Annotated in this window: 52 protein-coding genes and 2 tRNA genes (2 of these 54 cut by a window edge); 26 read left to right on the top strand and 28 right to left on the bottom strand. The window is 69.8% G+C overall.

The genetic code is table 11. The features are described from left to right. From FHT38_RS16390 to FHT38_RS16380, 3 genes are all read left to right on the top strand, one after another. On the top strand, nucleotides 1-463 hold the 3' portion of the coding sequence (locus FHT38_RS16390) for a CS1 type fimbrial major subunit (RefSeq protein WP_091725668.1). It extends 29 nt beyond the left edge of the window; only the last 463 of its 492 coding nucleotides appear in the window; its start codon lies off the left edge, out of view; its stop codon occupies nucleotides 461-463. A 50-nt stretch (nucleotides 464-513) separates the two neighbouring features. Further along, the gene (locus FHT38_RS16385; RefSeq protein WP_183492577.1) at nucleotides 514-3018 is read left to right on the top strand and encodes a CS1-pili formation C-terminal domain-containing protein; all 2505 of its coding nucleotides are present in this window, start codon (nucleotides 514-516) and stop codon (nucleotides 3016-3018) included. A 101-nt stretch (nucleotides 3019-3119) separates the two neighbouring features. Then, nucleotides 3120-4313 (top strand): hypothetical protein, encoded by a 1194-nt coding sequence (locus tag FHT38_RS16380; RefSeq protein ID WP_183492576.1) that lies wholly within the window; start codon nucleotides 3120-3122, stop codon nucleotides 4311-4313. Nucleotides 4314-4403: 90 nt separating this feature from the next. On the opposite strand, the gene urtE is transcribed toward FHT38_RS16380, so the two are convergent. The 5 genes from urtE to urtA form a co-directional block, all read right to left on the bottom strand. Continuing rightward, entirely contained in the window at nucleotides 4404-5108 is a 705-nt protein-coding gene (gene urtE / locus FHT38_RS16375; protein WP_091731352.1) for an urea ABC transporter ATP-binding subunit UrtE, read from the bottom strand. Between the two features lie 52 nt (nucleotides 5109-5160). Next, nucleotides 5161-5997 carry an urea ABC transporter ATP-binding protein UrtD gene (gene urtD, locus FHT38_RS16370; protein WP_147241720.1) on the bottom strand — a complete coding sequence of 279 codons (837 nt, stop codon included), beginning with the start codon at nucleotides 5995-5997 and terminating at the stop codon, nucleotides 5161-5163. Then, nucleotides 5994-7286, bottom strand: a complete 1293-nt coding sequence (gene urtC, locus FHT38_RS16365) for an urea ABC transporter permease subunit UrtC (RefSeq protein WP_255488831.1) — start codon at nucleotides 7284-7286, stop codon at nucleotides 5994-5996. The genes urtD and urtC overlap by 4 nt, the downstream gene beginning before the upstream one ends. Then, nucleotides 7287-8894 carry an urea ABC transporter permease subunit UrtB gene (gene urtB, locus FHT38_RS16360; protein ID WP_183492575.1) on the bottom strand — a complete coding sequence of 536 codons (1608 nt, stop codon included), beginning with the start codon at nucleotides 8892-8894 and terminating at the stop codon, nucleotides 7287-7289. A 92-nt stretch (nucleotides 8895-8986) separates the two neighbouring features. Further along, nucleotides 8987-10273 carry an urea ABC transporter substrate-binding protein gene (gene urtA / locus FHT38_RS16355; protein ID WP_091725655.1) on the bottom strand — a complete coding sequence of 429 codons (1287 nt, stop codon included), beginning with the start codon at nucleotides 10271-10273 and terminating at the stop codon, nucleotides 8987-8989. A gap of 312 nt (nucleotides 10274-10585) precedes the next feature. Here urtA and FHT38_RS16350 point away from each other — a divergent pair, with 312 nt between their 5' ends. From FHT38_RS16350 to FHT38_RS16340, 3 genes are all read left to right on the top strand, one after another. Next, nucleotides 10586-11587: a hypothetical protein gene (locus FHT38_RS16350; RefSeq protein ID WP_183492574.1), complete on the top strand. Its 1002-nt coding sequence runs from the start codon at nucleotides 10586-10588 to the stop codon at nucleotides 11585-11587. 158 nt (nucleotides 11588-11745) lie between these two features. Next, a complete protein-coding gene (locus FHT38_RS16345) occupies nucleotides 11746-11952 on the top strand; it encodes a hypothetical protein (RefSeq protein ID WP_183492573.1) in 207 nt (68 codons plus the stop codon). Next, nucleotides 11949-12743: a hypothetical protein gene (locus FHT38_RS16340; protein WP_183492572.1), complete on the top strand. Its 795-nt coding sequence runs from the start codon at nucleotides 11949-11951 to the stop codon at nucleotides 12741-12743. The genes FHT38_RS16345 and FHT38_RS16340 overlap by 4 nt, the downstream gene beginning before the upstream one ends. A 9-nt stretch (nucleotides 12744-12752) precedes the next feature. Here FHT38_RS16340 and FHT38_RS16335 read toward each other — a convergent pair whose 3' ends face one another. Both FHT38_RS16335 and FHT38_RS16330 read right to left on the bottom strand, forming a co-directional pair. Then, nucleotides 12753-13820: a response regulator gene (locus FHT38_RS16335; RefSeq protein WP_183492571.1), complete on the bottom strand. Its 1068-nt coding sequence runs from the start codon at nucleotides 13818-13820 to the stop codon at nucleotides 12753-12755. Beyond that, entirely contained in the window at nucleotides 13817-17359 is a 3543-nt protein-coding gene (locus tag FHT38_RS16330) for an ATP-binding protein (protein WP_183492570.1), read from the bottom strand. The genes FHT38_RS16335 and FHT38_RS16330 overlap by 4 nt, the downstream gene beginning before the upstream one ends. A 110-nt stretch (nucleotides 17360-17469) precedes the next feature. On the opposite strand from FHT38_RS16330, the gene ureA reads away from it, so the two are divergent. Genes ureA through ureG form a run of 7 tightly spaced genes read left to right on the top strand, consistent with a single transcriptional unit; the run spans nucleotide 17470 to nucleotide 22396 of the window. After that, a complete protein-coding gene (gene ureA, locus FHT38_RS16325; RefSeq protein WP_091725629.1) occupies nucleotides 17470-17772 on the top strand; it encodes an urease subunit gamma in 303 nt (100 codons plus the stop codon). Between the two features lie 9 nt (nucleotides 17773-17781). Continuing rightward, entirely contained in the window at nucleotides 17782-18372 is a 591-nt protein-coding gene (locus FHT38_RS16320) for a HupE/UreJ family protein (RefSeq protein ID WP_091725624.1), read from the top strand. Continuing rightward, nucleotides 18369-18674: an urease subunit beta gene (locus tag FHT38_RS16315; protein WP_091725620.1), complete on the top strand. Its 306-nt coding sequence runs from the start codon at nucleotides 18369-18371 to the stop codon at nucleotides 18672-18674. Before FHT38_RS16320 ends, FHT38_RS16315 begins: the two co-directional genes overlap by 4 nt. After that, on the top strand, nucleotides 18674-20392 hold the full coding sequence (gene ureC, locus FHT38_RS16310; RefSeq protein WP_183492569.1) for an urease subunit alpha: 1719 nt from the start codon (nucleotides 18674-18676) through the stop codon (nucleotides 20390-20392). The genes FHT38_RS16315 and ureC overlap by 1 nt, the downstream gene beginning before the upstream one ends. Beyond that, the gene (gene ureE, locus FHT38_RS16305) at nucleotides 20393-21046 is read left to right on the top strand and encodes an urease accessory protein UreE (protein WP_091725614.1); all 654 of its coding nucleotides are present in this window, start codon (nucleotides 20393-20395) and stop codon (nucleotides 21044-21046) included. Then, the gene (locus FHT38_RS16300) at nucleotides 21018-21731 is read left to right on the top strand and encodes an urease accessory UreF family protein (RefSeq protein ID WP_183492568.1); all 714 of its coding nucleotides are present in this window, start codon (nucleotides 21018-21020) and stop codon (nucleotides 21729-21731) included. The genes ureE and FHT38_RS16300 overlap by 29 nt, the downstream gene beginning before the upstream one ends. Continuing rightward, the gene (ureG, locus tag FHT38_RS16295) at nucleotides 21728-22396 is read left to right on the top strand and encodes an urease accessory protein UreG (RefSeq protein ID WP_183492567.1); all 669 of its coding nucleotides are present in this window, start codon (nucleotides 21728-21730) and stop codon (nucleotides 22394-22396) included. The genes FHT38_RS16300 and ureG overlap by 4 nt, the downstream gene beginning before the upstream one ends. Nucleotides 22397-22566: 170 nt before the next feature. Here ureG and FHT38_RS16290 read toward each other — a convergent pair whose 3' ends face one another. The 4 genes from FHT38_RS16290 to FHT38_RS16275 form a co-directional block, all read right to left on the bottom strand. Further along, the gene (locus FHT38_RS16290; RefSeq protein WP_091725603.1) at nucleotides 22567-24126 is read right to left on the bottom strand and encodes a tripartite tricarboxylate transporter permease; all 1560 of its coding nucleotides are present in this window, start codon (nucleotides 24124-24126) and stop codon (nucleotides 22567-22569) included. 10 nt (nucleotides 24127-24136) lie between these two features. After that, nucleotides 24137-24562, bottom strand: a complete 426-nt coding sequence (locus tag FHT38_RS16285; RefSeq protein WP_091725600.1) for a tripartite tricarboxylate transporter TctB family protein — start codon at nucleotides 24560-24562, stop codon at nucleotides 24137-24139. 196 nt (nucleotides 24563-24758) lie between these two features. Next, complete coding sequence (locus tag FHT38_RS16280; protein ID WP_183492566.1) at nucleotides 24759-26201, bottom strand: methyl-accepting chemotaxis protein; 1443 nt, start codon at nucleotides 26199-26201, stop codon at nucleotides 24759-24761. A gap of 140 nt (nucleotides 26202-26341) precedes the next feature. After that, complete coding sequence (locus FHT38_RS16275; protein ID WP_183492565.1) at nucleotides 26342-27274, bottom strand: LysR family transcriptional regulator; 933 nt, start codon at nucleotides 27272-27274, stop codon at nucleotides 26342-26344. A gap of 91 nt (nucleotides 27275-27365) precedes the next feature. Between FHT38_RS16275 and FHT38_RS16270 the strand changes: the two genes are divergently transcribed. Further along, nucleotides 27366-28226, top strand: a complete 861-nt coding sequence (locus FHT38_RS16270; RefSeq protein ID WP_183492564.1) for an NAD(P)H-dependent oxidoreductase — start codon at nucleotides 27366-27368, stop codon at nucleotides 28224-28226. A gap of 7 nt (nucleotides 28227-28233) precedes the next feature. Here FHT38_RS16270 and FHT38_RS16265 read toward each other — a convergent pair whose 3' ends face one another. From FHT38_RS16265 to FHT38_RS16255, 3 genes are all read right to left on the bottom strand, one after another. Continuing rightward, a complete protein-coding gene (locus tag FHT38_RS16265; RefSeq protein ID WP_183492563.1) occupies nucleotides 28234-29100 on the bottom strand; it encodes a cyanophycinase in 867 nt (288 codons plus the stop codon). A 3-nt stretch (nucleotides 29101-29103) separates the two neighbouring features. After that, nucleotides 29104-29193 (bottom strand) — tRNA-Ser (locus tag FHT38_RS16260). Between the two features lie 41 nt (nucleotides 29194-29234). Continuing rightward, nucleotides 29235-30065 (bottom strand): symmetrical bis(5'-nucleosyl)-tetraphosphatase, encoded by an 831-nt coding sequence (locus FHT38_RS16255; RefSeq protein WP_183492562.1) that lies wholly within the window; start codon nucleotides 30063-30065, stop codon nucleotides 29235-29237. A gap of 99 nt (nucleotides 30066-30164) precedes the next feature. On the opposite strand from FHT38_RS16255, the gene FHT38_RS16250 reads away from it, so the two are divergent. The 4 genes from FHT38_RS16250 to FHT38_RS16235 all read left to right on the top strand — a co-directional run bounded on the left by FHT38_RS16250 (nucleotide 30165) and on the right by FHT38_RS16235 (nucleotide 34931). Continuing rightward, nucleotides 30165-31466 carry a hemolysin family protein gene (locus FHT38_RS16250; RefSeq protein WP_183481732.1) on the top strand — a complete coding sequence of 434 codons (1302 nt, stop codon included), beginning with the start codon at nucleotides 30165-30167 and terminating at the stop codon, nucleotides 31464-31466. Continuing rightward, complete coding sequence (locus FHT38_RS16245) at nucleotides 31463-32206, top strand: SapC family protein (protein ID WP_091725581.1); 744 nt, start codon at nucleotides 31463-31465, stop codon at nucleotides 32204-32206. Before FHT38_RS16250 ends, FHT38_RS16245 begins: the two co-directional genes overlap by 4 nt. Nucleotides 32207-32363: 157 nt before the next feature. Further along, entirely contained in the window at nucleotides 32364-33743 is a 1380-nt protein-coding gene (locus FHT38_RS16240) for a lyase family protein (protein WP_183492561.1), read from the top strand. Between the two features lie 432 nt (nucleotides 33744-34175). After that, nucleotides 34176-34931 carry an N-acyl amino acid synthase FeeM domain-containing protein gene (locus tag FHT38_RS16235; protein ID WP_091725574.1) on the top strand — a complete coding sequence of 252 codons (756 nt, stop codon included), beginning with the start codon at nucleotides 34176-34178 and terminating at the stop codon, nucleotides 34929-34931. A gap of 12 nt (nucleotides 34932-34943) precedes the next feature. Here the strand turns inward: FHT38_RS16235 and egtD are convergent, their stop codons facing one another. Both egtD and egtB read right to left on the bottom strand, forming a co-directional pair. Further along, nucleotides 34944-35858: an L-histidine N(alpha)-methyltransferase gene (egtD, locus tag FHT38_RS16230; protein WP_183492560.1), complete on the bottom strand. Its 915-nt coding sequence runs from the start codon at nucleotides 35856-35858 to the stop codon at nucleotides 34944-34946. Further along, nucleotides 35855-37135, bottom strand: a complete 1281-nt coding sequence (gene egtB / locus FHT38_RS16225; RefSeq protein ID WP_183492559.1) for an ergothioneine biosynthesis protein EgtB — start codon at nucleotides 37133-37135, stop codon at nucleotides 35855-35857. The genes egtD and egtB overlap by 4 nt, the downstream gene beginning before the upstream one ends. Nucleotides 37136-37451: 316 nt before the next feature. Between egtB and FHT38_RS16220 the strand changes: the two genes are divergently transcribed. After that, nucleotides 37452-38249, top strand: a complete 798-nt coding sequence (locus tag FHT38_RS16220) for a helix-turn-helix transcriptional regulator (RefSeq protein ID WP_183492558.1) — start codon at nucleotides 37452-37454, stop codon at nucleotides 38247-38249. On the opposite strand, the gene FHT38_RS16215 is transcribed toward FHT38_RS16220, so the two are convergent. Together FHT38_RS16215 and FHT38_RS16210 are read right to left on the bottom strand one after the other, a co-directional pair. Beyond that, nucleotides 38221-38610: a VanZ family protein gene (locus tag FHT38_RS16215; protein WP_221211085.1), complete on the bottom strand. Its 390-nt coding sequence runs from the start codon at nucleotides 38608-38610 to the stop codon at nucleotides 38221-38223. The two genes, FHT38_RS16220 and FHT38_RS16215, sit on opposite strands and share 29 nt — an antisense overlap. 79 nt (nucleotides 38611-38689) lie before the next feature. Continuing rightward, nucleotides 38690-39481, bottom strand: a complete 792-nt coding sequence (locus FHT38_RS16210; protein WP_147240869.1) for a siderophore-interacting protein — start codon at nucleotides 39479-39481, stop codon at nucleotides 38690-38692. A 58-nt stretch (nucleotides 39482-39539) separates the two neighbouring features. On the opposite strand from FHT38_RS16210, the gene FHT38_RS16205 reads away from it, so the two are divergent. The 3 genes from FHT38_RS16205 to FHT38_RS16195 all read left to right on the top strand — a co-directional run bounded on the left by FHT38_RS16205 (nucleotide 39540) and on the right by FHT38_RS16195 (nucleotide 41730). Further along, nucleotides 39540-39995 (top strand): MarR family winged helix-turn-helix transcriptional regulator, encoded by a 456-nt coding sequence (locus tag FHT38_RS16205; protein ID WP_183492557.1) that lies wholly within the window; start codon nucleotides 39540-39542, stop codon nucleotides 39993-39995. 91 nt (nucleotides 39996-40086) lie between these two features. Then, nucleotides 40087-40162 (top strand) — tRNA-Thr (locus FHT38_RS16200). A 209-nt stretch (nucleotides 40163-40371) separates the two neighbouring features. Further along, on the top strand, nucleotides 40372-41730 hold the full coding sequence (locus FHT38_RS16195) for an amino acid deaminase (RefSeq protein WP_221213846.1): 1359 nt from the start codon (nucleotides 40372-40374) through the stop codon (nucleotides 41728-41730). Between the two features lie 91 nt (nucleotides 41731-41821). On the opposite strand, the gene FHT38_RS16190 is transcribed toward FHT38_RS16195, so the two are convergent. The 3 genes from FHT38_RS16190 to prfB form a co-directional block, all read right to left on the bottom strand. Next, a complete protein-coding gene (locus FHT38_RS16190) occupies nucleotides 41822-42841 on the bottom strand; it encodes a class 1 fructose-bisphosphatase (protein ID WP_091725551.1) in 1020 nt (339 codons plus the stop codon). A gap of 73 nt (nucleotides 42842-42914) precedes the next feature. Further along, entirely contained in the window at nucleotides 42915-45653 is a 2739-nt protein-coding gene (gene pepN / locus FHT38_RS16185) for an aminopeptidase N (RefSeq protein WP_183492556.1), read from the bottom strand. Between the two features lie 75 nt (nucleotides 45654-45728). Beyond that, nucleotides 45729-46833 (bottom strand): peptide chain release factor 2 gene (prfB, locus tag FHT38_RS16180; RefSeq protein ID WP_183492555.1). Its coding sequence is split into 2 segments (ribosomal slippage): nucleotides 45729-46751 and nucleotides 46753-46833, totalling 1104 coding nucleotides; the frame shifts between segments, so codons are not numbered across the junction. 188 nt (nucleotides 46834-47021) lie between these two features. Here prfB and FHT38_RS16175 point away from each other — a divergent pair. Continuing rightward, on the top strand, nucleotides 47022-47288 hold the full coding sequence (locus FHT38_RS16175) for a DUF4212 domain-containing protein (RefSeq protein ID WP_404935742.1): 267 nt from the start codon (nucleotides 47022-47024) through the stop codon (nucleotides 47286-47288). A 39-nt stretch (nucleotides 47289-47327) separates the two neighbouring features. Here FHT38_RS16175 and FHT38_RS16170 read toward each other — a convergent pair whose 3' ends face one another. Then, nucleotides 47328-48218, bottom strand: a complete 891-nt coding sequence (locus tag FHT38_RS16170; RefSeq protein WP_091725540.1) for a plasmid replication/partition related protein — start codon at nucleotides 48216-48218, stop codon at nucleotides 47328-47330. Nucleotides 48219-48459: 241 nt separating this feature from the next. On the opposite strand from FHT38_RS16170, the gene FHT38_RS16165 reads away from it, so the two are divergent. Next, on the top strand, nucleotides 48460-48966 hold the full coding sequence (locus FHT38_RS16165; RefSeq protein ID WP_091731336.1) for a thioesterase family protein: 507 nt from the start codon (nucleotides 48460-48462) through the stop codon (nucleotides 48964-48966). A gap of 175 nt (nucleotides 48967-49141) precedes the next feature. Here the strand turns inward: FHT38_RS16165 and FHT38_RS16160 are convergent, their stop codons facing one another. Next, entirely contained in the window at nucleotides 49142-50092 is a 951-nt protein-coding gene (locus FHT38_RS16160) for an alpha/beta fold hydrolase (protein ID WP_183492553.1), read from the bottom strand. Nucleotides 50093-50182: 90 nt separating this feature from the next. Between FHT38_RS16160 and FHT38_RS16155 the strand changes: the two genes are divergently transcribed. Further along, nucleotides 50183-50677 (top strand): GNAT family N-acetyltransferase, encoded by a 495-nt coding sequence (locus tag FHT38_RS16155; RefSeq protein ID WP_091725532.1) that lies wholly within the window; start codon nucleotides 50183-50185, stop codon nucleotides 50675-50677. Between the two features lie 12 nt (nucleotides 50678-50689). On the opposite strand, the gene arsC is transcribed toward FHT38_RS16155, so the two are convergent. Next, entirely contained in the window at nucleotides 50690-51040 is a 351-nt protein-coding gene (gene arsC, locus FHT38_RS16150; protein ID WP_183492552.1) for an arsenate reductase (glutaredoxin), read from the bottom strand. A 221-nt stretch (nucleotides 51041-51261) separates the two neighbouring features. On the opposite strand from arsC, the gene FHT38_RS16145 reads away from it, so the two are divergent. After that, entirely contained in the window at nucleotides 51262-52968 is a 1707-nt protein-coding gene (locus FHT38_RS16145; protein ID WP_091725522.1) for an acyl-CoA synthetase, read from the top strand. Nucleotides 52969-53040: 72 nt separating this feature from the next. Here the strand turns inward: FHT38_RS16145 and FHT38_RS16140 are convergent, their stop codons facing one another. From FHT38_RS16140 to FHT38_RS16125, 4 genes are all read right to left on the bottom strand, one after another. Then, on the bottom strand, nucleotides 53041-53904 hold the full coding sequence (locus FHT38_RS16140) for a hypothetical protein (RefSeq protein ID WP_183481694.1): 864 nt from the start codon (nucleotides 53902-53904) through the stop codon (nucleotides 53041-53043). Between the two features lie 118 nt (nucleotides 53905-54022). After that, on the bottom strand, nucleotides 54023-54751 hold the full coding sequence (locus FHT38_RS16135) for a hypothetical protein (RefSeq protein WP_183492551.1): 729 nt from the start codon (nucleotides 54749-54751) through the stop codon (nucleotides 54023-54025). After that, entirely contained in the window at nucleotides 54738-54977 is a 240-nt protein-coding gene (locus FHT38_RS16130; protein ID WP_091725510.1) for a helix-turn-helix transcriptional regulator, read from the bottom strand. The genes FHT38_RS16135 and FHT38_RS16130 overlap by 14 nt, the downstream gene beginning before the upstream one ends. 7 nt (nucleotides 54978-54984) lie before the next feature. After that, nucleotides 54985-55095, bottom strand: partial view of a DUF2975 domain-containing protein gene (locus FHT38_RS16125; protein ID WP_091725507.1) — the end only. It continues 441 nt past the right edge of the window; the window shows 111 of its 552 coding nt (coding positions 442-552); the start codon falls outside the window, past its right edge; the stop codon is at nucleotides 54985-54987.

Raw genomic sequence — 55095 nt, 5'->3', positions numbered from 1 at the left:
CGGTCTGGCCGCCGCGACGCTCGCTGCCGCCTCCGGCGCCGCTTTGGCGGAGGTCAAGGACTTCTCGGTCTCGGTGGCCGCGGACATTCCGACGGCGACGTTCTATGTCACGGCCTCGCCGGGATGGAACCCCTCGGAGGTGCAGACCTTCGCCTACACCAACGGCAGCCTGCAGACGATGAGCCGCACCCTGGAGATGAAAAGCACCATCGGTCCGATCAAGGCCTATCTGATGAAAGCGGCCGAACTGACCGGCGCTGCCTCCAGCAAGATCGGCATCGATGTCACCGTCAACGACCAGGCGGTGAACGTCGGCAACGCTCAGGCCGCCGTCATCCTCGACAAGGACAAGGCGGCAGCCGGGCAACGGGTCAGTCTGACCCTGGCGCCCAAGGTGACCGGCACCCCGGCGCCTGGCGTCTACAACGGCCAGGTCGCCCTGGTGTTCGATTCCTCGATCTGATCGAGGCGGGGCGCCGCGGCGCCCCTTTTTCACTTCTGCCGCTTTCCCCAATGAAACACGCTGAACGGTTCGCGATCCCGCTCGCCGCCGTGATGTCGCTGGCTTGCCTCGGCATCAACGCGGCGCCCAAGCCGAGCGATCTCTCGCTGGTCGCGCAGGTGGCCCACCTTCCTCCCGACTTCAAGGACCAGTTCTTCGGTCTGCCTCGCGCGATGCGGATAGAGATTGACGGCGTCTTCCTGTCCGACGCCATGGGCGTGCTCACCCGGGATGGCGAAGTGCAACTGATCGAGTGGATGGAGCAGGGCAGCGCCGTCTCCGGCGGCGAACTCGCGCGATGGCTGCAGGCGCTGAGCAGAACCCGTCCGCTGGGCCCGTGCGCGCTCGAATGCGACGGTGTCGTTGCGCTCCATTACGACTTGCAGACCTCCACGCTGTTGATCGCGACGTCCGCGGCCGAGCACAGGACGTCGCCGGCGCGGCACTACCGCCTTCCTGAGCGGGGCGGCGCGGGACTGATCGTTCACAACGCGCTGAACATCGCCGGCGGCTCGGACACGAAACTGGCGGCGCGTTACACCGTGGACCTGATCGGCAGTGTCGGGCAATGGACTGCGGTCGGCACGTTGCTCGGGGCGCAAAGCGTCGATGAGTCCCGGCGCGAACGGCATCTCGTTCCTCGCTTGTATGCGCAACGGGAGACGGCGGGCCGCTTCCTGCGAGTCGGCGGTTTCACTCCGGATGCACCGGGCCGGGTTCGCATGCCGCGCCTGTCGGGCGGCCTGTCGGACACCATCATGGGCGTGATGGCGGGTTCGTCTGACGCCTTGCGCGTCGGCGGATCGACGCCAAGCATGGTGCCGCTGCACATCACCCCAGCCCGCCCCGGCGTCGTGGAGATTTTTCGCGACGGCGTGCTGCTCTATGCGCAGTCGGTCGATGTCGGACTGCAGACGATCAATACGCGAAATCTGCCGAGTGGCATCTACGAGGTGGAAGTCCGCCTCGTCGAGGATGGTCAACTCGTGTCGGCGCGCAATGAACTGGTCTACAAGCCTTCGGAGTGGGGCGACATTGAGCAGCGATGGCGCTATGCGGTATACGCGGGACAGCAGCGGCGCCTCTTCGGCAGCGATTCCAGGGCGACCGGCGACCTCGCAACGGGCATGTTGCTCAACTACTTGGCGCACCCTCGCCTGATCGTCGGCACCGCGTTGCAACAGGTCGGCAGCCGCAGGTCGCTAGGCGCGTCGCTCGACTGGTCCGCGAGTGAAGTCAGCAAGATCTACCTCGGCGCTTCCCATGGAACACGGGTCGGTCTGGGCTTCGATGCACAGGTGCTGCTCTTCTACCGGGAAGGCACAGTGTCCGTAGGTTTTGGCGCCGACGGTCGATCGCGCGTCGCGACATCACCCGGCAGTCACCAACGTCAACGCAACGGGACGATCACGTGGGCGCATCGCTGGGATGCGCGAACCTACCTGTCGGCGCACGCCGTCCACAACGAAGGGGGCGGGGTGCGGGCCGGCACGGGCATCGATCTCAGCCTGACGCATCAGCGCAAGCTGTTCGGCAACGATGCCTCCGTTGGGTTCGCGGTGTTTGATCGACCCGCCGGGCTATCCGCAGTGCGGCGGGACCGCGGCGTGAACCTGAGTTTGAGCCTGGCGCTCGGCGGTGGCGTTCGGGGTTACGGCTTCAGCGCAGGCATGAGGTCCGCGCAGACTGGGGAACGGGACCGTTATGCCGCCTTCAGCGTTCGTCAGCAACTGAATCACTCGCTCCTCAACCAGGTCGGTGGCGGTGTCACCATGGACCGTCATGGCATCGGTTTGAACGGGATTGCGCAGATGCAGCACGAGCGCTTCGCCGGCGATGCCTTCATGCAGCGCTCTTCGCTCAACGAGGGCTGGACGGGCGGAGCGAACCTTTATAGCGCGATGGCTCTCGGCGGTGGCGGCTTGGCGATGTCGGGCCAGCCACTGACGGGCACGGCGGAGGCCGGTGTGATCGTGGACGTCAACACCGATCTGCCCGGTGCGGAAATCCGTGCGCACGATATCCATGGTGGCAGCGTGGTGCTGCGGCCGGGACGGAACTTCGTGCCCGTGACGGCGTATCGCGAAGGCAAGCTCCAGTTCGACTTCGACGCCACCGCTGCACCCTCGGCGGTCGTCCAGCCATCCGTGGTGTCGTACCACCTGAACAAGGGAGGCGTCGACCATCAGGTCATCCGCGTCATGAAGACGGTGACCGTGATCGGGCGGCTGCTCGATGACGACGGGGAGCCGCTGAGCGGCGGCCGCGTCGTCAATCATGCGGGCCATGCCGTCACCGAGGCCGACGGGCTGTTTGCCATCGAGGTAAGCGAACACCATCCTCAGATCAAGGTGAGACATGCCGAGCTGGGGGAGTGCGACATCTCGCTCGACCCGGGAGGGGGTCATCGGGAAGGGGACGTGCTGATGCTCGGCGACCTGTCCTGCCACGCCGACCGCCCGGACCATCCATCTCCCAGAGTGGCCGCGCTGCCCGCAGAAGGCTCTTCCCGATGACTTTCCTTCCCTCTCTCACCTCGTGGATATGCGAGCGCCTCTCGCCGCTCGGCCATCGCGATGTCGCTTGGCGTGCGACTCGAACCTTGGCTGCAAGTGCGATGCTGACATTCAGCCTGGGCGCCCACGCCGCGGACATGACCATCACCGCGGAGTTCAAACCCACGGCTTTCGATCCGACCCGCACCGAGTTCACCAACACCACGCCGAAGTCGGGCTACTGTGCGGTCCATCCCGCGTACTGCCCCAACGGGCGATTCAGCATCTTTTTGCCGATCGGCGCTGTCCGGTATGGCGCCATTGCGTCCAATGCCGCGGATGAGGACGCTGTCCAGCTGCGCGTGCCCAGCGAGTTCAGGGAGGTCGAGGTGCAGAACCAGACGTCCGGTGAGCGAGCGACGGTCAAGTTCCGCGTCAGCGCGTTCTCAACCACCTATAACGTCTCCACCATCACGGTGATCCAATCCCAGGCCGAGCACGCGAAGCTCTGGGACACCGGGACGTGGGTCTATGCGCCACCGCCGTGCGGCGGCTCCGGGCTCAGTTCGCTCGGTCAGGGGGCCTACATGTTCATGTGGTACACGCCGCCCGCCGTGCAGCGGCTCGGTTGCACCAAGAAGCCGACGCGGGACCTGGCGCCGGGAGAACTGACGATGCTCGCCCCACGGATGTCGATCGGATACGAACTTGTGGCGCCGGATCCACTGCGGATGCAGAACGGCGTCTATAGGGGGTCCCTGCGGTACACGGTGGGCGCTGGCGGAGACTTCTCCTTCGGCACGAGCGCGAGTACGGCCAAGTCCCAGATCGACATTGATTTCGAGTTGACCGTGAAGCACGACTTCCAGCTGGTGCTGCCCGTGGAGGACCGGACCGCGGTGCTGGAGCCGCCGTCGGGATGGGGGGCTTGGCTGGCGGGCGGCGAAGCGCCGCCCGCGCTGCGACGCGACAAGGGGTTCCAGATCAGCGTGGGCGCGCCATTCACGGTCACGCTCAGCTGCGCGTCAGCGATGGGCGACCGTTGTCTGTTGAGCAACAGTGCCGGCAGCCGCGTGCCCTATGGAGTGTTCCTGACCATCCCCGGGATCATCACCGCGAGTGGCGATAGCGCCGCGCGCCTGGAACTGTTGCCCGACAAAGTGCGGCGCCTGAGACCGGCCGTCGGTTATGTCAACGGCGTGCAGGCGCGCCTGCATGTCGAAGCGGGAGGCGACAGCGTGCGGGAGATGGTGAAGTACCCGGGCACCCGGTACAGCGACGTGTTCACGATGACCTTCGACGTGCAGACCAATTGAGGCCGCTCGGCCACCGCATCTCGCCGCCGTGGCGATCGTCTCGAGCACTCGAGCACTCGAGCACTCGAGCACTCGAGTGCTGATTGCGGCTCAGATCGCCACCAGCCCCCGGATCTCCGGCGTCTGCATGTCCGCGTTGCTCCCGCGCGCGATCACGCTGCCGCGCTCCAGCACCAGGAACTCGTCGGCCAGCTCGGCGGCGAAGTCGTAGTACTGCTCGCACAGCAGGATCGCGACCGGATGGCCGTCCAGGCCTTCGTCGGCCAGCCGCCGGATCACCCGCCCGATGTCCTTGATGATGCTCGGCTGGATGCCCTCGGTGGGCTCGTCCAGGATCAGCAGCCGCGGCGACGCCGCCAGCGCCCGCGCGATCGCGAGCTGCTGCTGCTGACCGCCCGACAGGTCGCCGCCGCGGCGCTTGAGCATCTGCTTGAGCACCGGGAACAGCGCGTACAGGTGTTCCGGCACCGGCGTGCCGCCGGGCTTGCTCGCCAGGCCCATGCGCAGGTTCTCCTCGACGGTCAGCCGGGCGAAGATCTCCCGCCCCTGAGGCACGTAGCCGATGCCCGCGCGGGCGCGCTGGTAGGGCGTGGCGTGCGAGATGTCCCGGCCCGCCAGCGACACGCTGCCGGCACGGATCGGCACCAGGCCCATCAAGCTCTTGAGCAGGCTGGTCTTGCCCACGCCATTGCGGCCGAGCAGCACCGTGATGCGTCCCGGTGTCGCGCTCACCGACACATCGCGCAGGATGTGCGAGCCGCCGTAGTACTGGTGGAGGCCGCGCGCCTCGAGCATCGGCGCGGGCGCCGCGTCGTCGGCGGACACCGCCATGGTCCGGTCTTGAAGCTCAACGTCCAAGGTACACCTCGATCACGCGTTCATCCGCCTGCACCTGCGCCAGCGTGCCCTCGGCGAGCACCGACCCCTCCGCCAGCACCGTCACCTTCTCCGCGATGCGGTCGACGAAGCCCATGTCGTGCTCCACGACGATGAGGCTGTGCCGTCCCTTCAGCGTCAGGATCAGCTCGGCGGTGCGCTCGGTTTCCTGGTCGGTCATGCCGGCCACCGGCTCGTCCAGCAGCAGCAGCTTGGGGTCCTGAACCAGCAGCATGCCGATCTCCAGCCATTGCTTCTGGCCGTGGCTCAGCAGCCCGGCGGCGCGCGTCATCTGGTCCTGCAGGCGGATCAGCGTCAGCACCTCGGCGAGCCGGTCCTTCTGCGCGCCGCTGAGCACGCCCCACAGCGAGGCGCGCAGCGCCCGCGATCCCTGCAGCGCGAGCTCCAGGTTCTCGTACACGCTGAGCGCCTCGAAGACCGTCGGCCGCTGGAACTTGCGACCGATGCCCAGTTGCGCGATCTCGGCCTCGCTGTGGCGCAGCAGGTCGATGGTGCCGCCGAAGAAGACGGTGCCGCGGTCCGGCCGCGTCTTGCCGGTGATGATGTCCATCATCGTGGTCTTGCCCGCGCCGTTGGGGCCGATGATGCAGCGCAGCTCGCCGGGGGCGATGTCCAGCGACAGGCCGTTGATCGCGCGGAAGCCGTCGAAGCTGACGTGCACGTCCTCCAGGTACAGGATGCGGCCATGCGCCAGGTCCAGTTCGCCGGGCCGCACCACGCGGCCGTAGCCGGGGCCGCTGGCGGCGCGCAGGCGCTCGCCGCCTTGCTCGAGCAGGTCGGGGCTCATGCGGTGGCCTCCCCGGTCTTGCCGGCGGATTTCGCGCCGAACTTGCGCTTGAGCAGTCCGGCGATGCCATCGGGCATGAAGAGCGTGACCGCGACGAAGAGCGCGCCCAGCAGGTAGAGCCAGTACTCCGGCGCGAACTGCGTCAGCCAGCTCTTCGCGCCGTTGACCGCGAAGGCGCCGGCGATCGGGCCGGCGAGCGTGCCGCGGCCGCCGACCGCCGCCCACACGGCGATCTCGATCGAGTTGGCGACGCTCATCTCGCCGGGATTGATGATGCCGACCTGCGGCACGTACAGCGCGCCGGCCAACCCGCAGATCAGCGCCGACAGCACCCAGGCGGCCAGCTTGTAGGGCAGGGGCGAGTAGCCGCAGAACATCAGCCGCGACTCGGCGTCGCGCACCGCGCTGAGCACGCGGCCGAACTTGGCACGTGTCAGCCAGCGCAGGCCGAGGTAGCAGCCGATCAGCGCGACGGCGCTCAGCACGAACAGCGTCATCCGCATGCCCGGCGTCGTGATGGACAGGCCCAGCAGCCGCTTGAAGTCGGTGAAGCCGTTGTTGCCGCCGAAGCCGGTCTCGTTGCGGAAGAAGAGCAGCATCGCCGCGTAGGTCATCGCCTGCGTGATGATCGAGAAGTACACGCCCTTGATGCGCGAGCGGAAGGCGAAGAAGCCGAAGACGAAGGCGATGCCGCCCGGCACCAGCAGGACCAGCAGCATCGTCGCGAGGAAGCTGTCGCTGAGCGCCCAGTGCCAGGGCAGCTCCTTCCAGTCGAGGAAGACCATGAAGTCGGGCAGCGCGCTGCGGTACTGGCCGTCGGTGCCGATCTGACGCATCAGGTACATGCCCATCGCATAACCGCCCAGCGCGAAGTACAGGCCGTGTCCCAGCGACAGGATGCCGGCGAAGCCCCAGATCAGGTCCATCGCCAGCGCGCACATCGCGTAGCAGCAGAACTTGCCGAGCAGGCTGATCCAGTAGCCGTCCACATGCAGCGGATGGTCGGCGGGGACCAGCAGGTTGAGCGCCGGCAGCAGCGCGCAGGCCACGGTCATGGCGGCCAGCACGGCCAGCCAGCCGGCGCGGCCGAGCAGCGCGGGACGTTGCGGCAGCTGCAAGGGCGACGCGGGTCCGGTCGATGCACCCGAGGGCGGAATGGCCCCGGGCGTGGCGCCTGATGCCGCGACCGGGGGCGCCTCGGCGACGGGCAGGGCCGTCGCCGGGTCGTGCGCGGCGGGGTTGGTGGAGGAGGGCAGGCTCATGGCGAGGGCGGCGGGATCGGCGCGCATTCAGGTCTCCTGGGCGCGGCCCTTGACCGCGAACAGGCCTTGGGGGCGCTTCTGTATGAAGACGATGATGAAGAGCAGCACGGCGATCTTGGCCAGCACCGCGCCGACGACGCCTTCGAGCGCCTTGTTGGCCAGGCCCAGTCCGAGCGCCGCGAGCACGGTGCCCGCCAGTTGGCCGACGCCGCCGAGCACGACCACCATGAAGGCGTCGACGATGTAGCTCTGGCCCAGGTCCGGGCCGACGTTGCCGACCTGGCTCAGCGCGCAGCCGGCCAGGCCCGCCAGGCCCGAGCCGAGCGCGAAGGCATAGGTGTCCACGCGCGCGGTGGGCACGCCCATGCAGGAGGCGATCGGCCGGTTCTGGGTGACGGCGCGGACGAAGAGCCCCAGCCGCGTGCGCGCGATCAGCAGCGACATGCCGCCCAGCACCACCAGCGCGAAGCCGATGATCACGAGCCGGTTGGTCGGCAGGGCCAGGCCGGGCAGCAGCGCGAGCGAGCCGCCCATCCAGGACGGGCTTTCGACCGCGACGTTCTGCGCGCCGAAGAGCGAGCGCACCGCCTGCATCAGCACCAGGCTCAGGCCCCAGGTGGCCAGCAGCGTTTCGAGCGGGCGGCCGTAGAGCCAGCGGATCACGGTGCGTTCCAGCGCGGCGCCGACCAGCGCCGAGGCGAGGAAGGCGGCCGGCATCGCGACGAGCAGGTAGGCGTCGAACCAGGCCGGTGCCCAGTGGCGGAAGGCCACCTGCACCAGGTAGGTCGCGTAGGCGCCGATCATCATCAGCTCCCCATGCGCCATGTTGATCACGCCCATCAGGCCGTAGGTGATGGCCAGGCCCAGCGCGACCAGCAGCAGGATGCTGGCCAGGCTGATGCCGGTGAACAGGGCGCCCAGGCGCTCGCCCCAGGCCAGCCGGTCCTCGACGGCGCGCAGCGAGCGCTGCAGCGCGCGCTTCACCTCGGGATGCTGCTCCTCGGCGAGCCGCTGGTTCAGCAGCAGGCGGGTTTCGGGGCTGCGGGATTCGCCGAGCTGCTTCGCGGCGTCCAGGCGCTTGCCGTCGTCGGGGCTCGCGGCGAGCGCGGCGGCGCGGGCCAGTGTCAGAGCGTCCAGGACGGTGCTGTCGCGTTCCTTGGCGATCGCGACGTCGAGCAGGGCGACGCGTGATTCATCGCCACCGGCGTCGAGCAAGGCCTTCGCGGCGGCGAGGCGCTCGGAGCGGTCCGCGCTCGACAGCCGCAGCGCGGCCAGCGCGCCATCGAGCGCGCCGCGCAGGCGGTTGTTGAGCATCACGTCCTCGAGGGAGGACGCGGCCTCGGCGGCCAGTGTCACCGCCGCGCCGGTCGCGGCATCGACGACGCCGGCCTCGGAGGCGATCAGCACGCGCTGGTCGGGACCGAGCTTGAGGCGTTCATCCGCCAGCGCCTGCAGCAGCGGGGCGGTCCGGTCGTCGGGGGCCGCGACCAGGCGGCCGATCGCGGCGATGCGGTCGTCGGTCTCGCCCTGCGCGACGGCCAGCGCCTGGGGTTGCGTCAGCGCATGGGCCGCCGGAGCGAACGCCAGGAAGGCCGCTGGCAGGCAAGCGGCCAGCCAGCGAAGGAACAGGTTCATCGGGCGCTCCGATCCATGGACTGCACAGGACGCTGGCCCTCACCCCTCCCTCTCCCGCAAGCGGGAGAGGGCCGGGGGGAGGGCCTTCTCGCTCACTTCTTCACCGGCTCATCCGGCTTGCCCTCGTTGCCCGCGATGTACGGGCTCCACGGCTTGGCCTTGACCGGCGCGGGCGTCTTCCACACCACGTTGAACTGGCCATCCGCGCGGATCTCGCCGATGAACACCGACTTGTGCAGATGGTGGTTCTTCTCGTCCATCTTGGACGTGATACCCGACGGCGCGGTGAAGGTCTGCCCGCCCATCGCGGCGATCACTTTGTCGACGTCGGTCGACTTGGCCTTCTCCACCGCCTGCTTCCACATGTTGATGCCGATGTAGGTCGCCTCCATCGGATCGTTGGTCAGCGGCTTGTCCTTGTGGCCCGGGATGTTCTTCGCCTTCGCATACGCGGCCCACTTCTTGATGAAGGCATCGTTGGTCGGGTTCTTGATCGACATGAAGTAGTTCCACGCCGCCAGATGTCCCACCAGCGGCTTGGTATCCACGCCGCGCAGCTCCTCCTCGCCCACCGAGAACGCCACCACCGGCACGTCCTTGGCCTTCAGCCCGGCGTTGCCGAGCTCCTTGTAGAACGGCACGTTGGAGTCGCCGTTGATCGTCGACACCACCGCCGTCTTCCCGCCGGCCGAGAACTTCTTGATGTCGGCCACGATGGTCTGGTAGTCGCTGTGGCCGAACGGGGTGTACTTCTCGTCGATGTCGCTGTCCTTCACGCCCTTGCTCTTCAGGTAGGCACGCAGGATCTTGTTGGTGGTGCGGGGGTAGACGTAGTCGGTGCCCAGCAGCACCCAGCGCTTGGCGCCGCCGCCGTCCTTGGACATCAGGTAGTCGACCGCCGGGATCGCCTGCTGGTTGGGCGCGGCGCCGGTGTAGAAGACGTTCTTGCTGAGCTCCTCGCCCTCGTACTGCACCGGGTAGAAGAGCAGCCCGTTGAGCTCCTCGACCACCGGCAGCACCGACTTGCGCGACACCGAGGTCCAGCAGCCGAAGATCACCGAGACCTTGTCCTGCGTGAGCAGCTGACGGGTCTTCTCGGCGAAGAGCGGCCAGTTGGACGCGGGGTCGACGACCACCGGCTCGAGCTTCTTGCCCAGCACGCCGCCCTTGGCGTTGATCTCGTCGATGGCCATCAGGACGGTGTCCTTGAGCACGGTCTCGGAGATCGCCATCGTGCCGGACAGGCTGTGCAGCACGCCGACCTTGATGGTGTCGGCGGCGAAGGCGGGCAGGGCGGCGAGGTTCAGGCCGGCGAGCGCGCCGGCGACGGCCAGGGTCTTGAGCGTGAAGCGGCGGGGGGCTTTCGGATGCGAGGACATGGGGAGCTCCGGTGGATGAAGAGGACGTCGGCGGACTTCACAGGACTTCGGGAAGTGACCGGATGCTAGGAAGCCGGGCCTGCGGGGCATATACGGCACATGGCGTATGCGGGGCGCGTGCGTGGGGGTGGCGGGGCGGTGACCGCTCGTAACACCTCGAAGAAACGTGCGTGCACCATCGGGAAACCCCTGCCGTTGAGGCAACATCCGGCTCCCTCCCCGGAGCGCGGCCGAGGGCCGCAAGAGCAGGGGGCGGCCCCCGACTCCGGACAACAGGAAAGAAACAGGAGCAGAACGATGAATGCGATGGCGATGAGTTCGACCCCCCTGCCGGCCCGGCGGCCGGACCGCGCGATGGCGCGATGGCTGCTGGCGGCGCTGATGCTGCTGGCGACGATGCTGACGGGCGGCTCCGCCTGGGCGCGCGACGATGGCGATTGGCAGATCCTGAATGCGCGCTACGGGACGCCCCAGCACAACATCGACGTCACCGGCCGGCTGAAGGAACTGGCGCGGCGCGATGACCGCGTGCGGGTGACCAACGGGCTCTTCGGCGACGACCCGGACGTGGGGCGCTCGAAGGTGCTGCGCATCTACGCGCGCAACCGCGATGGCGGCACCCGCGTGTTCGAGTTCCGCGAGGGCAACGTCATCGACGGCAACGACTTCACCGGCTGGCGTGGCGGCGAATGGGGCCAGGGCGGCGGCAGCGGCGGCTGGGACGGCCCCGGCGGCCATGACGACGGTGCCTACGCCATCCTGGGCGCGCGCTACGGCGTGCCCGAAGCCAGCATCGACGTCACCAGCCGCCTGCGCGAACTGGCGCGCCGCGACGCGAAGGTGCGGGTGACCAACGACCTGTTCCGCGATGACCCGGCGGTCGGCCGCACGAAGATGCTGCGCATCTATGCCCGCGACCGCAGCGGCCAGGTGCGCACCTTCGACTACCGCGAGGGCGCCTGGATCGACGGCGGCCAGTTCACCGGCTGGGGCCGCGGCGACTGGGGCCAGGGCGGCTGGAACGGCGGCTGGGACGGCCGGCCGGGCGCCGGTGGTGGCGACTACGGTCCGCCGAGCCAGCGCCTGACGATCGTGCGGGCCACCTACGGCAGCGGCGGCCGCTACGTCGACGTGACCGAGCGCCTGCGCAACATCAGCCGCGGCGGCCGCCTCGACGTGCAGGCCGGCAACGACCTGGCGGGCGGCGACCCGGCCTACGGCGAGTCCAAGGTCCTGACCGTGTATTACGTGATCGGCCGCGGCCGCGAGCAGACGGCCGTGATCCGCGAGGGCGACCGCCTGCGCCTGCCCTGAAGACGGAGGCGATCCAGGATCGCCTGATCGATGAAGGACGAAGGCCCCGCAAGGGGCCTTCGTTGCTTCCGGCGGGACGTTGGCCTTCACGCCACACCGAGGATTGAGGCAGTCAGGCGTCCAGTGCTAGCCTGATGCGAATTGCCACAGGAGTTCCCATGTCGTCCAAATCGACCCGCGTCAACGCAGCGCCATGCCGGCTTAGCAATGAGACCGTCAGCGCGGAGCAGATGTGGGCCGACAAGCGTGCGCAGCGGGCGAAGGACATCGCGAACGTCGAGTCTGGCAAGGTCCCCGCCATGTCGATGGGATGGTTCTCATCCAAGCGGATCAAGCAGGTCGAGATCCTGGATTCGCCTTATTGAGCATGCAGACCACTCCAAGGCTTCCCCCCGACGAGGTCCCGCTGTCCGACGCCGTCATCGATCGCATCTTTGCGAACGCCGGGCAGGAACTGGTCCTCGTCGGCGGGCAGGCGTTGAACTTCTGGATGCGTCGTTTCGGCATTTCGGCGAAGGGTTTCGTGGTGTCCAACGACGCGGATTTTGTCGGCGACGTACATCAGGCGGGCCTGCTGGCCGACCGATTGAATGCCCACTTCCGGAAGCCTCCGGCTTCGTCCCTCACGGCGCTGGTTGCTCAGCTGCGGTTGCCTGCGAAAGACGGCAAGTTCGGCAACATCGACGTCTTGCATCAGCTCTATACCGTGGGTCCGCCCAAGAAGACCGCGGCTTTCACGCGCCGTGTGGTCGCGAACGCTCTTACGGTGAAGTGGGCCGAAGGTTCCTACATCAGGGTCATGGATCCTTTCGATCTTCTCGAATCCCGTTTTCAGAGCGCGGTTGCCTTCTCCGGGGCGGACAAAAAGGGCCCGCATGTCGTGACCCAGGCTCACTGGGCCGTGCATGTGGCGAAGGCGGCGCTGTTTCTGCTTGCGTCAGGGCATGAGGAGTTCGCGGCTCGCGCTGGCGTCAAGATTCAACAGGTCGTCCGATTGGCGCGAAGCTCCGTGGGGCGGCGCGCGCGACGCGAACTCGGTATTGACGTTCTCGACGCGATCGATGCGGACCTGCTTCAAGCGATGGCCCCCATTTGCGCACCGCAGCTTTCCGTCGTGCGCCTGCTGCAGGCGCAGCACGCCAAAGCACCGCGTTGAGATCCCGCCTCACACCTCCCACTGCGGATGCATCTCCCTGACCCGCGTCAACGCCATCGCGGCCGCCGCGGTGCGGGTCTCCACGCCGAGCTTGGCGTGGATGCGCTCCAGGTGCTTCTTCACCGTCGCCGGGCTGGCGCCCAGGATCTCGCCGATGTCGCGGTTGATCTTGCCCTTGACGACCCAGTACAGCACCTCGGCCTCGCGCGCGGTGAGGCTGAACGCCAGGCCCAGCGAGCGGATCACCGCGGCGTCCGAGACCTCGCGCATGACGATCAGCCAGTCGCCGCCCGCAGCGCCTGATGCGCCTGAAGCGGCGCCGACGCCGGCGCCCGCTTCCGGACCCGCGCCGTTCGGCTCCTCGCCGCCGATGCAGTGGTGCAGCCGGAAGCTCAGCCGCCGTGCGCCGAGCTCGGCGCACAAGCGTGGCGGCTCCTGCGGCGCACCGTCGCCCGGCGATTGGCGCGCCATCTCGTCGAGCGTCTTGCGCAGCCACGCCAGCACCGGCGCGGGCGTCTGCGGCGCGACCGTGCCGAAGTAGAGCTGCAGCAGCTCGCGGGCCAGCGGCGTCTGCCACAGCAGCCGGCCCGACGACGCCCGCACCGCGATGCTCGCGTAGCCGAAGGCGTCCAGCGCCTGCCGCGTCTGGCGGGCCTGGCGCGCGCCCTGCAGGTGCACCTGCATGCGCGCCAGCACCGCGCGCGGATCCAGCGGCTTGGTCACGTAGTCGACACCGCCCGCCTGCAGCGCGGCGACGAGGTGCTCGGTCTCCGTCAGCCCCGTCATGAAGACGATGGGGATGTGCGCCGTCGAGGGATCGGCCTTCAGCCGCCGCGCGACCTCGAAACCGTCCATGCCCGGCATCATCGCGTCCAGCAGCACGATGTCCGGCCGCCCCTGCCGGGCGCAGGCGAGCGCCGCCTCGCCGTTCGTCGCCGCCAGCACCGTGTAGCCGTGCTCGTCCAGCGCGTCATGCAGCAGCGACAGGTTGTCCGGCACGTCGTCGACCATCAGGACGCGATCGCCCTGCTGCTGGTCGAGCAGCGTCGTGACGGCGGAAGGAAGCGCGGAGTTCATCTCGGGTCACCCAACTCGGTCGGTCTCGGGAGGTCCTCGCCGCGCGGCAGGCCGCGCAGCATCGCCTCGAACTGGAATTGGCGCGCCAGAGTCCGCTGCGCGTCGCAGAAGCCATGCCAGGCCGGCTCGGCCGCCTCGATCGCGTCGAGCTGCTGCAGCACGCCGCGGTAGTAGCCCAGCTGCAGCGCCTCGCGCAGCCCGGCCAGGCGGGCCGGCGGCGGTACCTCGACCGGTGTGGCGGTCGATGTGGCCGTCGATGTCGCGGTGGACGCGGCGGCCCCGGCCAGCGCGGACGGCGCCACGCTCCGGTCCGGCGCCGCCCGCCAGGCCAGCGACAGCCGTTCGGTCAGCCAGTCCAGCAGCAGCTCATGGCGCACCGGCTTGAGGATGAAGTCGCGCGCCGCGATGCCGGCATCGTTGTCTTGGCCGCGTTCGAACGCGTTGGCCGAGACCACCGCCACGGCGGGCGCCTGCACGCCCAGGTCGCCCAGCATGCGCCGCAGCCGCCGGATCGTCTCCCAGCCGTCGATGCCCGGCATCGCCAGGTCCATCAGCACCGCGTCGGGCACCCAGCCGGCGGCGACCAGGTCCAGCGCGTCGTGACCGCTGCAAGCCTCGCGGACGGTGAAGCCCAGGGGCTCCAGCAGTTCGATCAGCAACTGGCGGTCGTCCGATTCGTTGTCGACCACCAGCACCCGCGGCGACGCGCCGTCCAGGCCGATGCGCTCCTTCGCGACGCGTCGCATGCGCGGCGTGTCCCAGATGCGGCCGTGCAGCTCCGGCAGGAACAGCCGCACCCGGAAGGTCGAGCCTTGGCCCGGCGTGCTGGTCGCCGACATCTCGCCGCCCATCAGCTCGGTCAGCATCTTCGCGATGGTCAGCCCCAGTCCCGCGCCCGGCGCGCCACCGGTGCCGCGGGTTCCGCGCGCGAAGGGCTCGAAGATGCGCGCCAGCTCCGTGGCGTCCATGCCGGGGCCGGTGTCGGCGATCTCCAGCGTCGCCATCTCGCGGCCGTGGCGCACCCGCAGCGTGACCTCGCCCGCGGCGGTGAACTTGATCGCGTTGCCCAGCAGGTTGATGAGGATCTGCCGCAGCCGCTGCTCGTCGGCGCGCACCCAGCCGGGCAGCGCGCCCTGCGGCTCGAAGCGGAAGCCCAGACCCTTGGCCGCGGCCTGCGGCTCGAACATGTCGGCCAGCTCGCGCAGCAGCTCGTCGAAGCGGACCGGCCCCGGCTCCAGGCTCAGCCGGCCGGCCTCGATGCGGGCGATGTCCAGCGTGCCGTCGATCAGCTGCATCAGGTGCTCGCCGCCGCGCTTGATGACCTGCACCGCCTGGTGCCGCTGCGGCGGCAGGGCCGCGTCCGCCGCCATCAGCTGGGCGTAGCCCAGGATGCTGTTCAGCGGCGTGCGCAGCTCATGGCTGATGGTGCTGATGTAGCGGCTCTTGGCCTGGTTGGCCGCCTCGGCCGCGGCCTGCGCGCGCTCGGCTTGCAGCCGCGCGCCCTGCAGCGCCTCGTCGGTGCGGCGGTGCGAATCGATCTCGCGCATCAGCGCCTGCGTCTGGCGCTTGGATTCCTCCTGCGCGACCTCGCGGCTCTGGTGCGCGAGCACCAGCCACCAGGCCACCGTGCCGGCCACCAGCAGCAGCGCGAAGAAGGCCTTCAGCAGGCCCGCGCGCACGCTCGCGCGCAGGGCGTCCTGCGCCGCGGCATCGATCAGCGGTACCTGCGGCAACTGCTGCAGCTGCTGGTGATAGAGCAGGCCGAAGAGCGTCGCCAGCAGCGGCGTGATGACCAGCATCAGCAGCAGGTAGTGGCCCAGCCCGGTGTCGATGTAGGCCCAGCCGCGGCGCGGCAGCACCCGGCGCAGCGCGCTCGACCACTGCGCCGAGAGGCTCGCGTGCGGCTTGCACAGGTCGCCGCAGCGGGCATCAAGCGTGCAGCACAGCGAGCAGATCGAGCCGCGGTACGCCGGGCAGTGGGCCATGTCGGGGCCCTCGTAGTCGCGCTCGCAGATCACGCAGCGGCGCACGGCCTCGGTACCGGCCGCCTGGATCTCCGCCGCCGGGCGGGCGAGGTAGTAGCGGCCCCTGGTCGCCCAGGCGATCAGCGGCGCGCTCGCGAGCGCCGTCACCATCGCGATCGCCGCCGACCAGGCCTGCGCCAGCGTGCCCATCAGCCCGAGGTGCGCCGCCACCGAGAGCACCGAGGCCAGCGCCATCGCGCCCACGCCGACCGGGTTCACGTCGTAGAGATGGGCGCGCTTGAACTCGATGCCCGGCGGCGACAGCCCCAGCGGCTTGTTGATCACCAGGTCCGCGACGACGGCCATGATCCACGCGATCGCGACGTTGGCGTACAGGCCCAGCACGTGGCCCAGCGCCTCGAAGACGTTCATCGACATCAGCATGAACGCGATCAGCGTGTTGAACACGACCCACACGACGCGTCCCGGATGGCTGTGGGTCAGCCGCGAGAAGAAGTTGCTCCACGCCAGCGAGCCCGCGTAGGCATTGGTGACGTTGATCTTGAGCTGCGAGACGACGACGAACAGCGCCGTCGCCGCGACCGCCCAGCCGTACTGCGGGAAGACGTACTCGTAGGCGGCGAGGTACATCTGGTTGGGGTCGACCGCGCGTTCCGCCGGCACCGCATGGCTGACCGCGAGGTAGGCCAGCAGCGCGCCGCCCAGCATCTTCAGCACGCCCAGCACGATCCAGCCCGGGCCGCCGGCCAGCACCGCCGCCCACCAGCCCAGCCGGTTCGCGGTGGTCTGGCGCGGCATGAAGCGCAGGTAGTCGGCCTGCTCGCCCATCTGCGTGATCAACGCCACGCCGACGGTCAGCGCCGCACCGAAGGCGTGCGCATCGAAGGCCGCGGTCCCCGATTGCGACCCAATCTGGGTCGTGATGCCATCGAATGCACCAGGATGAAGCCACCCCACCCAGGCGAAGGGCAGCACCAGCAGCGCCAGCCACAGCGGCTGCGTCCACAGCTGCAGCCGGCTGATGGCGGAGATGCCGTGGGTGACCAGCGGGATCACCGCCAGCGCGCACAGCAGGTAGCCCCACTGCGGCGGGATGTCCAGCGCCAGTTCCAGCGCGTAGGCCATCACCGCCGCCTCCAGCGCGAAGAAGATGAAGGTGAAGCTCGCGTAGATCAGCGAGGTCAGTGTCGAGCCGATGTAGCCGAAGCCGGCGCCGCGCGTCAGCAGGTCCATGTCGACGCCGTGCCGCGCCGCGTAGACGCTGATCGGCAGGCCGGCCAGGAAGATGATCAGGCCGGTGGCCAGGATGGCCAGCGCCGCGTTGGTCCAGCCGTACTGCAGCAGCAGCGTCGCGCCGACCGCCTCCAGGATCAGGAAGGACGCCGCGCCGAAAGCGGTGTTGGCCACGCGCCAGCTCGTCCAGCGCCGGAAGCGCTGCGGCGTGTAGCGCAGCGCGTAGTCCTCCAGCGTCTCGCGGGCGACCCAGGCGTTGTAGTCCCGCCGCAGCTTGATGATGTGCTGCGGGGCGTCCTGGGGGGCGGGCGGCGTGTCCATGGGGCGGGGCAGGGCGGGAAATGCATGAACCGTGCCCGCACCGGCATGGGGCTTGCTAGCGGTGGAGCGGCATCCAAGAATGGCGCGTCGTCGCCCACCCGCTGAAGGCCATGGAACTCACGCCCCGAGAGAAAGACAAGCTGCTGATCTTCACCGCCGCCTTGCTCGCCGAGCGGCGCAAGGCCAAGGGCCTGAAGCTCAACTATCCCGAAGCCGTGGCCTACCTCAGCGCCGCCGTGATGGAGGGCGCCCGCGAGGGCCGGACCGTCGCGCAGATGATGAAGGCCGGCCGCGAGCTGCTCACCCGCGACGACGTCATGGACGGCGTGGCCGAGATGATCCCCGACATCCAGGTCGAGGCCACCTTCCCCGACGGCACCAAGCTCGTCACCGTCCACCAACCGATTCCCTGAGGACCTCCCATGATCCGACGCCTCCTCGTCGCGACGGCCGTTGCCGCGCTGCCCGCCGTGGCCGCCGCCCATGCCGGCGACGCCGCCCATGACCATGGCCTGACGGCCGGGTTCATGCACCCGTTCACCGGCCTGGACCACCTCGCCGCGATGCTGGCCGTGGGGCTGTGGAGCGCGCTCACGCAGACCGGCCGGCGCATGCTGGCCGCGCCCTTCGCCTTCGCCGGGCTGCTGCTGGTCGGCGCGCTGGCGGGCCTGGGGCTGGGGGCGCAGGGCCTCGCGGTGCCGGGCGTGGAGCCGATGGTCGCCGCCTCGGTGCTGGTGCTGGGGCTGGTCGCCGCGGCGCGCTGGCGGCTGGGCGCCACGGCATCGGCCGCGCTGGTCGGTGCGTTCGCCGTCTTCCACGGCCTGGCGCATGGCGCCGAGCTCGGCGGCGGCGCGGCGCTCGTGGGCATGGTGCTCGCGACGGCGCTGCTGCATGCGGGCGGCTTGGCGCTGGGGCTGAAGCTGCGCGCGCTGGCGCCGGTCTGGTCGCGCGCGGCCGGCGGCGCGATCGCGCTGCTGGGCCTGGGCCTGCTGACCCGGCTGGTGATCGCATGATCCCCGGCGAACTGCTGACCGACGCCGGCGAGCTCGAGCTCAATCCGGGCCGCCGCACGCTGGTGCTGACCGTGGTCAACGCGGCGGATCGTCCCATCCAGGTCGGCTCGCATTACCACTTCGCCGAGACCAACGCCGCCTTGAGCTTCGACCGCGAGGCTGCGCGCGGCATGCGCCTGAACATCGCGTCCGGCACCGCCGTGCGCTTCGAGCCCGGCCAGCAACGCACCGTCGAGCTGGTCGACATCGCCGGCCTGCGCGAGATCTGGGGATTCCGCGGCCTGATCCAGGGAGCGCTGTGATGGCCCGCATCGGCAAACGCGCCTATGCCGAGATGTTCGGCCCGACCGTGGGCGATCGCGTCCGGCTCGCCGACACGGCGCTCGTCATCGAGGTCGAGGACGACCTGACGTTGCGCGCCGGCGGCTACGGTGAGGAAGTGAAGTTCGGCGGCGGCAAGACCATCCGCGACGGCATGGCGCAGTCGCAGCGCACCCGCGCGCAGGGCGCCGTCGACACGGTGCTGACCAATGCGCTGATCCTGGACCACTGGGGCATCGTCAAGGCCGACATCGGCCTGAAGGACCACCGCATCGTCGCCATCGGCAAGGCCGGCAATCCGGACACGCAGCCGGGCGTGGACATCGTCATCGGTCCCGGCACCGAGGTCATCGCCTGCGAGGGAGCGATCGTCACCGCCGGCGCGATCGACTCCCACATCCACTTCATCTGCCCGCAGCAGATCGAGGAGGCGCTGGCCAGCGGCGTGACGACGATGCTGGGCGGCGGCACCGGTCCGGCGACCGGCACCTTCGCCACCACCTGCACGCCGGGGCCGTGGCACATCGAGCGCATGCTGCAGGCGGCCGATGCCTTCCCGATGAACCTGGGCTTCCTCGGCAAGGGCAACGCGAGCCGGCCGGAAGCGCTGGTCGAGCAGATCGAGGCCGGCGCGATCGGCCTGAAGTTGCACGAGGACTGGGGCACCACGCCGGCGGCGATCTCCAACTGCCTGGACGTGGCCGAGATAACCGACACGCAGGTCGCGATCCACACCGACACGCTCAACGAGAGCGGCTTTGTCGAGGACACGGTCGCGGCCTTCAAGGGCCGCACCATCCACACCTTCCACACCGAAGGCGCCGGCGGCGGCCATGCGCCTGACATCCTGAAGGTGGTGGGCGAGGCCAACGTGCTGCCCAGCTCCACCAACCCGACGCGGCCCTACACGATCAACACGCTCGACGAGCACGTCGACATGCTGATGGTGTGCCACCACCTGGACCCGGCGATCGCCGAGGACCTGGCTTTCGCCGAGAGCCGCATCCGCAAGGAGACCATCGCGGCCGAGGACATCCTGCACGACCTCGGCGCGATCAGCATGTTCAGCTCCGACTCGCAGGCGATGGGCCGCGTGGGCGAGGTGATCCTGCGCTGCTGGCAGACCGCGCACAAGATGAAGCAGCAGCGCGGGCAGCTGCCCGGCGATTCGGAGCGCCATGACAACGGCCGCGTGAAGCGCTATGTGGCCAAGCTCGCGATCAATCCGGCGATCGCGCACGGCCTCAGCCACGAGGTCGGCAGCATCGAGGTCGGCAAATGGGCCGACCTGGTGATCTGGAAGCCGGCCTTCTTCGGCGTCAAGCCCTCGCTGATCCTCAAGGGCGGCGTGATCGCGCTGGCTGCGATGGGCGATCCCAACGCCTCGATCCCGACGCCGCAGCCGGTGCACTACCGGCCGATGTTCGGCAGCTTTGGCGGCTCGCTGGCGCGGGCCTCGCTGAGCTTCGTGTCGCAGGCCGCGATCGCGGGCGGCGTGGCCGCGCGCTATGGGCTCGCGAAGACGGCGGTGGCGGTGAAGGGCATCCGCGGCGTGGGCAAGAAGGACATGGTCCACAATGCCTACGCCCCGCGGATGGAGGTCGAACCCCAGACCTACGCGGTGCGCGCCGACGGCCTGCTGCTGCACTGCGAGCCCGCCTCGGTGCTTCCGATGGCGCAGCGCTACTTCCTGTTCTGAATGATCCAAGTCTCCAAACTGCTGGCGCAGGGCGCCGGTCTCGCGCCGGTGCTGCTCAAGCGCGCGGCGACCGTCACGCTCGATTGGGACACGCGCCAGAAGAGCCGCTTCCAGGCCACCGACAACCAGGGCCGCGAGCTCGGCGTCTTCCTGCCGCGCGGGACCGCGGTGCGCGGCGGTGACGTGCTGGTGGCCGAGGACGGCTCGCTGGTGCGGGTGATCGCCGCGCCGCAGCCGCTGCTGCGCATCACCGCCTGCGCGTCGCACGGCTCGCCGTTCGACCTGGTCCGCGCGGCGTATCACCTGGGCAACCGCCACGTGCAGATCGAGCTGCAGCCCGATCACCTCAAGATCGAGCCGGACCATGTGCTGGCCGACATGCTGCGCGCGATGCACCTGATCGTGAACGCGGTGGAGGAGGGCTTCGAGCCTGAAGGCGGCGCCTATGCGGCCGGTGGCCACGGGCACTCCCACGGCCACGGCCATGGACATGACCACGGCCATGGGCACGACCATGCACACGAGCACGAGCACGGCCATGCGCATGAGCACAGCCATGCCCCAGCGCCCGCGGCCGCGCCGAAGAAGACCATCGCCATCCAGTCGGCCACGACGCCGCACGTGCATGGCCCGGGTTGTGGACACGACCACTGATCCCGTCCCGCCGCTGCTGCGGCTGGTCTGGCTCGCGTCGCCGGCGTTGCCGATCGGGGCGTTCTCCTACTCCGAGGGGCTGGAGGCGGCGGTCGAGCACGGCCACGTGCATGACGACGCGAGCGCCGGCGCCTGGTTGAGCCAGCAGCTGCGGCTGCTCGCGCGCGGCGACCTGGCGGCCATCGCCGAAGGCATCGTCGCCTGGCGCGCCGGCGACGAACCGGCGCTGCGCGCGCTGGCCCGCTGGTTGCGCACCACGCGCGACGGCGCCGAGGCCCGGCTGCAGAGCGAGCAGATGGGGCAGTCCCTGCTCGTCTGGCTGCGCGGCCAGCCGATGGCCACGGCGGCGCAGCTGGCGCTGCTGGTCGACTGCGGCGAGGGGCGGCCCGCCCACCATGCCTTCGTCATGGCGCTCGCGTTGTCGACGATCGACGTGCCCGTCGACCAGGCGCTGCACGCGCAGGCCTTCGGCTGGGCCGAGAACCAGGTGCAGGCCGCGCTGAAGGCCGTGCCGCTGGGCCAGACCGCAGGCCAGCGCGAGCTGGCGCGCCTGGCGGCCGAGATCCCCGCCGCGGTGGCCGAGGCCGTCGCCACGCCGCCCGCGCGGCGCCAGCTCTTCGCGCCGATGCTGTCCATCCTCGCGGCGCGCCACGAAACCCAGTACTCCCGACTGTTCCGATCATGAGCACCACCACGCCCCACGCCTCGCCGCTGCATCACGTTCCCGGTCGCACCAAGACGCTGCCGCCGCTGCGGGTGGGCATCGGCGGTCCGGTCGGCTCCGGCAAGACGACGCTGCTGGAGATGCTGTGCAAGGCCATGCGCGAGCGCTGGGACCTGGTCGCCATCACCAACGACATCTACACCAAGGAAGACCAGCGCCTGCTGACCGTCAGCGGCGCGCTGCCCGCCGAGCGGATCATGGGCGTGGAGACCGGCGGCTGCCCGCACACGGCGATCCGCGAGGACGCGTCGATCAACCTCGAGGCGATCGACCGCATGCTGGCGCAGTTCCCGGACGCGGACGTCGTCTTCATCGAGTCCGGCGGCGACAACCTGGCCGCGACCTTCAGCCCGGAGCTGAGCGACCTGACGATCTACGTCATCGATGTCGCCGCTGGCGAGAAGATCCCGCGCAAGGGCGGTCCCGGCATCACGAAGAGCGACCTGTTCGTGATCAACAAGACCGACCTCGCGCCGCACGTCGGCGCCAACCTCGAGGTCATGGAAGCGGACACGAAACGCATGCGCCCGACGCGGCCCTTCGTGATGACCAACCTCAAGACGCTGAGCGGGCTCGACGAGGTGGTCGCGTTCATCGAGCGCAAGGGGATGCTCGGCAGTCGCTGATCCGGCGCCGCGATGCGGCTCGACGGCGGCGTGTCGCCCCGCAAGGTCCGAGCTCACGCGGCCGTCTGCCGCCGGCGACAAAAAAGCCGCCGCCCGCGATCGCGGGCGGCGGCCGAAAGGGACCGAGCCGGACTCGCACCCACCCGAGGGCCGAGCCGATGGGGGTGGACTCAGGCCACCTGCGGCGTCACCCCGCCGCCGTCCTTGCCTTGGGCATCGTCGTCGTCATGACCGCCCGCCGCGGGCTTGGCGCCCTTGCGATTGGCCAGGAGGAAGGCGATGAACTGCCAGGCGATGAAGATCGCGATGATCCCCAGCAGCGTCGCGCTGATCGGGCGCTGCACGAAGACGTCGAACTTGCCGCGGCTGATCAGCATCGCGCGCCGGAAGTTCTCCTCCAGCATCGGGCCCAGGATGAAGCCCAGCATCAAGGGCGCCGGGTCCATGTCCAGCCGCATGAAGATGTAGCCCGCCAGGCCGAAGGCCGCGGTGACGAAGATGTCGTCCAGGTTGTTGTTGACGCTGAAGGTGCCGATGCAGCAGAAGAACAGGATCGACGGGAACAGCACGTTGTACGGGATCTTGAAGACCGACAGCCAGTAGCGCACCAGCGGCACGTTCAGCACGACCAGGAACACGTTGCCCACCCACATCGAGGCGACCAGGCCCCAGAAGATGTCGGGGTGCCCGCCGATCATGTTGGGCCCCGGCTGGATGCCCTTGATGATGAACGCGGCCATCATCAGCGCCATCACCGGGTTCTCCGGGATGCCGATGCTCATCAGCGGGATGAAGCTGGTGCGCGCGGCCGACTCGTCCGCCGCGGCCTGGCCGGCCACGCCCTCGATGGCGCCGTCGCCGATCTCGTGGCGGTACTTGCTGACCTTCTTGTCCACCGCGTAGGCGGCGAATTGCGCGATCGTCGGGCCGCCGCCGGGCAGGATGCCCAGCACCGAGCCCACCACGCTGCCGCGCAGCGCGCTGGGGATGATGCGCTTGAACTCGGCCCAGGTCGGCATCAGGTGGATCTTGCCGTTGAAGGGCGTGCGCTCGTTCTTGGCGTCCAGGTTCTTGGAGATCTCCGCGATGCCGAAGCAGCCCAGCGCGATGCTGACCAGGCCCACGCCTTCGGCCAGGAAGGGCATGTCGAAGGTGTAGCGCTCCATGCCGGAGTTGACGTCGGTGCCGATCTGGCCGAACAGCACGCCGATCAGGCACATCGCCAGGCCGTTGAGCAGGCTGCCCGTGGTCACGAAGCTCACGCACAGGAAGCCCAGCAGCATCAGCGCGCAGTAGTCGGCCGGGCCGAAGAGGAAGGCCACCTCGCCCAGCGTCGGCGCCAGGCAGGCCAGCACGACGATGGCGACGGTGCCGCCGATGAAGCTCGAGATGCCCGCGGTGAAGAGCGCCAGACCGGTCTTGCCCTTCAGGGTCATCTGGTAGCCGTCGATGCAGGCCACGATGGAGCTGGCGTGCGGGATCTTCATCGTGATCGCGCTGACGCTGTCGCCGTACTGCGCGCCGTAGTAGATGCCGGCCAGCATGATCAGCGCGCCGTTGACCGGGATCGAATAGGTCAGTGGCAGCAGCACGCTGATGGTGGCCAGCGGGCCCAGGCCCGGCAGCAGGCCGACCAGGGTGCCCACCACGCAGCCGATCGCGCAGAACATCAGGTTCTGCCAGGTCAGCGCGTGCTCGAAGCCGAAGGCGAGGTTGTGCAGGATGTCCATGGCCGGGTCCTTACAGCAGCGGCAGGTTGAGGCCGAGGAACTTCTGGAAGATGAAGGCGATCGCCAGCAGGCCGATCGAGATCACCACGTTGCGCTTCCACGAGTAGTTGCTGCCCGCGGCCGTGGCGATGAACACCATGACCACGATGCCGGCCGACATGTTGAGGAAGCGCGAGACCAGCGAGAACGCGCACAGCGCCGCCAGGATCAGGCCGATGTTGCGGACCTTGAAGTCCAGCCCGGGGCCGCCCGCGACGACGCCGCGCACGATGGTGGCCAGCGCCACCAGGCCCAGCAGGACGCTGATCATCAGCGGGAACAGCCCGGGACCGGCATGGTCCATGCGGCCGATGGGATAACGCAGCGCGCCCAGTCCGAAGAACAGGGCCACCGCGGCGAGGAACAAGCCTCTCGCGAGCGATCGATTGAGGGTCATGAGGCACACCGGGGAGGTCCGAGATGTGCCCATGGTTCCGGTCGCGCCGGTCCGTGTCGTACGCGTTTCTGCGCAGCGACCGGTCCATGAAGGGATCCCGACAGCTTCGGGACAGCTTCAGGTTAAGAGAACGTTTGTCGAGCGTTTGGCGTGCGTTCCGGTGCGGCCGGCGACGCCCCGGGATGTCGTTGCGGCGTCATGCGGGATAGCCCTGACTCCGGCCCAGGTCGAAGGCGCCGACGACGCGGTTGAGCTGGCTGGCGTGGTCGTCGAGCGTGGTCGCGGCGGAGGCCGACTCGACCACCAGCGCGGCGTTGCGCTGCGTCATCTCGTCGAGCTGCGTGACTGCGGCGTCGATGCGGCCGAAGTCGCGGCGTTGCTCGCCGGCGGCATCGGCGATGTCGTTGATCAGCGCGCCCACGCGCTGCACCGAGGCCACGATGTCGGCCATCGTGCGGCCCGCCTCCTGCACCAGCGTCGCGCCGCTGCCCACCTGCTCGGTGGAGGCGCCGATCAGGGTCTTGATCTCCTTGGCCGCCTGCGCGGAACGCTGCGCGAGCGTGCGGACCTCCGCCGCCACCACCGCGAAGCCGCGGCCCTGCTCGCCGGCGCGCGCGGCCTCGACCGCCGCGTTCAGCGCCAGGATGTTGGTCTGGAAGGCCAGGCCGTCGATGACGCCGATGATGTCGGCGATGCGGCCGGAGGCGCGGTGGATCTCCTCCATCGTCGACACGACGCGGGTGACCGCGCTGCCGCCGGCATCGGCGACCCGCATCGCCTGGTCGGAGAGCTCGCGGGCCTGCTGGGCGGCCTCGGCGGTATGACGCACCGTGGCCGCGAGTTGCTGCACCGAAGCGGCGGTTTCCTGCAGGCTGGCGGCCGCCTGCTCGGTGCGGCCCGAGAGGTCGGTGTTGCCGGCGGCGATCTGCGTCGAGGCGCTGCCGATGTGCTGCGCCGCTTCCCGCACGCGCGCCATCGCCGCGTTCAGGCGCTGCAGCGAGTCCTTGATCTTGAGACCCGCCGGCGTGCTCGCCTTCACATGCGCGACGTCGAGCGCGAGACGGTCGTCGCGGCTGCCCAGCGCGCGGACCAGGTCGTGCAGCTCCAGCCCTTCCTTGGTGTTGCGCCGCATGTGCGCGGCCATCACCAGCTCGATGCCGGTCTGCGCGACGACGTAGGCCGCATGCAGCACGATGCGGCCGAAGTCGGGTTCGCTCAGGCAGTAGGTGCCGAAACCGGCGGCGAGCAGGCGGTCGAAGAGCAGGTGGTGGACGGCGAAGAGCGCCGCCCCCAGCACCAGCACCTTCCAGTCGCGGTACATCAGCAGGTAGGCCAGCGTGACGAAGACGCCGAAGTGCAGCTCGACCATGCCGCCGCCGAGGTGGATGTGCAGCATCACCATCAGCGCCTGCGCGGTGGTGAGCGTCATGCGGGTGGCGGTGGCGCCGGGTGCCGCCGCGTAGGCCAGCCCGGCCGCGGCCAGCAGCGCGGTGCCGATGCCGGTCGCCAGCCCGAACTGCGCATAGCGCCAGCCCAGCCCCAGCGCGAGCAGCCAGCTGACCGCCAGGATCAGCAGCATCGCCCGATCGCAGGCAGCGTAGATCTTGCGGAAACCGGTCAGGCCGGAAGGATGTCCCATCGTTGCTCTCCCTCGACGCGTGGCGGCGGCTTCTATCGAGGTGACGACCGTTCTGACCACGCGGGGCGCATGTTCGTTTCAGGATGTGTCGACCGGCTTGGTGAAAACGCCAAGGCGCAACAGGTCCCGCGCGACGGAATTCACGACGGGGCGGCGTCCGTGCCCGCGCGCGCGCGGGGCCCGGCGATCGCGAACACCTGACCGCGCAGCCAGCGCTGCGCCGCGTGGCCGTGGTTGCGCTCGTGCCAGACCATGGCGATGTCGAAGCCGTCGATCGGCAGCGGCGGCGGCAGCACCTGCAGGCCGGCGGCCTGACCCTTGACCAGGCGCTCGGGCACCAGGGCGACCAGGTCGGAGCGGCCGACGATGTCGGGTACGAACAGGAAGGACGCCGCCGAGAGCACGACCTGACGCGTCAGCCCGAGGCCCGCGAGCGCCTGGTCCACCGGCGTGCTGAAGGCGCCACCGGCCGGCGAGACGACCACCTGCTCCAGTTTGGAGAAGGCCTTGGCCGTGAGCCGGCCGCTGACGGCGGGATGGCCGCGCCGCGCGATGAGCACGTAGCGCTCATGGAAGAGCGGGCGCAGCCGCAGGCTGTCCGCGGCCTCGATCGGCTGCATCAGGCCCAGGTCGACATCGCCGCGCGCCATCTGGGCGGCATGCTGGTGCGGGTCCAGGTGCCGGACGGCGATGCGCACGCCCGGCGCTTCCCTTCGCAGCCGCAACACCAGCGGACGCAGGACCGAGGCCTGCAGGTAGTCCGAGGCGGCGATGGTCACCGTCAGTTCGGCGCTGCCCGGCTCGAAGTGCAGGTGCGAGCTCGCGACCCCGCGCACCTGGTCCAGCGCCTGGCGCAGCGGCTCGAACAGCGACAAGGCCTTCGCGGTGGGCGTCATGCCGCGCTGCGCCGGGAGCAGCAGCGGGTCCTCGAAGACATCGCGCAGCCGGCTGAGCTGCGCGCTGACCGCGGGCTGGCTGAGGCCCAGCCGGGCGGCGGCCTTGGTGACATTGCGCTCGGTCAGCAGCGCCTCGAGCGTCACGAGCAGGTTGAGGTCGAGCCGGCTGGTATCCATGCTTTGGATAGTAGGGCAGAGAAGACGTGATTTCACGGATGGGGCCGCGCTCGTCAGACTGACGCTCATTCCCGATCTTCTGGAGTCCGACATGACCACTACGCCCAACAGAGACCATCCCGTCGCCACCGGGGCTGCGGCAGCCGCCGCTTCCGCTTCCACCGCCGCCTCCGCCGCAGGTCGCAAGACCGTGCTGATCGTCCACGCGCATCCCGAGCCGACCTCGCTGACCCGCACGCTGGTGGGCGTCGCCGCGGAAACGCTGGGTTCCGCCGGGCATGTGGTGCTGCAGTCCGATCTCTACGCGATGGGCTGGCGTGCCGTCTACGGCGAGGCCGACTTCCCCGTGCGCGCCGACGCGACGCGCTTGAATTTCGTGCGCGAATCCGGCCATGCCTTCGAGCACGGCCATCAGCCGGCCGATGTCGTCGAGGAACAGCGCAAGCTGCTGGCGGCGGACCTGGTGATCCTGCAGTTCCCGCTGTGGTGGTTCGGCATGCCGGCCATCATGAAGGGCTGGATCGACCGCGTCTGGGCCTACGGCCTGGCCTATGGCCGCCACGGGCAGGGCAACCGCTTCCGTTACGGCGAAGGCGGCCTCTCGGGCCGGCGTGCGATGGTCTCGGTGACGACCGGCGGGCCGGCGGCGGACTACTCGCCGCGGGGCATCAACGGTCCGATTGATCAGTTGCTGTTCCCGATCACCCACGGCACGCTGTTCTATCCCGGCATGTCGGTGCTGAAGACGCATGCGGTACACGGCGTGGGCCGGATGACGGCGGAAGACGTCGAGGCGGCGAAGGCGGCGTGGCGCCTGCGCCTTGCGGGTGTCTTCGATGAAGCGCCGATTGCCTTCCGCGCCCAGAACGGCGGCGACTACCCGGATGGGCATCAGCTGCGCGATGACGTGGCGCCGGGACGCGTGGGCTTCGAGGCCCACATTGCCGGCTGAGGCGAACTCAGCCGATCAGCGGAGCGGGCGAGGCGATTGCGCGGAGCAGTCGCTGCAGATGCGGTGGCGTGGCCGGGTCGTTGAATCGCAGTGCGGTGCCGGATGGCAACAGGAAGAAGCCGAGTTGCTCGAAGGCGATGACGGAGGACGGCTCGCGCCGGTCGGTCATTCGCGAGCCGTCGATGACCGTCACGGCGCCCGCGCCGACGACGCGCAAGTCGTGGCCGGGACGGACGATCAGCGCGGTGTCCTCGTCGATGCCCACGCCGGTGCGGCGCGGGTCGAGCGAGACCAGTTGCAGCAGCCGCGCATGGCGCTTGCGCTGCGCGAAGTGCTGGTCGATCACGAGGGCCGGCATCAGTCCAAGCGCGGCGTGCAGCGGCTGCGAGGGGCCGGCGAACTGCTCATTGAGGTCGCCGACTGGCATGTGGGCGCCGAGCGCCGAGGCGCCCGCGCTGGTGCCGGCGATCGCGAGTTCGCCGGCGCGGTGGCGTTCTCGGATGAGCGCGTGCAGGGGGGTGTCGCCGATGACGTCGAGCAGGCGCTCCTGGTCGCCGCCCGTCATGAACAGCAGGTCGGCCGACCGCAATGCCTGCAGCGCGTCGTCCGCGCCCGCGGCCTCGCGGTCGCGCGGATCGAGCCAGGCCGGCACGGCGCCCAGCGCCCGGAAGGCGGGCTCGTACTGGGACCAGAGCAGGTCGGGCTCGCCGCTGGCGGTGCTCAGCACGACAACCCGGAGCGGCCCGCCGCCCGCATGAGAGGCGGCGCAAGCCGCGACCAGCTCTCGCAGCACGATGCCGGGCGTCAGCCGGTCCTCGTTGCCGCCGATCAAGGCGAGCAGGGCGGGGGGGCTGGCGGTCGTGAGGGCGTTCATGGGTGGCGGAGACGGTGAGATTCGAACTCACGGAGGGCGCGAACCCTCGGCGGTTTTCAAGACCGCTGCCTTAAACCACTCGGCCACGTCTCCTTGGAGAAGGCGCGCATTGTATGCGTGCCGTCGGCCTTCGTTCAGTCCGCCCCTGGCTTCCTCGCCTGCGCGCAGGGCACCTGGATGATCTCCAGCACCTGGCCGTCGGCCACGCGGGCGGCCGTCAACTCGCCGCCCCACACGCAGCCGGTGTCCAGCGCCAGCAGGTCCGGCCGCTGCACCAGCCCCAGCGTGGACCAGTGCCCGAAGGCCACCGGCTCGCCGGCCGTGCGCCGCTGCGGCACGTCGAACCAGGGCATGAAGCCCTCCGGCGCCGTGCCCAGGCCCTCCTTGGTCTTGAAGTCCAGGCGGCCCTTCGCATTGCAGAAGCGGATCCGCGTCAGCACGTTGATGATGAAACGCAGCCGCGGCGCGCCCGTCAGTTCGTCGCTCCAGCGGTCGGGCTCGTTGCCGTACATCTGCGGCAGGAAGTCCGCCAGTTCCGGGCCGCGCAGCAGCGTGTGCACTTCCTCCGCCAGGGCCAGGACCTGCGCGGCGTCCCACTGCGGCACCACGCCCGCATGCACCATCAGCCAGCCCTGCGCCCGCGCCGCCAGCCGCTGCCGGCGCAGCCACTCCAGCAGCGCCTCGCGGTCCGGCGCCTGCAGGATCGCGTCCAGCGTGTCCCCCTTGTGCGGGGCGCGCACGCCGGCGGCAGTCGCGAGCAGGTGCAGGTCGTGATTGCCCAGCAGGCAGTGCGCCGCGTCGCCCAGCGATTGCAGGCGGCGCAGCGTCGTCAGGGAATCGGGGCCGCGGTTGACCAGGTCGCCCAGCAGGTGGAGGCGGTCGCGGGACGGGGAGAAGTCGATCTTTTCCAGCAGCCGGGCAAGCGCGTCGCAGCAGCCCTGGAGATCGCCGATGAGGTAATGCATACGGGGATTTTGCGGTGTCGGCGTCACGCCGGCTCTGCTACCCTTGCCGACCTTGTGTTTTGGGCGCGACTCGGGGTTTTCACCCGGTCCGCGCTGTCAATGGATACCGCCCTAGTTCTCTTCCTGATACTGCTCAACGGATTGTTCGCCATGTCGGAGATGGCCCTCACGGCCGCCCGCAAGGCACGCTTGCAAGTGATGGTGGAGAGTGGCGAGGGAGGCGCGCAGGCCGCGATGGACCTGCACGAGAACCCCACCAAGTTCCTGTCCACCGTCCAGATCGGGATCACCTCCATCGGCGTGCTCAACGGCATCGTCGGCGAGGCGGCCTTCTCCGGGCCGCTGGCCGAGGTGCTGCGCGCCCACACCCCGCTCAGCGAGCGCGCCGCCGACATCACCGCCACCGGCCTGGTCGTGCTGGTGCTGACCTTCGTGACCATCATCTTCGGCGAGCTGGTGCCCAAGCGCCTGGGCCAGATGTTCCCGGAGAACGTCGCGCGCCTGGTCGCGCCGCCGATGGAGATCATGTCGCTGATCACGCGACCCTTCGTCAAGCTGCTGAGCTTCTGCACCGAATTCACGCTGAAGCTGCTGGGCATGGGCGGCCGCGCCAATCGCCTGGTGACCGAGGAGGAGATCGCCGCCAGCCTCGAGGAAGGCCGCGACGCCGGCGTGATCGAGGAACACGAGCACCAGATGGTGCGCAACGTGTTCCGGCTGGACGAGCGCCAGATCGGCTCGATGATGATCCCGCGCGCCGAGATCGCCTGGCTGGATGCGACCGATCGCGCCGAGCAGGTGCTGCAGATCCTGCGCGCGCACGGCTACAGCCGCTACCCGGTCTGCCGCGGCGGCCTGCACGACGTGGTCGGCACGGTGAGCGCGCAGAGCCTGCTGGCCCGCGTGCTGGCCGGCGAGATGCTGGACCTGTCCACCGGCCTGGAGCCGCCCGTGTTCGTGCCCGAGACGCTGTCCGGCATGGAGCTGCTCGCGCACATGCGCGGCACCGATACGCCGCTGGCCTTTGTCGTCGACGAGTACGGCGAGGTGCAGGGCGTGGTCGCGATGCGCGATGTGCTGGAGGCGATCGCGGGCGAGTTCAACTCGTCCGATGGCGAGGACGCCTGGGCGGTCCAGCGCGAGGACGGCAGCTGGCTGATGGACGGCCTGATCCCCGTCACCGAGCTGAAGGACCGGCTGGACTTGAAGGAACTGCCCGAGGAGGACCGTGGGCGCTACAACACCCTGGCCGGCATGGTGATGCTGCTGCTGGGGCGCTTGCCGCGCACGGCCGATGTGGTGGAGTGGGACGCGTGGAGATTCGAGGTGGTCGACCTCGACGGCAAGCGTGTGGACAAGGTGCTGGTCTCGCGACTGGCGGACGATGGAGTGAATCAATGAGCAACCCCCCGATGTATGAAAACCTGGTCCCCGTGGACCGGGTGCAGCACAAGAGCACGCGCATGAAGATCGGCGCGCCGGTGCTGGACCGCGTGACCCAGCTGAACTCGCTGTTCGTCGCCGTGGCCGAGTTCGCCGATGCGAGCCTCGAGTACCCGGTGGTGTTCGTGCGCGTCGGCCAGGCCGCCGAAGGCCAGCGTCCGGCGATCGCGCCGCTGGCCGTGTTCGGCCTGAAGCAGGGCAGCAACCTGTTCGTCAAGGACGGCCAGTGGACCGGCCGCTACGTGCCGGCCTACGTGCGCCGCTGGCCCTTCGCGATGGCCCGCATCGAGGAGAACGGCAGCGACATGGCGCTGTGCCTGGACATGGGCTCCGGCGCGTTCTCCGAGACCGACGGCGAGCCGCTGTTCAAGGAAGACGGCGAGGCCTCCGAGCTGCTGCTCAACGCGAAGCAGTTCTGCGAGGACTTCGAGCGCGAGGCCGAGCGCACCCGCCAGGCCTGCGAGCTGCTGCAGGACCTGGACCTGCTGCAGGACATGCGCTTCGAGGCGCAGCTGCCCAGCGGCGAGAAGCTCGATGTCGACGGCTTCATGACCATCAACGAGAAAGCCCTGGCCGAGCTGCCCGACGCGAAGATCGTCGAGCTGCATCGCAACGGCCTGCTGGAGGTCATCACGATGCATCGCCTGTCGCTGCGACTGATGAGCCGTCTGGCGCAGATGTACGTGCCGGCCAACTGAGCGCCTGGGGGACCCCTCACCCCCGCCCTCTCCCCGCAAGCGGGGGGAGGGAGTGAAAAAGGAGGGGCGATCACCGGCCGAGACAAACCCCAAGCGGGTTTGCTTGAGTACGGCGTACGCAGGAGCCTCGATAGCATCCTCGACCGAGAGGACGTAGATGCTGTTCGAGGCTTTTTTGTCGTCCACCGCGATGGAATCGGTGTTCTCGCCGACCGCGGTGGTCCAGTCGATGATGGATGTGGAGGCCGCGCTCGCGCGGGCCGCGGCCCGCGTGGGCATGATCCCGGCGCCGGCGGCGCAGGCGATCGCCAGCCTGTGCCGCGCCGAGCTCTATGACGTGCCGGCGCTCGTGGCGGCCGCGCCACGCAGCGGCAACCTGGCCTTGCCGGTGGTGCAGCGGCTGCGCGAGACGGTCGCGCTGTTCGACCCATCCGCCGCGGTTTACGTGCATCGCGGCGCCTCCGCCCAGGACCTGGTCGATACCGCGATGGTGCTGCGCACCCGCGAGGCGCTGCGCCTGATCGACGACGACCTGCAGCAGCTCTGCGCCCGGCTGCTCGAGCTGGCCGAGCGGCACACCGCCGTGCCGCTGCTGGGCCGCACGATGATGCAGCCGGCGCAGGTGATCAGCCTGCGCTTCAAGTTGATGAACTGGCTGATGCCCCTGCTGCGCAGCGCCGAGCGGCTGCGCGAGCAGGGCCAGGCCTCGCTGCTGCTGCAGCTGGGCGGCGCCGTCGGCACGCTGGACGCGATGGGCGACCGCGCCGAGGACATGCTGGCGGCCGTGGCCGCCGAGCTGTCGCTGCCGCTGCCCGACATGTGCTGGCACACGCAGCGCGACCGCTGGTTGCGCCTGGGCATGGAGGTGGGCCTGCTGTGCGGCAACCTCGGCAAGCTGGCGCAGGACTTCGCGCTGATGGCCCAGGCCGAGGTCGACGAGCTCAACGAGCCGCCCGGCGAGGGCTATGGCGCCTGCCTGTCGATGCCGCACAAGAAGAATCCGGTGGCCGCGCTGCAGGCGCTGGCGGCGGTCCAGCGCGCGCCGCAGCGCGTCGCCAGTCTGATGGGCTGCATGACGCCCGAACACGAGCGCGGCCTGGGGCAGCACCCGGCGGAACTCGCCGAATGGAGCGGCCTGATGGGCGGCGCCCACCTGGCGGTGCAGGCGCTCAACCGCGCGCTGGCCGAGCCGGTGCTGCGGATCGACCGGATGCGCGCGCACGTGCTCGAGCGCCAGGGCCTGGTCGCGAGCGAGCGCCTGGAACACCTGCTCATGCCGCGGCTGGGCCGGCAGCGCACCGGCGCCATCGTCCGCGACCTGATCAGCCGGGTGCGCTTGGGGCAGGGGACGCTGCAGCAACTGCTGCTCGCGGCGATCGACGTCGGCGATTTGCCGCCGACCGCGCTGTCGTCCGAGGAGCTGGCGGCGATGTTCGATCTGGAGGCGATCGCGGCCCAGGCGGATGGGCGCGTCGACGCGCTGATGGCCGACGCCCGACGGCGCGTGGAGACCCTGGCCGCGACGCCCTGGATTTGACGCAACGCGATACGAACTTCCGGGCCGCTCAGCGAGCGCGTCGCGCGCGAAGCGACAAATATCCCCATGCCGTCCAAGGGTTTCGGCAAAAAATTCTGGGCGTTTTGTCCCCTGAATTCGGCATCTGAACGAATCGCATCTGGTTACACCTGCAACAAAACCGCGGCCGGGAAGCCCGCCGGCAGGTCCCCGGGGATTCCGCAATATCGAACGGCGATGAGGGCTGACGCTGGTTTGCGGCGGGGTGCCCGGGATGTAACCGAATTCCCTCAAATGCGGGGTTTCGCCCTGGCAAGGGATTGACCCCGACCCGAACCCGGGACAGACCCGTAAGGTCAGGTACGCATTTGTTATCTATCGTAGCGCCCGGCAGTAATTACTTTGAGTGGGCCATAGACTCGCCCTTGATAACCAAGCAGTCTGGAGTTGGGAATGAGCGACGAATCTCACCTGTCGAGCATCGAACTGGAAGCGCCCGCAAGCCCCTTGCAGGCGCTGCAATCCGTTCGCGCGGAGATTCCCTTCGTTCGGTCCGACTCGGTGGAACTCGTCACGCGCGAGACGGCCTATGGCCGCATCGAGATCCGCGCGCTGATGGAAGGCGCCGGTCATTCCCTGCTGGAGCGTCGCTACGCGTCACGGGGTTACAGGCTGAGCCGTTCCGCGGACGTGACGCTGGGCGCTTATTGGGAAGGCCGGCTGGTCTCGACGCTGGGATTGCGGCGGGACAGCGGCAACCTCGCCGCGGACCAGAGCTTCCCGCAGGAAATGGCCGGCATGCGCCAGCAAGGCTGGCAGCTGTGCGAATTCACCCGCCTGGCCGCGGATCCGGAAGGCCCGTCCAAGCTGGTGCTGGCCAGCCTGTTCCACCTGGCCTACCTGCATGCGGCCCACCATTGGGGCGCCGAGTTCCTGGTGATCGAGGTCAATCCGCGGCACAAGGCCTTCTATCGCCGCATGCTGGATTTCCAGCCGCACGGCGAGGAGCGCCTGCACCGCAGCGTCGGCGCGCCGGCGGTGCTGATGAGCCTGTCGCTCGCCTATGGCGCGAGCAAGGTCCGCGAGTACGGCGGCACGTTGAACGAGGACGAAGGGCGCTCCCGCACCCTCTTCCCCTATTTCTTCTCGACGGACGACGAGCCCGAGCTGCTGAGCAAGCTCGCGGACGTCTACGGCTACGACGCGTGAGCGTCGCGCGCCTCAGGCCTGCAGCCAGTGCAGGCTGAACCAGCGCTGATCGTCGGTCCAGTGGGCTGACGGACGGAAGCCCGCTTCCCGCGCCAGCGCCTGGAAGCTCTCGACGCTGTACTTGTACGAGTTCTCCGTGTGCAGGCTTTCGCCGGGCACCAGCGTGTAGCGCCGTCCCTGCAGCTGCAGCTGCTGTTCACCGCGAGGCAGCAGGTGCATCTCGATGCGGTGCTTGCGCGGGTCGTAGAACGCGTAATGGTCGAATCCGGCGGGGTCGCACTCCAGGCCCAGCGCCCGCTGCGCATGCCGCAGCAGGTTGAGGTTGAAGCGTGCGGTCACGCCCTGGGCGTCGTTGTAGGCCGCATGCAGGCGCGCCGGCTCCTTGATCAGGTCGACGCCGATCAGCAGCGCGCCGCCGTCGAGTTCCTCGCGCAGCAGGCGCAGGAACTCGAGCGCCTCCTGCGGATCGAAGTTGCCGATGCTCGAGCCCGGGAAGAAGCCGATGCGCCGGCCCTCGGGCGGTGCGTCCGGCAGCACGTGGGGGCGGGTGAAGTCCGCCACCACCGGCAGGATGCGCAGCGCGGGCTGCTCGCGTTGCAGCGCCTCGCAGGCCGCCAGCAGGTGCGGGCCGGAGATGTCCACCGGCACGAAGCTGTGCAGCCGCGTGGCGCGCTCCAGCAGCAGGCGCACCTTCACGAGCGCGCCGGCGCCGTACTCGATCACCTGGGCGTCCGGGCCCATGCGGTCGGCGATGTCGCCGGCATGGCGGCGCAGCAGCGCCAGTTCGGTGCGGGTGGGGTAGTACTCGGGCAGCTCGCAGATCTGCTCGAAGAGCGTCGAGCCCTGCGCGTCATAGAAGTACTTGGGGGAGATCGTGTGCTCGGGGCCGGCAAGCGCGGCGTGAAGGTCCTCGGCGAAGCTGCTCATGCGTGGGTCTCCGCGCGCGGGCGCGCATCGCGGGCCAGTCGCAGCCCGGTGAATTGCCAGCGCGCGGCCGGCGGGAAGAAGTTGCGGTAGGTCGGTCGCGTGTGGCCGGGCGGGGTGGCGACGCTGCCGCCGCGCAGCACCAGCTGGCCGACCATGAACTTGCCGTTGTATTCCGAGGCGGCCCCCTCCAGCGGCTGAAAGCCCGGGTAGGGGTGGTAGGCGGAGCGGGTCCACTGCCAGGCCTGGTCGTGCAGCTGCGCGATGCCGGGCAGCGCGGACGCGGCCTCCCACTCCTGCTCGCTGGGCAGGCGCGCGCCGGCCCATTCGGCGTAGGCGGCGGCCTCGTAGAAGCTGAGCTGCATCACCGGCGCGGCGGGATCCAGCGGCCTCAGGCCATGCAGCCCGAAGACGGCCCAGCGCGAGGCGGTATCGCTGGCGCGCGCGCCGTCATCGCCATTGCCACCGCTCGCGTCGACCCAGTACAGCGGCGCCCGCCACCCCTGGGCCTGCACCGTCGCCCAGCCGTCGGACAGCCACCAGCGCGGCTCGCGATAGCCGCCGTCGTCGATGAAGCGCTGGAACTCGCCGCAGGTGACGAGCCGGCTCGCGATCTCGAAGGGCTCGAGCCAGACGCGATGCCGCGGTCCTTCGTTGTCGAAGGCAAAGCCTGCCCCCGGGGCCTGGGCGTCATGGCCGATCTCGACGAGGCCGCCCTCGTGGCGCAGCCAGGCGCTCGTGGCGGTGGTCGCCGGCGGCGGCGGGCTGTCCAGCAGCGCGGGCCGCCACGGATGGCAGGACAGCAGATGCAGCGCATCGGTGAGCAGCAGCTCCTGATGCTGCTGCTCGTGATGGAGGCCGAGTTCCAGCGTCGGCGCGATCGCGGCCCAGCGCGCGTCGTCGCAGCGCGCGATCAACTGGTGGATGTGCAGGTCGACGTGCTGCCGGTAGGCGCGGACCTGGTCGAGCGACGGCCGCGTCAGCAGGCCCCGCTGCGGCCGCGGATGGCGCGGGCCGAGGCCTTCGTAATACGAGTTGAAGAGGTAGTGGTAGCTGTCGTCGAGCGGCTGGTAGCCCGGCAGGTGAGGGCGCAGCAACAGGGCCTCGAAGAACCAGCTCGTGTGGGCCTGGTGCCATTTGGCGGGACTGGCGTCCGGCATCGATTGGGCGGCCTGGTCCTCGGCGGACAGCGGCTCCGCCAGCGTCAGCGTGTGACGCCGCACCGCCTCGTAACGGCGCGCGAGATCGCGCCGCGCGGGCGGCAGATCGTGATCCGACATGCAAGCAACTCCTGTCGGCCCGGGGGAGGGTGGGCCGAGCGACAACGGTAGCCGATTTGCCATCTCCCCATCCGGCGCGAGCCGCTGCGCGGGTGCCGGAGGGACGGCTCAGCTGCCACCCGATGTCAGCAAGGGCAAGGCGGGTACCCGCGACGCGGCGGCATCGTGCGCGGCTCATCGTGCGCCATTCATCGGGACGTCACGCCGCGCGGGCACGCTGGCGTCGCCCCGGCTCACGCATCCCTCCATGTCCATGACGCCGCCCTCGCTGTCCTCGACGATGGCTCCGCCTCCGTCCCCGCTGCCGACCGTTTCAATGCCGCCCGCCGTCCTGGCCGATGGCGACGCGCTGCCGCTGTCGTGGCTGCAGGATCGCCTGCTCGCGGAGCGGCTGCTCGAGGCGGTGTGGAGCGCGCGGCAGCCGACGACGCCGGCCCAGTTCTTCGTCTGGAGCCAGAGCCGGCTGCAGGTCCTGCTGCCGCATCGCCTGCTGGTGTGCGTCGGGGATCAGCCGCCATCGCCTCGGCTGGCCGCGCAGCTCTTTCACCTGAAGCCGATCGGGGACGTGCTGCAGACGCAGCTGGAGTCGCCCGAACATGGGCTCTGGCTGCACCTCATCCGGCGCTGGGGCGACGGCCGGCGGCCGCTGCGGCTCCAGCTGGAGCGGGAGGCGCCTTCGGCGCTGTTCCAGCCGCTGCTGGAAGCCGGGCTGCGCGAGCTCGCGCTGCATGGCGTCGTCGGCGATGGCGAGCGACCGCAGGGGCTGTTCCTGCTGGCCGGCGACGGCTGGGACGATGATCACCTGCGTCGACTGGAGCTGCTCACGCCGGCGCTGCACGCGGCCTGGCGGCGGGCGCGGCTGCAATCGCGGGGTCAGGCCTCGCCGCGCCGCGCGGGCGCGCTGGTGACGCCGCGCGAGCAGCAGATCGTCGAGGGCCTGCGCGCGGGCCTGAGCAACGAGGGGATCGCGATCCAGCTGGGCATCAGCATGTTCACGGTCAAGAACCATGTGCGCAAGATCCTGCGCAAGCTGGGTGCGAACAACCGCGCGCAGGCGGTTGCGATCGCGATGTCGCGCCGGGATTTCAGCGAGCCTGAAGCGCCCGCGGCGTGATCACGCGCACCAGCAGCGCATGCAGCGCCACGCCGATCGAGGCACCGATCATGTCGGCCAGCACGTCGCGGGCCTCGGCGTCGCGGCCGGGGATCTGCGACTGCACCAGTTCGATCAGCACGCCGTAGGCGAGCAGCACGGCCAGCACGATCCAGCGCCGGCGTGGCCCCGCCGCGAAGCACTGCATGCCGATGAACGCCAGCGTGCCGAAGGCGGCGAAGTGATTCGCCTTGTCCCAGCCGAGGTCGGCCACGCGGGGCGGATGCGGCGAGAAAGCGAGCCAGCTCGCGCCCGCCACCACGGCGAGGAAGAGGAGGCGCCAGGCAGAGCGCCAGCGCGGGTCATGCAGGACTTCAGACATCAAGGCGGCCCGCCTCCGGGTTCGGGCGGAAGGCAGTGTGCCATGGGCCTGTGAAGCCGATGTGAGGTCGCTCCGCGCCTCACTCGAGGTGCTCGTGGTGATGGCTCGTGCCGCGCTTCCAGTACGCCGCCGCGCGGATCGCATGCCGGTCGTGGCCCTTGTCCTCAACGAGGATGCGGCGCAGCGCGGCCATCGTCGCGGCCTCGCCGGCGCACCAGGCGTAGCCTTCGCCCGGCGGCAGCTCGAGCGCCCGGGCCGCGGCCAGCAGCGCGTCGTCGCCGTCGACCCAGCGCAGGTCCAGCGCGGCCCGGGTCTCGAAGACCCGGCGGTCGCTGGCCGGCACGTTCAGCAGCACGATGACGCGTGCGCCGTCCGGCAGCTCCTCGAGTCGGCGCGCGACGGCGGGCAGGGCGGTTTCATCGCCGGCCAGCAGATGCCAGGCGAAATCGGTGGGGATGATGAACGAGCCGCGCGGCCCGCCGACCGTCAGCGTGTGACCCGGCTGCGCCTGCGCGGCCCAGGCGGCTGCGGGCCCGTCGCCATGCTGGGCGAATTCGATGACCAGCTCGCGCGCGGCGGTATCGAACCGGCGCGGGGTGTAGTCCCGCATGACCGGGCCCTCGGCCGAGGCGGCGTCGAAGAACAGCTTCACGTGATCGTCGAAGGAGGCGCTGACGAAGTCGCCGAGCGACTCGCCGGACAAGGTCACGCGACGGAAGTTGGGCGTGATGTCGTCGACCCGCCGGACCGTGAGCTCGCGGCGCTTGAGTTCATGGCGTACGCGCTGGACGCGGCTGGTGGGCGTCTCGCGGCCGGCGTCGGCGGGCAGCGGGGCAGGGGTGATGGGCGCGTGGGTGGTGTCAGGCTTCATTGCCGATCCTGGGTATTTCATTGATAATGTCATCCATCTTGCGTTGGATCGATTGACAATGTCAACTAACACCACTGGCCGCAGGGACAAGGGCGACGACGTGCTCGAGCTCATCCATTCGGTGATGCACCGCTACCGCGCGCTGCAGTACCGCTTCCTGCGCGACGGCCCGCAGGACCTCACGCACATGGAGGGCAAGGTGCTGTTCTTCTTCGACCGCCACCCGGGCGGGACGCAGAGCGACCTGGCGCAGCACAGCGGCAGGGACAAGGCGCAGCTTGCCCGGCTGATCAAGGGGCTGCGGGACAAGGGGCTGCTCGAGGCCGAGACCGACGAGGTCGACCGCCGCCAGGTGCGGCTGCGCGTGAGCGAGTCTGGCCAGGCCGTGCAGCGCGAGCTGCGGCGCCAGGCGCGGCGGGTTTCGGTGCAGGCCCTGGCGGGCTTGAGCGCCGAAGAGCAGGGCCAGCTCGCCGCGCTGCTGAAGCGGGTGCAGGCGAATCTGGGTGAGGAATGACGCCTCACGCCGGCGCGGGGAGTGATGCGGCGAATGCTTGTCGACCTCGAAAATCTCGCTTATACTCTTTGACTCTGTTGTTCGCGACAGCGCCGGTGTAGCTCAGTTGGTAGAGCAGCGCATTCGTAATGCGAAGGTCGGGAGTTCGACTCTCTTCACCGGCACCAATCTGAAAAGCCGCTTGGATGTCCAAGCGGCTTTTTCTTTGGGCGCGGCAAAGGCGTGACAAGGCCTGCCCCCGCTGCCGGCGGGCTGTTCTGGCAGCGGCGCCGGATGCGCCCGCGCGGCTGAACGCCCGGCCGGTCCTGCGTCGATCGCAGGGACGGGCTCGCCGCGCGGCCGACGTGCCCGCGCGTCAGTGGCAACATGCCACGCCATGACCGCACATCCCCACGACAACCAGGCCGGCCGCCCGCCGGTGACGCTCCACCTGACCGCGCTGGAGGCCGAACCGCTGCCCGGCACCCTGAAGGGCCTGCCAGCGGCGGCCGAGGGCGTTCCACTGCGCGCGCTGGGCGGATTGGCGCTGTCCCTGCTCGACGGGGACCTGCCGCTGCCGGCCGCGGTGCTGAAGGAATCGGCGCTGGACCACAACGCGCGCTGGATGCGCGAGTTCACCGCGCGCGCCGGCGTGAGCCTGGCGCCGCACGGCAAGACGACGATGGCGCCGCAGTTGTTCCAGCGCCAGTTCGATGAAGGCGCCTGGGGCATGACGGCGGCGACGGCGGCGCACGTCCGCACCTACCGCCGCTTCGGCGTGCCGCGGGTGATCCTGGCCAACCAGCTGGTGGGCAAGGCCGACCTGGAACTGGTGCTGCGTGAACTCGAGGCCGATCCGGCCTTCGATTTCTACCTGCTGGTCGACTCGGCGGCGGGACTCGATCTGCTGCACCGGGCGGCGCGCGAGCGTGGCCTGAAACGGCCGCTGCAGGTGCTGCTGGAAGTCGGCACGCCGGGCGGGCGCACCGGCGTGCGCTCGACGGCAGAGGGCGTGGCGCTCGCCCGCTTGATCCGCGATGCGGCGCCGGTGGTCGCGCTGCGCGGCGTGGAGGCCTTCGAAGGCGTCTACAGCGGCACGGAGACGGCGCGCGTGGAACTGGGCGCGCTGACGATGATCGAGACGGTGGCCGAGCTGACCCGGCTGGGCTGCGCCGAAGGCTGGTTCGCGCCGGGCGAGGTGCTGCTGACCGCTGGCGGATCGGCGTTCTTCGACATGGCGGCCAAGACCCTGGCGGCGGTCGAGGCCGGCGGCAGCGGCCATGCCCTGCGCGTGGTGCTGCGCAGCGGTTGCTACCTCAGCCACGACAGCCTGCAGTACGAGCGCATGCAGGACCGCATGAAGCAGCGTGCCGGCGCGCTGTGGGGCGACGGACCGGGCCTGCGCAACGCGATCGAGGTCTGGGCCTACGTGCAGTCGGTGCCCGAGCCGGGCCGCGCGATCTGCACCGCCGGCCGCCGCGACCTGAGCTACGACGCCTGCCTGCCGCGGCCGCTGTGGTGGTATCGCCAGGGCGTCCATGAGGCGCCGCAGGCGACGCCGCCCGGCTGGTCCGTCTCCAAGCTCAACGACCAGCACGCCTACGTCGACGCGAGCGATGGCGCCTTGCCGCTGCGGGTCGGCGACCTGATCGCCTTCGGCATCGGCCATCCCTGCACGACCTTCGACAAATGGCCGCTGCTCTACACCGTGGACGACGGCTACCGCGTCACCGGCGGGGTACGGACCTTCTTCTGAAATGACGAAGGGCGGTCTCACGACCGCCCTTCGCGTTGTCCTTGCGTTCCGGGGGATCAGCGGTTCAAGCCGTCCCCGGATCCGGTGCGGATCACTTGGCCTTCTCGGCCTCCAGGTGATATTGCGTCACGCGCTCGACCTCGTTCTTCGAGCCCAGCACCACCGACACGCGCTCATGGAGCTTGGTCGGGGTCAGGTCCAGGATGCGCTGGCGGGCGTTGGTGGCCGCGCCGCCGGCCTGCTCGACGAGGAAGGCCATCGGGTTGGCCTCGTACATCAGGCGCAGCTTGCCGGCCTTGTTGGGCTCGCGCTTGTCCCACGGATACATGAAGATCCCGCCGCGCGTCAGGATGCGATGCACGTCCGCCACCATCGAGGCGATCCAGCGCATGTTGAAGTCCTTGCCGCGCGGGCCGGTCGTGCCGGCCAGGCATTCGTCGATGTAGCGCTTCACCGGCTCGTCCCAGTGGCGCATGTTGGACATGTTGATCGCGAATTCCTTGGTGTCCGCGGGGATCTTCACGTCGTCGGCGGTCAGCACCCACGAGCCCTGCTCGCGGTCCAGCGTGAACATCGCCACGCCGTCGCCCACCGTCAGCACCAGCGTCGTCTGCGGGCCATACACGCAGTAGCCGGCCGCCGCCTGCGCGGAACCGGGCTGCAGGAAGTCGTCCTCGCTGACGCCCTTGCTGCCCTCGGGCTTCTTCAGCACCGAGAAGATGGTGCCGATCGACACGTTCACATCGATGTTGCTCGAGCCGTCCAGCGGATCGAACATCAGCAGGTACTCGCCCTGCGGATAGCGGTTGGGCACGAGGTAGATGCTGTCCATCTCCTCGGACGCCATCGCGGCCAGGTGGCCGCCCCACTCGTTGGCTTCGATCAACACCTCGTTGGCGATGATGTCCAGCTTCTTCTGGACCTCGCCCTGGACGTTCTCCGACCCGGCCGTGCCCAGCACGTCACCGAGCGCGCCCTTGTTGACGCTGATGGCGATGCGCTTGCAGGCGCGCGCGACCACCTCGATCAGCAGCCGCAGCTGCTGGGGGATGTGGCCGTGCGCCCGTTGCTGCTCGACCAGGTATTGGGTCAGGCTGACGCGTTGACTCATGAAAAGACTCCGATGGTTGCAAATCTCGTGCGCCGCGCAGCGGCCCGACGCGCGGACCGCTCCGCACGCGGAATCAGGATTGCGCGGCGACCTCCGTCGGCGCGGCCGCCTCGGCTGGCGCCGGACGCGGATCCAGCGCCAACGCGCGCTGGACGATCTCGCGCACGTCGTTGGACAGGTCGGGCTTGGCCGCCACGCGGGCAATCGCCTCGCGCGCCGCGCTGCGGTAGGGCTCGGCCAGCGCGGTCCAGCGGTCCATGACGCGGGCCAGGCGGCCCGCCACCTGCGGGTTGATCGCGTCCAGCGCCAGCACCTGGTCGGCCCAGAACACATAACCCGCCGCATCCTTGCGATGGAACGCCGCCGGGTTGAACATCGCCAGCGAGAAGATCAGGCTGCGCGCGCGGTTGGGATTCTTCAGCGTGAAGTCCGGATGCTTCATCAGCTGCTTCACCCGCGCGAAGGTCCTGCCGTCGCGCTCGGCCGCGCGGCCTTGCAGCGCGAACCACTTGTCGATGACCAGCGCCTCGCCCTTGAACTGGGCGTGGAAGCGCGCGAGCGCGCTGTCGGCCAGCTCGGCGTGCGCGTTCACGAGCGCCGACAGCGCGCCCATGCGGTCCGTCATGTTGGTGGCGTCCTTGAAGCGCTGGTAGGCGCGGCCCGGCCAGACGCCGTCGCCGCTGCGCGTCGCGTTGAGCACCAGCATCGCCAGGGACAGGTTCACCAGCGCGCGCTTGCCGCTCTGCACCGGGTCTGGGCTGTAGCCGGCCGTGACCTGATGCGCGTCATGGGCCCAGGCCCAGTCCGCCTGTAGGGCCGAGGCCAGCTGCGCCTGCGCCGCCTCGACGGCCGCATGCACCGCCTGCGGGTCGACCACGTCGAGCTGCTCGGCGATGTAGGCCTCGTCGGGCAGCTGCAGCGCCAGCGCCTTGAACGCCGGGTCCAGTTCCGGATGGCGCAGCACGGCGCGCATCGCGTCCAGGTAGGCCGCGTCCAGCACCAGCGGCTGGCCGGCGCGCACGGCGCCCAAGATGCGGTTCAGCGCCAGGCGCTGGCTGGCTTCCCAGCGGTTGAAGGCGTCGCTGTCGTGGGTCAGCAGCACCAGCAGCTCGGCGTCGCCCAGGCCGTCGCCCAGCACCACCGGCGCGGAGAAGCCGCGCAGCAGCGAGGGCACCGGCTCGGACGGCACGTTGACGAAGACGAAGCTCTGCTCGGCCTGGTCCAGCACCAGCACGCGCTCGGTCTCGGTCGAGCCCGCGGCGCCGTCCTCGCCCTGCAGCATCAGCGGCAGCGCCTGGCCGTCGCGGGCCAGCAGGCCCAGCGCGACCGGGATCACCTGCGGCAGCTTGCCGTCCTGGCCCGGGGTCGCGGGCGTGGACTGCTGCAACGTCAGCGTGAAGGTCTGGGCGGCCGCGTCGTAGGCGCCGCGCGCGCGCAGGCGCGGCGTGCCGGCCTGCGAGTACCAGCGCTTGAACGCGTCCAGGCGGGTGGACAGCGCCGAGCCCGGATTCGCGTCCGCGATCGCCTGCGCGAAGTCGTCGCAGGTCACGGCCTGGCCGTCATGGCGCTCGAAGTACAGCGCCATGCCCTTGGCGAAACCGTCGCGGCCGACCAGCGTCTGGTACATGCGCACCACCTCCGAGCCCTTCTCGTAGACGGTGGCGGTGTAGAAGTTGTTGATCTCGACGTACTCGTCGGGGCGCACCGGGTGCGCCATCGCGCCGGCGTCCTCGGGGAACTGGCGGGCGCGCAGCGCGCGCACGTCCTCGATGCGGCAGACCGCGCGCGCGCTCGGCGTGGCGGCCATGTCCTGGCTGAACTCCTGGTCGCGGAAGACGGTCAGGCCTTCCTTGAGCGACAGCTGGAACCAGTCGCGGCAGGTGACGCGGTTGCCGGTCCAGTTGTGGAAATACTCGTGCGCGACGATGGACTCGATGCGGGCGAAGTCCGCGTCGGTCGCGGTGGCCGGGGAGGCCAGCAGCGCCGCGGTGTTGAAGATGTTCAGGCCCTTGTTCTCCATCGCGCCCATGTTGAAGTCGGACACGCCGACGACCATGAAGCGCTCCAGATCCAGCGGCAGCTGGAAGCGGGCCTCGTCCCACACGACCGAGGCGATCAGCGAGTTCATCGCGTGTTCGGTCTTCTCCAGGTCGCCCTGGCGGACGTAGACCTGCAGCAGGTGGTCCTTGCCGCCGCGGGTGCGGATGCGCTGCTCGCGCGCGACCAGGTCGCCGGCCACCAGCGCGAAGAGGTAGCTGGGCTTGGGGAAGGGGTCATGCCACTTGGCCAGGTGGCGGCCGTTGTCGAGCGAGGCCGTCTCGACCAGGTTGCCGTTGGACAGCAGCACCGGGTACCGGGCCTTGTCGGCGCGGATGGTGACCGTGTAGACCGCCATCACGTCGGGGCGGTCCAGGAAGTAGGTGATGCGGCGGAAGCCCTCGGCCTCGCACTGCGTGAAGAAGCTGCCGCCCGAGGTGTACAGACCCGACAGCGCGGTGTTCTTCTCCGGCGCGCAGGTGTTGCGGATCTCCAGCGTGAAGTCCGCGTCGGGCACGTTGTCGATGATCAGCTCATGGCCTTCCTGGCGGAAGGACACGCTCTCGCCGTCGATCAGCACGCGCAGCAGGTTGAGTTCCTCACCATGCAGGCGCAGCGGGCCGTGCGGCACCGCGGCGTTGCGTTCCAGGCGCATCTTGCTGGCGACCAGCGTCTTGGCCGGGTCGAGGTCGAAGCACAGGTCGACGGTGCGGATCCAGAAGATCGGCGCGACGTAGTCGGCGCGGCGGATCAGGGTGGCGGTGCCTTCACGCATGGCGGGCTTCCTTGTAGGAATGAAGAAGCCCCGGGCTCAAGGGTCGTGCGCCGGGGCTGTTGTCTCGTGTTGCTCTTAAACGCCTTGCTTCAGCGAGGCGGTGATGAATGCGTCGAGGTCGCCATCCAGCACTTTCTGGGTGTTGGAGATCTCGACGTTGGTGCGCAGGTCCTTGATGCGGCTCTGGTCCAGCACGTACGAGCGGATCTGGTGGCCCCAGCCTACGTCGGTCTTGCTGTCCTCGAGCTTCTGCTGCTCGGCCATGCGCTTCTTCATCTCGTGGTCGTACAGGCGCGAGCGCAGGCGGCGCCAGGCGACGTCGCGGTTGCTGTGCTGGCTGCGGCTGTCCTGGCACTGCACCACGATGCCGGTCGGGATGTGGGTCAGGCGCACCGCCGAGTCGGTCTTGTTGATGTGCTGGCCGCCGGCGCCCGAGGCGCGGTAGGTGTCGGTGCGCACGTCCGCCGGGTTGATGTCGATCTCGATCGAGTCATCGATCTCGGGATAGACGAACAGCGAGGCGAAGCTGGTATGGCGGCCGCCGGAGGAGTCGAACGGGCTCTTGCGCACCAGGCGGTGCACGCCGGACTCGGTGCGCAGCAGGCCGAACGCGTACTCGCCTTCCACCTTGATGGTGGCGCTCTTGATGCCGGCGATCTCGTCGGGGGTTTCTTCCTCGACCTCGGCCTTGAAGCCCTTGCGCTCGCAGTACTTCAGGTACTGGCGCAGCAGCATGCCGGCCCAGTCGCAGGCTTCGGTGCCGCCGGCGCCGGCCTGGATGTCGATGAAGCAGTTGCTGGGGTCGGCCGGGTTGTTGAACATCCGGCGGAACTCGAGTTCCTCGACCAGCTCGGTGAGCTTGGCGGATTCCGCTTCGATGGTCTGCAGGCCGGTGACGTCGTTGTCCTCCTTGGACATCTCGAACAGCTCGAGGTTGTCGGAGAGATTCGACGTCAGGTGATTGATGGTTTCGACGACCTTGTCGAGGGCGCGCTTTTCCTTGCCGAGTTCCTGGGCCCGCTTGGGTTCGTTCCAGACGTTGGGGTTCTCCAGGGCGGCGTTGACTTCATTCAACCGCAGCGCTTTGCGGTCGTAGTCAAAGGTACCCCCTTAGCGCGGCGGTCCGCGCTTGCAGATCGGCCAGCGTGGTGCCGATCGCATTGATTTGCTCGATGTCCATGATTCGTTCGAGTGAAAGAGCCCCCGACAGGGGGCCCGAAGCCGGGTATTTTCTCATGCTGAAGCAGGAGGCCTCCCTAAGATGGCGGAATGCTTCCCCATCCCCCTGTCCCCGATGCGGGTTCCCCCTCCGGTGCGTTCCGCGCCCGGCGTCGGCGCGTGCGGCGCGGCAACTGGCGCTTGACGCTCATGCTGCTGCTGGTGTGGGCGCTGGTGACCTTCGGCGTGGCCTACTTCGCCCGGGCCTTGAGCTTCGACTTCTTCGGCTGGCCGTTCAGCTTCTGGGTCGGGTCGCAGGGGGCGCTGATCGTCTACGTGGCGATCGTGGTCATCTACGCGACCGTCATGAACCGCCGCGAGGCGGCGGCCGGGGTCCAGGACCTGGTGCCGTACTCGGAAGAGGTCGACGCCAAGCGGCCCGAGCGCGAACCCTCGGGGCCGATCACCGGCTTCTGAGCCGCTTCAGGGGCGCTTCAGGATCGCGCCACGGGCGCGTCAGAACGGCGACGGATCCGCGGATTCCTGCTTCGCGGCGGCGAGCTGCGCCTGCAGCTCGGCGACCTGCGCGCGCAGCTTCACGTTCTCGTCCTGGAGCGCGCTGACCTGGGCGCGCAGCAGCGCGACGGCGGGATCGGCCTCGAGCTCGCCGTCCGCGTTGGTCGGCACGTCCAGCAGCGCGACGGCCACTTCCGCCACGGCGTCGCCGGCGGCCTTCTTGCCGACCTTCGATTCACGCACGCGCTTGGCGGCCTGGCGCAGTTCCTTCTTGCCGCCCGCTGCGGCGGCCGCCTGCTCCTCGGCGGGCAGGTCGGCGATGACGGCGGCGGCGCTGATGGAGACCTCGCCCGAGCGGACGGCGGCGACGAGCTCAGGCGCTGCCGCCTTCTGGATCTTTTCGATCTGCGTCACCGTGGCGCTGCTGATGCGCGCGGCGCGGGCGATGGCCTCGCGGCTCTTGAGCGGGGGCGCGTCCGGGACCGGCGCGCCGGTGGCGCTGGCGGGCGCTTCGGCCTCGGCGGCGGAGGCCTCGGGGCTGGGGTCGTTGAGCACGGCCAGGCGGCGCGCTTCCATGATTTCCTTCTTGCGCAGCGCGAGCACGCCGCGCTGGAAGTCGGAGACGCTGCGGCGGCCCAGGTGCTGGTCGATCATCCACAGGTGCACGTCTTCCATCGACTTGAAGCGCGTGTTCTGCACCGTCTGGAAGGGGAGGCCGTGCTTGGTGCAGATGCTGTGGCGGTTGTGGCCGTCGACGAGGATGTCGCCCCACAGCACCAGCGCATCGCGGCAGCCCTCGGCCAGGATGCTGCGCTCGAGCGCGGCGTACTCGTCCTCGGTGAGGGGATCGATGTAGGCCTTGAGTTCTTCGGTGACGATGATGTTTTCCATGGGACGACGGCAGCAGCGGGGAGCGGAGCAGGACAGGGCGAAGGGGCGCGACAGGCGGGCGGCCCGTTCGGTGGGCCGCACGGGCGCAGGTCGCGCAGGCGACGGACGTCGCCGGAAAAGGGCGGCATTCTGCCCAATCCGCGCGGCTAAGCTGACGCACCCCGACCACGCGTGTCGGATTTCGATGATTTCCGGGAAGTTCCCCGCGATGACCGCGACCTCTTCAAGCCTCCTCGCCAGCGTGAGTCCGAGCCCCGATGCGCTCGCTACCGGATGGGACTACCCGTCCCCGCACTGCCTGTCGGTGAGCCCGCGGCCCGAGGACATCGACGGCCTGAACCACACCAACAACGCGGTGTATGTGCGGTGGTGCGAGCAGGTGGGGTGGTCGCATTCGGTGGCGCTGGGGCTGGACATCGAGGACTACCGGCGGCTGGACCGGGCGATGGCGATCCGCCACGGCGGCTACGACTACCTGCTGCCGTCCTTCGAGGGCGAGGCGCTGGTGCTGGGCACCTGGCTCACCGGCGGCGACGGCAGGCTGGCGATGGAGCGTCGATTCCAACTGCGTCGCGTGAGCGATGGGCAGACGCTGATGCGCGGCCGCTGGGAGCTGGTGTGCATCGACATCTCCGCCGGTCGGCCCCGGCGCATGCCGCCGGAATTCGTCGCGGCGTATCAAGCGGCGGTAGTTGGGGCCCCGGCTGACTCGCGGCCATCTCCCTCCGGTGGGGAACAGCTGGCGTGAAGGACTGCGGGAGGCCGCTGCCCTCACCCCTCCCTCTCCCGCAAGCAAGCGGGAGAGGGTGAAAGACAAACCAGCGAGCCCCGCCGGTATTGCTCCCTCTCCCTCTCCCTCTCCCTCTCCCTCTCCCGCTCGCGGGAGAGGGCAGGGGTGAGGGCCGGCACCCTCACGCAGGCCGCTACCCCAGGAATTCTTCGACGGCGCGCGCCAGCGCCTCGGGCTGGTCGTGGTGCATCATGTGCGCCGCCTGCTGCAGCGTGACGCGCCGCAGGTCCTTGACGACGGCCAGGCGCGCCTCGAAGTCCTCGCGCGGATAGCGGTCGCCCCACCACTGCGAGAGCTGGGTCTCGCTGCCCTCGACCCACAGCGTCGGCGCCGTGATCGCGGACCAGCAGGCCAGCGCCTCGGCCTTGCGGTACAGCACCGGATTGGTCCGCTTGTGCGCCGGGTCGCCGAGGATGTGCCAGCGGCCGTCGTCGCCGCGCCGCGACCAATGCGGCGCCAGCCACGCCGCCTTGTCGGCGCTCAGCCGCGGGTTGGTCTTCATCAGCCGCTGCGCCACGCCCTCGACGCTGTCGTAGCTCTTGAGGCTCGGGGTCTCCTTCAGCTCGTCGAGCCAGCTCGCGAGCCGCGCCGGCGCCATCTCGGGCGTGGTGTCCGGCAGGCCGAAGCCCTCGAGGTTCACCAGCTTGCGCAGCCGCCCGGGCCGCACGCCGGCATAGCTCATCGCGATGTTGCCGCCCATGCTGTGGCCGAGCAGGTCGACCGGCGCCCCGGGGCTGAGCGCGTCGAGCAAGGCGTCCAGGTCGCCGAGGTAGTCGGGGAACCAGTAGGCGTCGCCCGGGGTGCTGTCGGTGAGGCCGAAGCCGCGCCAGTCGATGGCCACGACGCTGCGGTCCTCGCGGAAGGCGTCGACCATGAACTGGAACGACGCGCCGACGTCCATCCAGCCGTGGACCATCACGAGCAGCGGGCGCGTGCCGTCATGCTCGGGGCCCCAGCGCAGCACGTGGTGGCGCAGGCCGCGCAGCGTCAGGAAGCCGCTGCGATGCGGGCGGCGGACGCCGTACGCGACGTTGTGCGCGGCGTTGCGCGCGGTGCTCTCCGCGACGCCCGTGGCGGGACTCATGTCGGTGCTCATGGACGGCGACTGTAGTGTGAGGAACGGCGGCCGGCTTTCGCCATGGAGACAATGCGCCGACTTCATCCACAAGCCACCATGACCGCCACGCCCGATCCCTACACCCTGCGTCCCGCCCGGCCCGCCGACGTCCCCGCCATCGTCGGCCTGATCGGCGAGCTCGCCGACTTCGAGAGCCTGTCCCACCTGATGGAGGTCACGCCGGAGAAGCTGCATCCGCATCTCTTCGGCGAGCGGCCCGTCGCCGAGGCCCTGGTCGCCGAGCACGAGAGCGGCGCCATCGTCGCCTTCGCGCTGACCTTCGTGAACTTCTCGACCTTCCTGGCCAAGCCCGGCCTCTACCTCGAGGACCTCTACGTCCAGCCCGCCCATCGCGGCGCGCGACTCGGCACGCGCATGCTGACCCGCCTGGCGCAGGTCGCGATCGAGCGCGGCTACGGTCGCTTCGAATGGTGCGTGCTCGATTGGAACGAGAACGCCATCCGCTTCTACGAGAAGATGGGCGCGACGATCATGCCGGACTGGCGCCTGTGCCGCCTCACCGGTGACGCGCTCGCGCGCTTCAAGGGCTGAGGCTTCGCCCGCTCACGGCCACCAGCCGTCGAGCTGCTCCGGCGGCCGGGCGATCAGCGCGCGATCGCCGTCCACGACGATGGGACGCTGCAGCAGCCGCGGGTGGTCCGCCACCGCCTGCAGCAACTGGTCGTCGCTGAGCGCGGGCTCGGACAGGCCGAGCTCGCGGTACGCGTCCTCGCCCTCGCGCACCATCGCGCGCGCCGGCACGCCCAGTTGGCGCTGCAGCGTCCGCAACTCGCCCAGCGACAAGGGCGTGGCCAGGTAGTCGACGATCTCGGGGCGAAGGCCGCGTGATTCGAGCCGGGCCAGCGCCTCGCGCGACTTCGAGCAGCGGGGGTTGTGCAGGATCTTCACGGTCATCCGGCGGAGTGTAGGCGGCGCCTTCACGCGATCACGCCTTCACGCGATCGCGCCTTCGCCTTCATGCGCGCATCGAGGATCGATCCGCGTTTTCTCCGTGCACCGTGCGAGGGCGCGCCCGCCCGGGCCGGCACCGTCCTGGCGCTACGGGCTTTCCATGACGTCCCGTGCCGGCTCGCTCGCTAGCATCCACGCTCTTGTTCCAGTCCCGGAGAGTCGCGATGTCCGACGCCTACGCGCTGATCCACGGCGCGTTCCGCTGGCAGGTGCCTGAGCGCCTGTCCATCGCCGAACTCTGCTGCGGCCGCTGGGCCCGCGAGACGCCCGACGCGCCGGCCATCCTCTTCGACAGCGACAGCGGTTGTCGCGCGCAGTACTCCTTCGGCCAGCTGCAACGCGCGGCGAATCGGCTGTCCAACGCGCTGCGGCGTCTCGGCGTGCAGGCCGGCGACCGCGTGGCGCTGGTGCTGCCGCAGCGTTTCGAGACGGCGGTCGCGCACATCGCGATCAACCAGCTCGGCGCGGTGGCGATGCCGCTGTCCATGCTCTTCGGCCCCGATGCGCTGGCCTACCGGCTGCAGGACAGCGAGGCCAGCGTCGCGATCGTCGAAAGCGGGGCGCTCGCCGCGGTGCGCGCGGTGCGTGCGCAATGCCCGGCGCTGCGCCACGTCCTGCTGGTCGGCGAGTCCGAGCCGCAGGACGGTGAAGCCGGCTGGATGGCCGCGCTGCAGGCCGAGGACGCGCGCTTCGCCGCGCGGGACAACGCGGCCGAGGATCCCGCGATCCTGATCTACACCAGCGGCACGACCGGCGCGCCCAAGGGCGCCTTGCTGCCGCAGCGCGCGCTGCTGGGCAACCTGACCGGCTTCATCGCGAGCCAGAACTGGTTCGGCTTCGATCCCCATGACCCGCGGGTCCGCAGCGAGGCCGTGTTCTGGAGCCCCGCCGACTGGGCCTGGACCGGTGGGCTGATGGACGCGCTGCTGCCGTCGCTGTGCTTCGGCCGGCCCATCCTCGGTTACCAGGGCCGCTTCTCGCCGGAGAAGGCCTTCGAGCTGATGCAGCACTACCGCGTCAGCCACACCTTCCTGTTTCCGACGGCGCTGAAGGCCATGATGAAGGCGGTGCCCCATCCCGCCGAGCACTACGCGCTGCGCCTGGAGGCCGTGATGAGCGCCGGCGAGGCCGTCGGCGACGCGGTCTTCGACTGGGTCCGGCGCGAACTGGGCGTGACGGTCAACGAGATGTTCGGCCAGACCGAGATCAACTACGTCGTGGGCAACTGCGCGCGGCTGTGGCCGGCCAAGCCCGGCAGCATGGGCCGCGCGTATCCCGGTCACCGCGTCGCGGTCATCGACGACGACGGCCAGGTCTGCCCACCCGGGCAGATCGGCGAAGTGGCGGTGCATCGCCGGGACGGGCATGGCGACCTCGATCCGATCTTCTTCCTCGGCTACTGGCGCAACGAGGCCGCGACGGCGGCGAAGTTCACCGGCGATCCGCTGGACAGCTGGTGCCGCACCGGCGACCTCGCGCGCACTGACGAGGACGGCTACCTCTGGTACCAGGGCCGCGCCGACGACCAGTTCAAGGTCGCGGGCTACCGCATCGGCCCCGGCGAGATCGAGAACTGCCTGGTGCGCCACGAGGCGGTGGCCAACGCCGCGGTCGTGCCCAAGCCCGATGCCGAGCGCGGCGCGCTGGTGAAGGCCTTCGTCGTGCTGGCGCCGGGGCGGCAGCCGTCGGCCGCGTTGACCGGCGAGTTGCAGGACTTCGTCCGTCAGCGGCTCGCGCCCTACGAATACCCCAAGGAGATCGAGTTCCTCGACAGCCTGCCGATGACCACCACCGGCAAGGTGCAGCGCCGCGTGCTGCGGCAGCTCGAGGCGGATCGCGCCGCCGATCGCGCCGCCGGTCGGGCGGCCTGAGCGGCGCCCCTCGTCGAGGGCTCAGTCGCCGCCGCTTCGCCGTGGCAGGTGGGACGCGCGGCGCGTCTTCGCTCAACTCGCGCGCGGATTGCGCAGCTTGACGTACAGCTTGGTGTTGGTGCCCGGCGGCGTCTGCAGCAGCGCGGCGTCGGGCCATTGCTCCTGCCCGGTCAGCACGGTGCAGGCGCGCGAGGGCTTGCCCTTGGGCGTCTCCGGTTCGCGCTGCTGAGCGTCCGCCGGCAAGGGCAGGCGCCAGCGTTGCGCGCCCTCGGACCAGTCCAGCTGCCATTGCGGCGCGTCGCTGCAGGCGATCACGCCGTCGATCTGCGGGAACATCCAGCGCACGTACCAGGGCAGCAGCTCGGTGCGCAGCCGCTGGCCGACGGTGACGATGCGCCGCACCGTGGCCATGTCCAGCATCTCCGGCGGCGTGGCCAGGTCGATGCTCAGGCGCACGCCGAGCTCGCCCTTGGGCACGTTGGTGCCGAAGTCCATGTCCTTGGCCTGGCGCTCGCTGAAGGTCGGCAGGTCGAAGCGGCCCTTGTCGTCGATGGGGATGGGGATGTAGTCGTCGTCGCTCATCAGCGCGAGCTTGGTGCCGGCGGGCGGCGGCTTGCTGGCGTCCTTCGCGTCCGTCAGCACGAAGCGGCTGACGAAGAGCCCTTCGCCTTCGGTGCGCAGCTTCGACAGCAGTTCGTTCAGACGCTTGTAGGGGAAGGAGGCGCCGCGCTTGACGTCGCTCTGCACGGTCGGCAGCGCGACCGCCGCCGAGGCCGGGGCGGCCGCCGGCCGCGCGTCGTCCGCGCTGGCGGGGGCGGTGGGCGCGGTGGCCCCGGCGGGCGCCGCCATGGCCGCCGGGCCGCAGCCCGCGGCGAACACGCCGGTCACGAGGAGCGCGGCCGCGAGTCGCGCGCGCTGGAACTGCTGGGGTTTCACGGTTCTCTCTCCCTGGTCGCTGTGAGCGGTGCGCGCTGAACGGCGCGCGGTCAAGTTGCGTTGACGACGGTTGTCCCTCATCGGGGTGGCAGTCGCGCGGTGTCCGGACGGCGCGGGCTCAGCGCCGGCACTTGCCGCGCGCCTCGGCGAGCAGCCAGAAGGGCGCGCTGAGCAGCCCCATGCCGCCGCCGGCGTATTCGCCCTTGAGGCAATCGCCGCTGGCGCCCTTCATCATTTCGTTGCCCAGCTTGGTCGAGGCATCGATCCGGTCGGGCGCGCGGCTGGCCTCGTCGGCCCGCTCGGCGAGCAGCGGCTGGCCCTGCGCGGACTGTCGGATCGCGCGTCGCGTCGCCGTGCCGTCCATCAGCTCGCGACCACTGGGGCCGGAGGCGCCGGATGCGGGCGTCGGCGCGGCGATGACCACGGTGGCGCGCGGCGCTTCGTCGACGCGCTCGAGTCCAGGCGCGGGCGATGCCGCGCGCGGGCTCGCCGCGGGCGACTGCGGCGCCTTCGCCGTGTCGCCGGTCGGTGCGTGAGCCGCTGCGGCGCGACGGACCGCGGGGTTGCCTTCGGCGCGCTGCGTCGTCGCCTTCGCCGGCGGCCGCGGGACCAGCGGCGGCAACTGGATCGTCACCATCCGGATCGACGAGCGCCGCTGCGTGCTGTGCGCCTCGCCCCGGTGCCAGGCGTGTTGCAGCCAGGCGACCAGCGCGACGTGAAGCAGGAGGACCGCCGCCAGCGCGATCGCGCGGAACCGGCGCGAGGTGTTCGGTGTCGCGGCGCGCATCGCCCGATGCGCCGCGGCATCGGTCGCGCCATGTGCGGCCGCGGGCCTAAGCACTGCCATCACCGTCTCCATCCGGCTCCTCGCCGGGTTCCCAGGCGAGCAGGTCGCCCGGCTGGCATTGCAGCACCGCGCAGATCCGCGACAAGGTGTCGAAGCGCACGCCGCGCACCTTGCCGGACTTCAGCAGCGACAGGTTGGCCTCGGTGATGCCGATGGCCTCGGCCAGCTCCTTCGAGCGCATCTTGCGCTGCGCGAGCATGACGTCGAGTCGGACGACGATGGGCATGGGGCGCTCAGATGAACTCGGCGTTCTCTTGCGCCATGCGCTGCGCCTCGCGCATCACCTGGCCCATCGCGACGAAGACCAGCCCGCACAGCAGCACGACGAAATGGGAGCTGCCCAG

The sequence above is a fragment of the Mitsuaria sp. BK041 genome (assembly GCF_014193085.1).
GTDB lineage: Bacteria > Pseudomonadota > Gammaproteobacteria > Burkholderiales > Burkholderiaceae_C > Roseateles.
This window is presented reverse-complemented; position numbering and strand designations above follow the sequence as displayed.

Coding starts and splice junctions, on each gene's coding strand:
- FHT38_RS16385 (WP_183492577.1), top strand. CDS start 514: ATGAAACACGCTGAACGGTTCGCGATCCCGCTCGCCGCCGTGATGTCG.
- FHT38_RS16380 (WP_183492576.1), top strand. CDS start 3,120: ATGCTGACATTCAGCCTGGGCGCCCACGCCGCGGACATGACCATCACC.
- urtE (WP_091731352.1), bottom strand. CDS start 5,108: ATGCTCGAGGCGCGCGGCCTCCACCAGTACTACGGCGGCTCGCACATC.
- urtD (WP_147241720.1), bottom strand. CDS start 5,997: ATGAGCCCCGACCTGCTCGAGCAAGGCGGCGAGCGCCTGCGCGCCGCC.
- urtC (WP_255488831.1), bottom strand. CDS start 7,286: ATGCGCGCCGATCCCGCCGCCCTCGCCATGAGCCTGCCCTCCTCCACC.
- urtB (WP_183492575.1), bottom strand. CDS start 8,894: ATGAACCTGTTCCTTCGCTGGCTGGCCGCTTGCCTGCCAGCGGCCTTC.
- urtA (WP_091725655.1), bottom strand. CDS start 10,273: ATGTCCTCGCATCCGAAAGCCCCCCGCCGCTTCACGCTCAAGACCCTG.
- FHT38_RS16350 (WP_183492574.1), top strand. CDS start 10,586: ATGAGTTCGACCCCCCTGCCGGCCCGGCGGCCGGACCGCGCGATGGCG.
- FHT38_RS16345 (WP_183492573.1), top strand. CDS start 11,746: ATGTCGTCCAAATCGACCCGCGTCAACGCAGCGCCATGCCGGCTTAGC.
- FHT38_RS16335 (WP_183492571.1), bottom strand. CDS start 13,820: ATGAACTCCGCGCTTCCTTCCGCCGTCACGACGCTGCTCGACCAGCAG.
- FHT38_RS16330 (WP_183492570.1), bottom strand. CDS start 17,359: ATGGACACGCCGCCCGCCCCCCAGGACGCCCCGCAGCACATCATCAAG.
- ureA (WP_091725629.1), top strand. CDS start 17,470: ATGGAACTCACGCCCCGAGAGAAAGACAAGCTGCTGATCTTCACCGCC.
- FHT38_RS16320 (WP_091725624.1), top strand. CDS start 17,782: ATGATCCGACGCCTCCTCGTCGCGACGGCCGTTGCCGCGCTGCCCGCC.
- FHT38_RS16315 (WP_091725620.1), top strand. CDS start 18,369: ATGATCCCCGGCGAACTGCTGACCGACGCCGGCGAGCTCGAGCTCAAT.
- ureC (WP_183492569.1), top strand. CDS start 18,674: ATGGCCCGCATCGGCAAACGCGCCTATGCCGAGATGTTCGGCCCGACC.
- ureE (WP_091725614.1), top strand. CDS start 20,393: ATGATCCAAGTCTCCAAACTGCTGGCGCAGGGCGCCGGTCTCGCGCCG.
- FHT38_RS16300 (WP_183492568.1), top strand. CDS start 21,018: ATGGCCCGGGTTGTGGACACGACCACTGATCCCGTCCCGCCGCTGCTG.
- ureG (WP_183492567.1), top strand. CDS start 21,728: ATGAGCACCACCACGCCCCACGCCTCGCCGCTGCATCACGTTCCCGGT.
- FHT38_RS16290 (WP_091725603.1), bottom strand. CDS start 24,126: ATGGACATCCTGCACAACCTCGCCTTCGGCTTCGAGCACGCGCTGACC.
- FHT38_RS16285 (WP_091725600.1), bottom strand. CDS start 24,562: ATGACCCTCAATCGATCGCTCGCGAGAGGCTTGTTCCTCGCCGCGGTG.
- FHT38_RS16280 (WP_183492566.1), bottom strand. CDS start 26,201: ATGGGACATCCTTCCGGCCTGACCGGTTTCCGCAAGATCTACGCTGCC.
- FHT38_RS16275 (WP_183492565.1), bottom strand. CDS start 27,274: ATGGATACCAGCCGGCTCGACCTCAACCTGCTCGTGACGCTCGAGGCG.
- FHT38_RS16270 (WP_183492564.1), top strand. CDS start 27,366: ATGACCACTACGCCCAACAGAGACCATCCCGTCGCCACCGGGGCTGCG.
- FHT38_RS16265 (WP_183492563.1), bottom strand. CDS start 29,100: ATGAACGCCCTCACGACCGCCAGCCCCCCCGCCCTGCTCGCCTTGATC.
- FHT38_RS16255 (WP_183492562.1), bottom strand. CDS start 30,065: ATGCATTACCTCATCGGCGATCTCCAGGGCTGCTGCGACGCGCTTGCC.
- FHT38_RS16250 (WP_183481732.1), top strand. CDS start 30,165: ATGGATACCGCCCTAGTTCTCTTCCTGATACTGCTCAACGGATTGTTC.
- FHT38_RS16245 (WP_091725581.1), top strand. CDS start 31,463: ATGAGCAACCCCCCGATGTATGAAAACCTGGTCCCCGTGGACCGGGTG.
- FHT38_RS16240 (WP_183492561.1), top strand. CDS start 32,364: ATGCTGTTCGAGGCTTTTTTGTCGTCCACCGCGATGGAATCGGTGTTC.
- FHT38_RS16235 (WP_091725574.1), top strand. CDS start 34,176: ATGAGCGACGAATCTCACCTGTCGAGCATCGAACTGGAAGCGCCCGCA.
- egtD (WP_183492560.1), bottom strand. CDS start 35,858: ATGAGCAGCTTCGCCGAGGACCTTCACGCCGCGCTTGCCGGCCCCGAG.
- egtB (WP_183492559.1), bottom strand. CDS start 37,135: ATGTCGGATCACGATCTGCCGCCCGCGCGGCGCGATCTCGCGCGCCGT.
- FHT38_RS16220 (WP_183492558.1), top strand. CDS start 37,452: ATGCCGCCCGCCGTCCTGGCCGATGGCGACGCGCTGCCGCTGTCGTGG.
- FHT38_RS16215 (WP_221211085.1), bottom strand. CDS start 38,610: ATGTCTGAAGTCCTGCATGACCCGCGCTGGCGCTCTGCCTGGCGCCTC.
- FHT38_RS16210 (WP_147240869.1), bottom strand. CDS start 39,481: ATGAAGCCTGACACCACCCACGCGCCCATCACCCCTGCCCCGCTGCCC.
- FHT38_RS16205 (WP_183492557.1), top strand. CDS start 39,540: ATGTCAACTAACACCACTGGCCGCAGGGACAAGGGCGACGACGTGCTC.
- FHT38_RS16195 (WP_221213846.1), top strand. CDS start 40,372: ATGACCGCACATCCCCACGACAACCAGGCCGGCCGCCCGCCGGTGACG.
- FHT38_RS16190 (WP_091725551.1), bottom strand. CDS start 42,841: ATGAGTCAACGCGTCAGCCTGACCCAATACCTGGTCGAGCAGCAACGG.
- pepN (WP_183492556.1), bottom strand. CDS start 45,653: ATGCGTGAAGGCACCGCCACCCTGATCCGCCGCGCCGACTACGTCGCG.
- FHT38_RS16175 (WP_404935742.1), top strand. CDS start 47,022: ATGCTGCTGCTGGTGTGGGCGCTGGTGACCTTCGGCGTGGCCTACTTC.
- FHT38_RS16170 (WP_091725540.1), bottom strand. CDS start 48,218: ATGGAAAACATCATCGTCACCGAAGAACTCAAGGCCTACATCGATCCC.
- FHT38_RS16160 (WP_183492553.1), bottom strand. CDS start 50,092: ATGAGTCCCGCCACGGGCGTCGCGGAGAGCACCGCGCGCAACGCCGCG.
- FHT38_RS16155 (WP_091725532.1), top strand. CDS start 50,183: ATGACCGCCACGCCCGATCCCTACACCCTGCGTCCCGCCCGGCCCGCC.
- arsC (WP_183492552.1), bottom strand. CDS start 51,040: ATGACCGTGAAGATCCTGCACAACCCCCGCTGCTCGAAGTCGCGCGAG.
- FHT38_RS16145 (WP_091725522.1), top strand. CDS start 51,262: ATGTCCGACGCCTACGCGCTGATCCACGGCGCGTTCCGCTGGCAGGTG.
- FHT38_RS16135 (WP_183492551.1), bottom strand. CDS start 54,751: ATGGCAGTGCTTAGGCCCGCGGCCGCACATGGCGCGACCGATGCCGCG.
- FHT38_RS16130 (WP_091725510.1), bottom strand. CDS start 54,977: ATGCCCATCGTCGTCCGACTCGACGTCATGCTCGCGCAGCGCAAGATG.